This window comes from Stenotrophomonas sp. 10N36 (assembly GCF_056395005.1).
Genome location: NZ_JBFTIS010000001.1, coordinates 453,297 through 509,638, shown reverse-complemented (window position 1 = coordinate 509,638; position 56,342 = coordinate 453,297). Strand labels below are relative to the sequence as shown.

The window sequence follows — 56,342 nt, the reverse complement described above, 5'->3', positions numbered from 1 at the left end:
TTACGTCGTTGATCAACTGCCGTTGCCTCACCGAGGCCAGCGACAGTTCGGCATCGCGCCGGGTCTGCTGCGCTTCCAGCCAGGTGCGCAGGTCGGTGGCGCCGACCCGGTAGCGCACTTCGTACATCCGCTCGATCGCGACGGCTTCGTCGTAGGACGCCTGCGAGGCGGCCACCTGCGTGGCGAACTGCGTGCGTGCGGACAGGGCGTTGTCCACCTCCGACAGCGCGGTGTACAGCGTGCGACGGAAGCCGTTGGCGGCGATCTGGTAATCGGTACCGGCCAGCCGGGTGTTCAACTGCGCCTGGCGCACGTTGAGGAACGGCAGCGACAGCCCCGCCCCTAAGGTGGCGACCGGGTTCTTCAGCACGTCCGACAGTGAGGTGGCGCCGGTACCGACGCTGCCGGTCAGGCTCAGCGCCGGGTAGTACTGGGTGGCGGTCACCTTGATGGTCTTCAGGCTGTTGCGCAGGCGCAGTTCGGCCGCGCGCAGGTCCGGACGGCGGCCGAGCAGATCGGCCGGCAGGCCTTCGGCGACCACCGGGCTGCCCACACGCGCCAGCTGCTGCGGCTCGTCGGCCAGTGCCAGCGGCTGCCCATCCAGCAGCACCGTCAACGCATTGCGCGCGGCAACGCGCTGCTGCTCCAGTGCACTCTGCGCGGCGCGCTGGGCCTCCAGGCTCTGGGCAGCCTGGCGCACTTCCAGCCGCGACACCGCACCGGCATCGAAGCGGGCCTGGACCAGCTCGCGGGTGCGCTGCAGGCGTTCGAGGTTGGCTTGGCCGGCGGCGATGGACTGGTTGAGGAAGGCCAGCGTCCAATACTGCGTGGCCACGTCGCTGATCACCAGCAGGGCGGTGTTCTGCAGGTCCTCCTGGCTGGCCTTGGCCTCCCACTGGGCGATGTCGCGTTGGGTGCGCAGGCGCCCCCAGAGGTCGATCTCCCATTGCAGCGACACGCCGGCCGAACTGCCGCGGTTCCAGTCCGCGCTCTGGTCGATGGGGCGGTTGCCGCTGCTGCTGACGCTGCCCGAGGGCTGCGGCCACAGCGCGTTGTCGGCGAGCCCGGCCTGCAGGCGCGCGCGCTGCACGGCCAGCCCGGCCGAGGCCAGGTCCGTATTGGCGGCCAGGGCGCGGTCGATCACGCGGTCCAGGCCGGGGTCACCAAACTGGGTCCACCAGGCATCGCGGCGGACATCGGCCGTCGCCGCATGCGGTTGTTCGGTCACCGCCTCGGTGGGGGTGTTCAAGGCGGCATCGCCACGGCCGTAGGTGGCCGGGACCGCCGGTGCATCGATCGGGTAGCGGCCGGTGCTGACACAGGCCGACAAGGCCAGTGCGGTCACGCAGGCCAGGACCAGTGGACGCAGCGAAGCGGGGTGCAGCAGAGCAGGAGAAATCTTCATTCGCGCGCCAGCGCCTCCACGGGATCAAGTTGGGCGGCATTACGCGCCGGAAGGAAGCCGAACGCCACGCCGATCAGGCTGGAGCAGGCAAACGCAGCGACGATCGACGCGGTCGAGAACAGCATCTGGAAGTCCGGCGCGAATTTGCCGAACAGCCAGCCGACCACCAGCGACAGCCCGACGCCTAGCAGCCCACCGAGCAGGCAGACCAGCACCGCCTCGATCAGGAACTGCTGGCGGATGTCGCTCTGCCGCGCGCCGACGGCCATGCGCACGCCGATCTCGCGGGTCCGCTCGGTCACCGAGACCAGCATGATGTTCATCACGCCGATGCCACCGACCAGCAGCGCGATCGCGGCGATCGCACTGATCAGCAGCGTCATCGTGCGGGTGGTCTGCTCGATGGTCTGGCGGATCTCGGCGCTGTTGCTGAGGAAGAAGTCCTCGGTGCCATGACGCATGATCAACAGCTTGGAAATTGCCGACTGCGCGGCATCCATCGGGGTGGCGTCATCCACGCGCACCGTGATGCTGGACACATGGCTCTGGCCCAGCATGCGCGACATCACCGTGGTGTAGGGCACCCACAGGCTCAAGCTGGTACTGCCACCAAAGCCGAAGCTCTGCCGCTGGGCCACGCCGACCACGCGCACCGGCACGTTGCCGAGCAGGATCACCTGGCCCACCGGGTCTTCGCCGTTGGGGAAGAACTGGGTACGGGTGTTCTCATCGATGATCGCCACCTGGGCCAGGCTGCGCACCGCGTCGGTGTCGAAGAAGCTGCCGGCGATCAGGGTGACGCCCTTGACCCGGAAGAACTGCTCGCCCACGCCGTTGACCTGCGCGGTGGCCGATTGATTGCGATAGCGCGCAGTCACTGACGAAGACACACTGGGCGTGGCGCTGTCGATGTAGCTCTGACGGCCCAGCGCATCGGCGTCGCTGGCCTTGAGGGTCTGCACCCGCGCCGAGCGCATGTCGCCGAAACCGCGGCCGGGATACACGTCGATGGTGTTGGTGCCCAGCGCGCTGATGTTCTGCAGGATCTGCTGCTGCGAGCCATTGCCCATCGCCACCACCGAGACCACCGAGGCGATGCCGATGATGATGCCGAGCATGGTCAGAAAGGTGCGCAGGCGGTGGGCATTCATCGCCAGCAGGGCCATGCGGAACGCTTCGGTGAAGCGATCACGCGCGGCCCTCCAGCTGTGGCCCTTGCCGGCAGCCACAGTGGGCTGGCGCTGGGCGCGGTAGCGCGGCGCATTCGGATTGATCCGGTCGGCGATGATCTCGCCATCCCGGATCTCGATGATGCGCTGGGCGTGTTCGGCCACGCTCATGTCGTGGGTGACGATGATGATGGTGTGGCCCTCGGCATGCAGCTCGCCGAGGATGCCCATCACTTCTTCGCCGGATTTGGTGTCCAGTGCGCCGGTCGGCTCATCGGCGAGGATCACCTCGCCACCGTTCATCAGCGCCCGTGCGATCGACACGCGCTGCTGCTGGCCACCGGAGAGCTGGCCGGGTTTGTGGTTCATGCGGTCGCCCAGCCCGAGCCGCTGCAGCAGCTGCTCGGCACGCGCGGTACGCACCGGGCCGGGGCTGCCCGCATACACCGCCGGTACGGCCACGTTGCCGCGTGCGTCCAGATCGCCGAGCAGGTGGTAGCGCTGGAAGATGAAGCCGAAATGTTCGCGGCGCAGCTCGGCCAGTTCGTCCGGTTCCATGCGGCCGGTCTCGCGGCCGGCCACCTGGTAGCTGCCGCGCGTGGGCCGGTCCAGGCAGCCGAGGATGTTCATCAGCGTGGACTTGCCCGAGCCGGACTGGCCGACGATGGCGACGATCTCGCCGGCGGCGATGTCCAGGTTGACGTCGCGCAGCACCGCGATCGTTTCATCGCCGGCCGGAAATTCGCGGCGCAGGTCGCGCAGGCGCAGCAGCGGCGTGCCGGTGGATGCCGGGGTCATCGACGCGGTCCGCCCATGCCCGGGCCGCCGATCCGTACCTGCCCACCGCGGCCGCCACTGCCGCTGCCGCCGGCCGCCGCGCCGCCTTCACCCACCACCACCTTCTCGCCTTCCTTCAGCCCGGACAGTACTTCGGCCGTGGCGCCGTTGTTGATGCCGATCTTGACCTTGCGCGGCGTGGGCATGCCGTCGGCATCGGCCACGCGCACCATGTACTGGCCATCGCGCGTCTTCGGGCCGAGGGCCACGGCCGGAATGGTCAGCACGCCCTTGGCCTGCTTGAGCATCACCGACACCTGTGCGGTCATGTCGATGCGCAGCGTGCCGTCGGGGTTTTCCACGTCGAACAGTGCGTTGTAGTACACCGCGCTGCTGGCGCTGGAGCTGGACGAACTGGAACTGGACGAACTGTCGTTGGCGATCGACGACGGTGCCGGGTTCACCTGGCGCAGGGTGGCGTGGTACTTGCGGTCCGGCTCGCCCAGCGTGGTGAAGTACACCGGCATGCCGGCCTTGATCTTCACCACGTCCGCCTCGGACACCTCGGCGTTGACCGTGACCAGGTCCAGCCGCGCCAGCATCACGATGGTCGGTGCGGTCTGGTTGGCGTTGACGGTGCGGCCTTCCTCAGCCACCACCGCGACCACGGTGCCGTCCATCGGCGCGATGATGCGGGTATAGGCCAGGTTGGCGCGGGCGGTGCCCAGTTCGGTTTCGCGGCCCTTGATCTGCGCGTCGTAGGACTGGATCTGGGCACGCGCGGTTTTCAGCTTGGCGTCGGCGGCGTCGTACTCGGCGCGCGAGGTGGCCTCGGCGGCGAGCATCTGCTGCTGGCGGGCGAATTCCAGTTCGGCTTCCCGCAGGCTGGCCTGCTGCACCGAGCGCTGGGCCTTGACCTGGTCCAGCGTGGCCTGTGCGTTGAGCACCTGGTTCTCCTGGGTGGTGGCGTCGATCTCGGCGATCAGGTCGCCCTGCTTGACGCTATCGCCCAGCTGCACCTTCAGCGACTTGATCTGGCCCGAGGCCTGCGCGCCCACGCTGACCAGCTTGTAGGCGTCGATCACCCCGGTGGCTTCCACGGTCTGTTCGATGTCCCCACGGCTGACCGGCGTGGTGGCCAGGGCCGGTGCGGCCGGCTTGCGCAGGCTCCATGCGACAATCGCACCCAGCACGGCAATCACGATGATCAACAGCAGCACACGGCCGCGACGGGTGGTGGGCAGGCGGGGCTTCACGATGATCGTCTACTCGGCAGGCCGGCGTGCGGCGTTGTCAGCATTGTGAAGACCGCTCGGCGAAGGCTCAACACTCGCCATGTGTCGCGGCGTAACCAGACCGGGGCGGGTGTGTGTCGTTGTGTGTCTGTGGCGGCCTTTGAAACACGTGTACGTAAACCACTGGATGCGGTTCAGCTCCCGACAGGGGATCATGGACGCATGGAGACTCCCAACCCGATGCATCGACTGCTGATCGTCGACGACGACAACGACATCCGCCAGCTGCTGGCCGAACAACTGGGCCGTGCCGGCTACCAGGTGAGCACGGCCGGCGATGGCCATGGCATGCGCCAGGTACTCGAACGCGAGCACGTGGACCTGATCGTGCTCGACCTCAACCTGCCGCGCGAAGACGGACTTACCTTGTGCCGCGACCTGCGTGCGCGCTCCAACACGCCGGTGATCATGCTTACCGCGCGCAGCGAGCCGATCGACCGCGTGCTCGGCCTTGAGATGGGCGCCGACGATTACCTGGGCAAGCCCTTCGAGCCCCGCGAACTGCTGGCGCGCATCCGCAACGTGCTGCGCCGCACCGAAGCGCTGCCGGCCAACCTGGAGCCACTGGCCATTCGCCGTGCCCGGTTCTCGCACTGGATCTTCGACCTGGAGCATCGCCACCTGCTCGATCCCGATGGCCGTGTGGTGGTGCTGTCCGGGGCGGAGTTCCGGTTGCTGCGGGTGTTCGTCGGGCACGCCAACAAGGTGTTGTCGCGCGAGCAGCTGGTGGCGCTCAGCAGCGGCCGCAGCTATGAGTCGCAGGACCGCGCGATCGACCTGCAGGTGAGCCGGCTGCGCAACAAGCTGGCCGACGACGGCGGCAGCGACGGCTTGATCAAGACCGTGCGCAACGAAGGGTATGTGCTGGCCACGGCAGTGACCCTGGAATGAACCGCCTGCGCCGGTTCTTCGCCTCCATGGTGGGGCGCCTGTTCGTGATCCTGCTGCTGGGCATGAGCGTGGCCGCGATCGGCGCGACGATGCTGGCCAGTTCGAAGCGCCAGCAGGAGTTCGAGCGGCAGAACCTCAACCGCATCGCCGACCGCCTGCAGGGCTACGTCAACCTGCTTGATGGCAACCCCGAGCTGCGTGATCGCCTGCTCGACAGCGGTGGCCCCAGCGTGCGGCGGCTGCCGCGCGGTGCGCGGGTAGGGCGCCCGGACGCGGCCTTGATGGAGGTGCTGGAGGATCGCCCCGGGGCGGTGTCGAGCAGCCAGGTGGCCTTCACCTCGTTCCGTTCCTGCCTGCCCATGTTGCCCGAGCTGCCGCACCCGAAGAAGCCGCGCAACGGCCCGCCGCGTGAGCGCGACCCGGCCTTCATTCCGCCCCGATGCCGCATGGTGTCGCTGCGCCTGAGCGACGGTACGCCGCTGCAGCTGGCCCTGGATTCGCCCGCGGTGGCCCACAACGGCATCCTGGCGGTGGACCCGCTGTTCCTGACCCTGCTGGTGCTGGCCATCGCGGTGCTGGCCTATATCGTGGCGCGCATGGCCAGCGCGCCGCTGCAACGCCTGGCCGCGGCCGCCGCTGCACTGGGCGATGATCTGCAGGGCGCGCCGATGCCCGTGACCGGGCCGCTGGAAGTCCGGCGCGCCGCAGAAGCGTTCAATGCCATGCAGAAGCGCCTGCAGCGCCACCTTGGCGAACGCACCCAGATGCTGGCGGCGATCACCCATGACCTGCAGACCCCGGTTACCCGGCTGCGCCTGCGGCTGGAGAACGTCGCCGATGAAGCGCTGCGCGAGCGCCTGGTGGGCGACCTGGCCGCGATGCAGGCGCTGATCCGCGAAGGCCTGGAGCTGGCGCGCAGTGCCGAAAGCGCCGAACAACGCGCGGCGCTGGACCTGGACTCGCTGCTGGAAAGCATCGTGGAAGACGCCGGCGAAGCCGGTGCCGACGTGCGCTTCGAACACCCCAGCGGGGCGGTGCTGATGCTGCGCCCGTTGGCGATGCACCGGTTGTTCTCCAACCTGGTCGACAACGCGGTCACCTACGGGCAATCGGCGCGGGTCAGCGTGGAGCAGGATGCCGAGCGGGTGATCGTGCGGATTCGTGACAGCGGCCCCGGCCTGCCGGAAGAAGAGCTGGAAGCGGTGTTTGATCCGTTCGTGCGGCTGGAAACCTCGCGCTCGCGCGAGACCGGCGGCGCCGGGCTGGGCCTGACCATCGCCCGCGCCCTGGCCGAAAAGGACGGCGCGCGGCTGCTGTTGCGCAACCATCCGCAGGGCGGGCTGGAGGCGGTGGTGGAATGGCCGGCCACGTTGCGCGTGGGGACCTGGCGCCCGGGCTGAGCTTCTCGACACAAACACGCGCGGTTTTGCCTACTATGGGCAACTCCCCCCGCGTTTTCCCGCATGAGCGTGTCTTTCCCCGACGGTTGCCCCACCGGTGCATCGCCGCCCGCCGCGCGGCGCCCAGGCTGTTTTCCGGCCGGTCCCCACGGATGAACCCAGGGGGGCGCGGGAGCCGGTGGCGGCCGGTACATCGACAGTTGACCCGGTGTCTTGGCACGGCCGTGTTGTGGCTGTGCCTGCTGTGTGCGCTGCCGTCCACGGTAGGGGCACAGGACGGCCCACCGCCGCTGCGCGACTACGCCATCGACGTGTGGACCTCGCGCAATGGCCTGCCGCACAACTCGTTGCGCGACATTGCCCAGACCCCCGAAGGCCACCTCTGGTTCGCCACCTGGGAAGGGCTGGTGCGCTACAACGGCCTGGATTTCACCGTCTTCGACCGCAGCACCCGGCCGGGCCTGCGCGACAACGGCGTGGGCGCGTTGCTGGTGGACCGCAGCGGTGGGCTGTGGATCAGTGATTCACGCGGCAACGTGACCCGGCGCGGCAGCGACGGGCGCTGGCAGGTCTACGAACACCAGCCCGGTACGCCGCAGGTGCTGATCCAGGCCATGCAGATGGACAGCCATGGCCGCCTGTGGCTGCTGTACGAAGGGCAGGGCATCGGCAGCCTCGCCCCGGACGGTCGCATCGAGTACCAGAAGCCGCCGGCCGGTGTGCCGATGGCGATGAGCTTCACCAAGCTGGTGGTGGACGCGCAGGACCGGGTCTGGGTGGGCACCCTGGACGGGCTGGTGGTGCGCGACACCGACGGCGTGCTGCGCCGTGCGCCCGAAAGTTTCGGGCTCGGGCACGGCCTGGTGTGGCCCTACCGCGGGCCGGACGGCGTGGTCTGGATCGTGGCCGGCGAACGCATCTACCGCATGCAGGATGGCGTGCCGCAGTTGCAGCACCGCCTGCCCGGGGTGATGCACATCACCGCGATGCTGCAGGATCGCCATGGCGACCTGTGGCTGGGCACCGAGAATCAGGGCCTGCTGCGGCTGTCGCGGCATGGCCTGGAGCGCCTGCCCACCGGGCTGTCGCTGCCCGGCGGGCGCGTGGTGAGCCTGCGCGAGGACGCCGAAGGCAGCATCTGGGTGGGCGCCAACGGTGGCCTGTACCGGCTGCGCGAAACCTTGTTCAGCAGCTTCACCGAACGCGACGGGCTCAGCGGCGACTACATCCGCACGGTGCTGGAGGACCAGCAGCGGCAGCTGTGGATCGGCAGTGCCAGCGGCCTGGACCGGCGCGATGCACAGGGCCGTTTCTCGCCGGTGGCGCTGCGCAACAGCGGCGGCAAGACACCCTCGGTGCTCAGCCTGGCCCAGGACCACGAGGATGATCTGTGGGTCGGCACGTTCGGCGACGGGGTGTTCCGGCTGGATGCCCAGGGCCGCACCGTGCGCAACTACGGCACCGCCGATGGCCTGCCCGGCGGCAACATCCGCGCCATCAGCGTGGACCGCGCGGGCGTGGTCTGGGCAGGCACCCAGAAGGGCGTGGTGCGCATCGATGAGCACGGCGTGGAAGTGCCACGTGCGCCGGGCATGCCGGGCGGCCTGATCACCGCCCTGGCCCACGACGCCGACGGCGCCTTGTGGATCGGCACCATCGAGGGCATCCGCGTGCTGCGCGGCAACCGCGTGCAGAGCATCGACCTGGCGCCGCTGGGCGGCGGTCGCAGCGTGTTCGGCTTCCAGCAGGTGGGCGACGCGATGTGGGTCAGCAGCGACCGCGGCCTGTACCGCTGGCAGGACGGCCGCCTGGCACGGGTCGGGCTGGAGCAGGGCATGCCGGTGGACACCGTGTTCCAGCTGGTGCCCGACCGCATCGGCAACGTCTGGATCAGCAGCAACCGCGGCGTGCTGCGCACCGACATGGCGATGCTCAACGAGGTGGCCGATGGCCGCGCCGCGCGGGTCGAGGTGGAGCATTACAACGAGATCGACGGCATGGCCAATTCGCAGGCCAACGGCAGTTCCGGCCCGTCGGCCATCCTGCGCCAGGACGGCACGTTCTGGGTGGTTACCGCGGGCGGCCTGAGCATGGTCGACCCGCTGCGCCTGCAGCGCTTCCGCGAGCGGCTGGCGCCGCCGGCGGTGATCGAAAGCGTGCAGGTCGATGGCAAGCCGCTGCACTGGCAGGGCGAGAACCACAACAGCATTCCCGGTGGACGCCGGCTCAGCGTGAGCTATGTGGGCCTGAGCTACCTGATGTCCGAGCGGATCCGCTACCGCACCCGCTTGGCCGGCCTGGACAAGGGCTGGATCGAGCGCGGCCAGCAGCGCAGCGTGGAGTTCATCGGCCTGCCGCCGGGCGATTACACCCTGCACGTGTCCGCCGCGCATCCCGGCGGCAGCTGGGGCGACAGCGAGGCGGTGTGGGAATTCACCGTTGAACCGTTCCTGTGGCAGCGCCGCAGTGTGCAGGTGGTGGCCGCGCTGCTGCTGTTGGGCGGTCTGATCGGGTTGTACCTGTACCTGATCCACCGCTACAAGGCCAGCAACGTGCGCCTGGCGCAGATGGTGGACGAAGCCACCCGCGACCTGCAGGCGCAGACGGTGAACCTGCAGGCGTTGAACCAGGAAAAAACCGAACTGGCCGACCGGCTGGCGGTGCAGGCCGAGCAGTTCGGCCGGCAGGCACGCGAAGATGCCTTGACCGGGCTGCCCAACCGGCGGGCGTTCGATGAGGCACTGGCACGCGACTTCGCCCGGTCCCAACGCAGCGGCCACCCCCTGTGCCTGGTGGTGCTGGACATCGACCACTTCAAGGAGGTCAACGACCAGCACAGCCACAGCGTGGGTGACGTGGTGCTGGTGGAAGTGGCGCGCGTGATCGCCTCGGCCTGCCGCGATTCGGACATGCCCGCGCGTACCGGCGGCGAAGAGTTCACGCTGCTGCTCAACGACACCCGCCTGGCCGAAGCGGCGCAGGTCTGCGCGCGCCTGCGCGGGCTGTTCCATGATCATCCGGACTGGGCCGGCGTGCCGGGCCTGAAGGTGACTTTCAGCGCGGGGCTGGTGGAACTGGACGCCGCCGACCGCACCCCGATGCTGCTCTACCAGCGCGCCGACCGCGCGCTGTACCGGGCCAAGAGCGAAGGCCGCGACCGCACCGCAATCGGGTAGAGCCGACCGTTGGTCGGCTGTTCGCGGTGCGTGGCATACAGGCGGTTGTCGCGAAGAGCAGCCGACCAACGGTCGGCTRTTCGCGGTGSGTGGCATGCAGGCGGTTGGCGCGAAGAGCAGCCGACCAACGGTCGGCTCTACCMGGCGAAGYGACACATCGKGTAGAGCCGACCGTTGGTCGGCTGTTCGCGGTGCGTGGCATRCAGGCGGTTGGCGCGAAGRGCAGCCGACCAACGGTCGGCTCTACCMRGCGAAGCGACACATCGGGTAGAGCCGATGGGCGTACCGGGTTACCGCGGCCAGGCGTTGGCGATGGTGCAGAACAGCTTGGCGGTCTGCTCGGTGTCGTACACCGCGCTGTGCGCTTCGTCGGCGTCCCAGCCCAGACCGGCGGCAGCGGCGGCGCGGGCGAGGACGGTCTGGCCGTAGGCGATGCCGGCCATGGTCACCGTGTCGAACACGCTGAAGGGGTGGAACGGGTTGCGCTTGTGGCCCACCCGGTTCACCGCGGCGTTGACGAAGCCCAGGTCGAAGTGCGCGTTGTGCCCGACCAGGATCGCGCGCTGGCAGCCGTACTTCTTCACCGCCGCACGTACCGGCGCGAAGATGTGGTCCAGCGCATCCTTCTCGGACTTGGCCAGTCGGAACGGGTGGTCGAGGATGATGCCGGTGATTTCCAGCGATTTCGGGTCGATCTCCAAACCTTCGGCCGGGATCACGTGGGCGCTGGCGGTCTGGCCGGGGTACAGCAACCCGTTCTCGTCCATCTCGATCGGCACGGCGGCAATTTCGAGCAGCGCATTGCGGTTGCAGTCGAAGCCGCCGGTCTCCACGTCGATCACGACCGGCAGGAAGCCGCGGAAGCGCTGGGACATGGCCAGGTTCACTGCCGGGGCAGCAGGCGCCGGAGCGGCGGTGGGGGGCAAGGCGGCATCTGTCATGCGGGGATTCTAGCAGAGGGGGGCTGTACGCCCCCCGCGCTCAGGCCAGCGCAGGCGGGCGTGCCAGGCAACGCTGCAGCAGCCGGTCCAGGCTCAGCGGGCCGGCCCCCTGCAGGGCCAGCGGCAGCAGCATGGCCATGAACAGCACCGGCAGCTTGAAGTTGCCAAAGCCCTGGTCGGTGATGGCATAGCCCATCGCCAGCTCGCCCAGTCCGTCCCAGTGCATGGGCCAATGCACGGCGGCGGTGGCCACCATGGTCAGCACCAGCAGGCTGCTGGCGGCCATGCGCGTGCCCAGGCCGACCAGCAGGCAGGCCGCGCCCACCAGCTCGAACCACGTGGCCAGCTGCCAGTTGACGCTGGCCGGTACCTGGTCGAAGGGAAACGGAAACGCCTGCTGCAGGTCGCCGAACCAGTTGCTGCCGTGCAGCTTCTCGCGGCCGGATTCGAAATACTCCCAGGCCATCAGCAGGCGCAGGCCAAGCGGGGCAATCCACGGGCCGAGCGGGTCCAGCCGGCCGCGCAGGGCGGCCAGGTACGGTGTCTTCATCAACGGAATCCTTGGTGGGGGATCAGGAAGCGGGAGGGGCCGGGCCGATCACGCCGCTGTCGTGGAACTGGCGCAGTAACGCTGCCCCGGGGGCGAGCAGCGCATCGGCGGCCAGGCCGTGGGCCCGTGCAAGCTGCTGCAGGTGCCACGTGCCGGCATGGCCGGGCTGTTGGCCGATCTGTTCCAGCAACTGCGCGGCCATCGGGCTGATGGACGCAAAACGCACCTGCCCATCCGGGTCACGCCGCACCAGCAGCCCGGTGGGGACGTCGCCGGGCGCGTCGGGGGCGTCGTCACTGCCCAGCCGGTGCACCGGCCAGTGGTACAGCAGCGGCCACGCCAACGGCGAACGCTGCAAGGGGGCGTGCATCGGGTCCAGCCCCGATGTGGCTGGCAGTGGTCGGGCATCGAGCTGGTACAACGCGGTTTCCACCCACTCGTAGTGGGCCAGTTCGGCCAGCGCCGGGTGCGGCAGCGTCGGCTGGGCTTGCAGCCACTGCACGAACTCGGCGGCCAGTTCAGTGAACAGCGGGGTCTGTGCGCGGTGTTCGGCCACGAAGCGCCTTACCAACACCGTCCACTCGGGATCGCCCAGCAGCTGCACGCAGACCGGAAAGCCGGTGCCCAGCAGGCCGAGCAGGTTGTTGAACACCAGTCGCCGGTAGACCGCCAAGCGCCGTGCGTCCAATCCCGCGGGCGAGGCTACCTGTGCCGGGTCGCGCAGGTGGGTGGTGAGTGCCCGCTGCTGGGCGTGCAGGCGGGCCGGCGCGTCAGTCACGGGGGGCTCCGGCGTGTGCGGCCATCAGCTGGCGGATGGTGCGCAGTTCGTCGCGCAGTTCGGGATAGGGCGGGAAGTTGAAGTCGCGTTCGAGCAGGGTGGGGCGTGCACCGATGCGCGCGTAGGTGCGGGCCAGCAGATCCCAGACCGGATCGATCACGGCGCTGCCGTGAGTGTCGATCTTGAGGTCCTCGGCCTCGTCCAGGTGGCCGGCCACGTGCAGGCAGACGATGCGCTCGGCGGGCAGCCCGGCGATGAACGCGTCGGCGTCGTAGCCGTGGTTGCAGGCGTTGACGTAGACGTTGTTGACGTCCAGCAGCAGGTCGCAATCGGCTTCGGCCAGCACGGCGTTGGTGAAAGCCAGTTCGTCCATGGCCGGTTCGGGGGCGAGGTAGTAGGAGACGTTTTCCACGGCGATGCGCCGGCCCAGGACATCCTGCACGCGGGCGATGCGCGCGGCGGTGTGGTGCACGGCTTCGTCGGTGAAGGGGAGGGGCAGCAGGTCGTAGAGGTGGCCATCGTCGCTGCAGTAGCTCAGGTGTTCGCTGTACAGCGGTACGCGGTGCTGGTCGAGGAAGCGGCCCACCTGTGCAAGCAGTTGGGTATCCAGCGGCGCGGTGCTGCCGAGCGACAGGGACAGGCCGTGGCAGCTCAGCGGGTAGCGCTGGGCGAGGTCGGCGAGGGCCTCCCCGGCAGGGCCGCCCACGCCGATCCAGTTTTCCGGGGCGCATTCGAGGAAGTCGAGGTCGCCGGTTGGGGCGTCACGCAGGGTCTGCAGCAGTGCGCGGCGCAGGCCGAGTCCGGTCGCCGCCGCAGGCAGCGGCGACCGGTGCATGCCCGGGGCGATGGGGTCAGTGCTTGGCACCGCACTTGCCTTCGCCGCACTTGCCTTCCGCGGCCTTCTTGTCGCCGGCGGCCTTGGTTTTTGCGTCGGTGCCCTTGCCTTTGTCGGCGCCGCACTTGCCTTCGCCACACTTGCCTTCGGCGGTCTTGGCACCGGTTGTGGTGGCAGCTTTGTCAGCGGCCTGGGTGCCGGCCTTGTCGCCATGGGCGCCACACTTGCCTTCACCACATTTGCCTTCGGCGGCCTTGGTCGCGGCCTGTCCGGCAACGAGGTAGCCCTGGGCCAGGTCGGTCATGCTCAAGGCAGACGCCGACGCGGTGACGCCGAGGCCGGCGGCGAGCGCGGTGGCAGCCAGCAGGGACAGCGATCGGGTGGGGTTGCTCATCGGGTGGTGCTCCTTGGTATGGGCCGGGGCCCGGGATGGCTGCGTGGGGGCAGCAGGTGTGGCCATGGTGGGCCGGCCCGGCTCAACGAATCCTCACACAGGATTCAACGTTTCGTGAAGTGTGGGGGTGGTTGTTTTTCTTTTTAGAAGCGAAAAGCTAGAGCTAGAGCTGGAGCAACTGCAACTGCAACAGCCGGTGGTGCGGGCGTGTCTGGCTTGGCGGGTACGGGTGGGTTGGCGGGACACGCCGTGAATCCATCCTTGGAGGCTCGTGGGCGCCATCCATGGCGCCCAACGGTCCCGCCAACCCACCCGTACCCACCTGTGACAGTGAGTCGGATCGCAACGAAGAAGCAGAGCATTTAGATCCGTGCCGTTGCAGCTTTGCAGTGCTCTGCTTTGCTATGGCTGCCAGCTAACTGTCGAGGGTGGGGGTGTGTGGGTTCGCGGGACCCTGAGCCGCATGGATGCGGCGACGGAGCCTACATGGACGTACTTGCGGCGTGTCCTGCGAACCCACACACCCCCGCCCAGCTCAGGTCAGCCAGGAAACGGCAGCTTTCAAGCTCTACTCTTGTAGAAAAGCCCCAAACAAAAAAGCCGCTACCCGAAGGCAGCGGCTTTTGCTTTTCTACCATCAGGCAGTTCAGACGTGATCGGTGCTGCTGGTTTCGTCGCGCTTTTCGCGCGGCGGCAGGACCTGCTCGCCATGTACCAGGAACCAGACGTTTTCGGCGATGTTGGTGGCGTGGTCGCCCACGCGTTCCAGGTTCTTGGCCATGAACAATAGGTGCGTGCACGGGGTGATGTTGCGCGGGTCTTCCATCATGTAGGTGAGCAGCTCGCGGAACAGTGCGGTGTACTGCGCGTCCAGCCGTGCGTCGTCGTCGCGCAGTGCCAGCGCGGCGGCCGCGTCGTTATCGCGGTAGGCCTCGATCGCGCGGCGTACCTGCTGGGCTGCCAGCCGACCCAGTGAACGCAGGCCCTGGATCTGCGGCAGCGGCGGTACCTTGCTCAGGGCGATCGAACGCTTCGCCACGTTCGCGGCGTAATCGCCGATGCGCTCGATATCCGCCGGAATGCGCAGGCCCGCCAGGATCTCGCGCAGATCGCGCGCCATCGGCCCGCGCAGTGCAAGACGCATCACGTCGTGGCTGATCTGCTGCTCCAGGCCGTCGATCGCCTCGTCGTTGGCGATGATGCGCTGGGCGGCGTTCTCGTCGCGCTTCTCGATCACGTCCATCGACGCCTCGAGCTGTGCGACCGCCATCTCGCCCATGCGCACGATCTCGGCCACCAGCCGCTGCTGCTCTTCGTCGTAACTCTTGACGATATGGTCGTTGGGAATGCTCATGCGGGTTTAATCCAAAGGTTCGTGGCCGGGATCAGCCGAAACGGCCGGTGATGTAGTCTTCGGTCTGCTGCTTGTTGGGCTGCGAGAAGATCACTTCGGTGCGGTCGTGTTCGATCAGGTCGCCCAGGTACATGAAGGCGGTGTAGTCCGACACGCGCGCGGCCTGCTGCATGTTGTGGGTCACGATCACGATCGTGTAATCGTGCTTGAGCTCTTCCACCAGCTGCTCGATGCGGCTGGTGGAGATCGGGTCCAGCGCCGAGGTCGGCTCGTCCAGCAGCAGCACGTCCGGGCGCAGGGCCACGGCGCGGGCAATGCACAGACGCTGCTGCTGGCCACCGGACAGGCCCAGCGCGCTTTGGTTGAGCTTGTCCTTCACCTCGTCCCACAGCGCGCCCTGGCGCAGTGCCTGCTCGACGCGCACGGCCATGTCGGCCTTGGACAGCTTCTCGTGGTGGCGGATGCCGTAGGCCACGTTCTCGAAGATCGTCATCGGGAACGGTACCGGCTTCTGGAACACCATGCCCACCTTGCTGCGCAGGCGGTTCATCGGGTACTTCGGCGCCAGGATGTTCTCGCCGTCCAGCAGCACCTCACCGCGCGCCTCCATTTTGGGGTACAGCGCGTAGATGCGGTTGAAGATGCGCAGCAGCGTGGACTTGCCGCAGCCGGACGGACCGATCAGGGCGGTGACGCGCTTTTCGGGGATCTCCAGCTCGATGTTCTTCAGCGCATGGAACTTGTCGTAGTAGAAGTCCAGCCCACGCGCGGCCAGCTTGATCGGCGCCGGGGTCTGCAGGTTTTCATGCGAGGCCGGGACCACGATGCGCTGCATCGGCACGGCGTTGGAAAGATCGTTCATGGCGATATCCGCGGAAAGGTCAGTCATGGGAGATACGGTTGCGCAGCAGGATGCCGCGCGCAGAGAGGCTGACCAGCAGCACGAACACGGTCAGCACCAGCGCGCCGGCCCAGGCCAGCACCTGCCAGGATTCATACGGGCTGCCGGCGAACTGGTTCATCACCACCGGGACCGAGGCCATCGGCTGGAACACGTTGCTGTTCCAGTACTGGTTGCCGAAGGCGGTGAACAGCAGCGGCGCGGTTTCACCGGAGATGCGGGCCAGCGCCAGCAGGATGCCGGTGACGATGCCGGCGGCGGCGCTGCGGTACAGCACCTGCACGGTCACCTTCCACTGCGGGATGCCCAGCGACAGCGCCGCTTCGCGCATCTGCGAGGGCACCAGGCGCAGCATCTCATCGGTGGTGCGCACCACCACCGGCAGCACGATGAAGGCCAGCGACAGCGCACCGGCGAAGGCCGAGAACTGCCCGCCGGTCTGCATCACGTACAACGTGTAGACAAACAGGCCCAGCACGATCGACGGTGCCGACAGCAGGATGTCGTTGACGAAGCGGACCACGGTGCCGGCCTTGCGGAAGTTGCCGTATTCGGCCAGCCAGGTGCCGGCCAGCACGCCCAGCGGCGTGCCGATGGCAATGGCCAGGCCGCACATCACCGCGCTGCCGAAGAACGCGTTGGCCAGGCCGCCTTCCTGCATCGGCGGTGGGGTCATCTTGGTGAACAGGTCAAGATTGATGCCGGCCAGGCCCTTGGAGGCCAGCGTCCACAGGATCCAGCCGAGGAAGAACAGGCCGAACAGCGCGGTCAGGCAGGACATCAGCAGCGCGACCACGTTGACGATGCGGCGTCGCAGGTACAGCGGCTGGGAAGAGCTCTTGGCGACGGTGGACATCAGTTGCCCTCCTTGCGGGACAGACGCATCAGCATCAGGCGGGCGATTGCCAGCACCACGAAGGTGACGATGAACAGGACGAAGCCGAGCAGCAGCAGCGCCGAGCGGTAGGTTTCGGTGGCCTCACCGAAGTCGTTGGCGATCAGCGCGGCAATGGTGGTGCCCGGCTCCAGCAGCGACGGCGACAGGCGCACGCTGTTGCCGATCACGAAGGCCACCGCCATGGTTTCGCCGAGCGCACGGCCCAGGCCCAGGAAGATGCCGCCGATCACCGCCGAGCGGGTGTAGGGCAGCACGATGTCCCAGCTGACTTCCCACTTGGTGGAGCCCAGCGCGTACGCCGATTCCTTGAGGCGGGTCGGCACGGTGAGGAACACTTCGCGCATCACCGAGGAGATGAAGGGGATGACCATGATGGCCAGCACGAAGCCGGCGGTGAGCACGCCGATACCCAGCGGCGGGCCCTGGAACAGCGGGCCGATGATCGGCAGCGTGCCCAGGTGATCATTGAGGAACGGGGTGACGTACTCGGTCATCACCGGCACCAGCACGAACAGGCCCCACATGCCGTAGATGATCGACGGGATGCCGGCCAGCAGTTCGATGGCGGTACCGACCGGGCCACGCAGCCAGCGCGGCGCCACTTCGGTGAGGAAGAAGGCGATGCCGAAGCTCACCGGCACGGCGATGACCATCGCGATCAGCGCGGTGACCAGGGTGCCGTAGATAGGCGCGAGGGCGCCGAATTTGTTTTCGACCGGATTCCATTCGGACGAATAGAAGAAGCTCAGGCCCTGCTCCTGCAGGGCATGGCGGCCGCCCCACAGCATCGAGAGTGCGGCGCAGGCCAGGGCGACCAGCACCAGGATGACGGTGGCGATCAGGACCCACCGGAACAGTTTGTCATTGCGGGCGTCACGCAGGTCGCGGGTGGACGGTGCGGGAACAGGCTGGGCGATGGCATTCATGGGAAAGGCGGGGGCCCAAAATTAGGTGGGGTAGTGCCAGGCCATGCCTGGCAGAACGGTGTCATGGCGCCAAACTCCGGACCCGCGCAACGCGCGGGTCCGGTCTGGATCACTTGAATTCAGCCGCCCAGTACCCTTCGATCTGCGTGACCAGCTCGGCCGGCAGCGGCACGTAATGCAGCTCGTTGGCCTGCTTCTGGCCGTTTTCGAAGGCCCACTTGAAGAACGCCAGGGTTTCCTTGCTGCGCTTGGCATCCTTGGGCTGCTTGTGCATCAGCATGAAATTGGTGGCGGTGATCGGCCACGCCTGGTCGCCCGGGGCGTTGGTGATGACCAGGTTGAAGTCCTTGGCGCTGGCCCAGTCGGCGCTGGCGGCGGCAGCGGCGAAGGTTTCGGCGCTCGGCTGCACCCAGTTGCCGGCGGCATTCTGCATCGAGGCATACGGCATGCTGTTCTGCAGGGCGTAGGCCAGTTCGACGTAGCCGATGGAGCCCTTGATCTGCTTCACGTACGAGGCCACGCCTTCGTTGCCCTTGCCACCCACGCCATCGGGCCACTGTACCGAGGTGCCTTCGCCGACCTTGCTCTTCCAGTCCGGGCTGACCTTGGACAGGTAGTTGGAGAAGTTGAACGTGGTGCCCGAGCCGTCCGAACGGTGGACCAGGGTGATCTTGCCGTCGGGCAGTTTGACGCCCGGGTTGGCGGCGACGATGGCCGGGTCGTTCCAGGTCTTGACCTTGCCCAGGAAGATATCGGCCAGCAGCGCGCCACTGAGACGCAGCTTGCCGGCTTCCAGACCGTCGATGTTGACCACCGGCACCACGCCGCCGATCGCCGACGGGAACTGGCCGAGACCGGCCTGCGCCAGTTCTTCGCTGCTCAGCGGCTTGTCGGAGGAACCGAAGTCGACGGTGCCGGCCTTGATCTGCGCGATGCCGCCACCGGAGCCGATGGACTGGTAGTTGATCTTGGCGCCGGTGGCGGTGTTGTAGTCAGCCGACCACTTGGACACCAGCGGGAAGATGAAGGACGCGCCGGCGCCGGAGATTTCAGCGGTCAGGCGATCACCGGCAGCGGGCGCAGCTGCGGGAGCGTCGGCAGCCGGCGCAGCGGCCTGGCCTTCGGCGCCCGGCTTGCAGGCGGAAAGACCCAGCGCGATGGCCAGGGAAAGGGCGGTCAAGCCAGCCGTGTGCAGTTTCATCGGTCACTCCGTAGCGGGATAGGGGCCGGTCTCTCCGGCGACGCTGCTATGAAATGATGTTTTTGTTACAGCCGTATGACGGTGTGACCGGGTGCACGGGAAACGCCCGTGGGGCGGGGGTTTCGGGCCAGAACAGAACCCCTGGAACGCACAGCTGCACTGCCGCTTGCGCCCGCGCCGGGCGGGGGTGTGGGGGTTGGCGGGGCACGCCGCAAGTACGTCCTTGTAGGCTCGTGCGCCGCTTGCTCGCGTACGCAATCCTGCGTACACGGCAAGACCTGGGTTGGGCGTCCTGCCCAACCCGCCCGACGCATGCGTCGGGCCCATGCGGCGCAACGGCCCCACCAACCCCCACACCCCCGCCCCAGAAAGTTGGCCGGAGGCCATGGATAAGCCAAGACACAACCCTCAACCTCCACCTCAGCATCCAAATCCCAAATCCCAAATCCCAAATCCCAAATCCCAAATCCAGACGCCAGGCCAGGACAACTCAGATCCAACCGCATTGCCGCTTCATTGCGCAGACGCTTTCGCTGACGGGCCAGGAAACTGTCGGGGGCTGGTGGGGGTGGGTAGCCGGGGCCCTCCATCGCATGGATGCGATGGCGGAGCTTACAAGGACGTACTTGCAGCGTGCCCCGGCTACCCACCCCCACCAGCCCAGCCAGCAGAACCGACCCCGCACGTCGCCAGGCTCCGGCTCTGGCTCCAGCTCTGGGCTTTTCAGCTTCTAAAAAACAAACCCCACAAAAAAGAAAAGGCGCGGATCTTTCGATCCGCGCCCGGCGGCGGCAGGGGGAGAGAGGACCTGCCGCCGCCATTGCCTCGTTGTTGCCCGATCAGTACTTCAGGTTCTGCGACCAGTAGGTCTCGATCTGCTTCACCAGCGTGTCCGGCAGCGGCACATAGTCCAGCTGCTTGGCCTGCGCATCGCCACTCTTGTAGATCCAGCGGAAGAACTCCTGGGTCGCCTTCGCGTTGGCCACGTTCTTCGGCTGCTTGCGCACCAGAATGAAGTTCGTCGCCGTGATCGGCCAGGCGTCCGCGCCCGGCGCGTTCGTCATCACCAGATAGAAGTCCTTCGAACTCGCCCAGTCAGCGCTGGCGGCGGCCGCGGCGAACGACGTATCGCTCGGCAGCACCACCTTGCCCGACGCGTTCTTCATCGCCGCGTACGACATCTTGTTCTGCAGCGCGTAGGACAGCTCCACATAGCCGATGCCGCCCTTGATCTGCTTCACGTACGCAGCAACGCCTTCATTGCCCTTGCCGCCAATGCCCACCGGCCACTGCACCGACGTGCCTTCGCCGACCTTGCTCTTCCACTCCGGGTTCACCTTGGACAGGTAGTTGACGAAGTTGAACGTCGTGCCCGAACCATCCGAACGGTGCACAACCGTGATCTTGCCGTCGGACAGCTTCACGCCCGGGTTCAGTGCCGCAATCGCCGGGTCGTTCCAGGTCTTGATCTTGCCCAGGAAAATGTTGGCCAGCGTCGGGCCGTCCAGCTTCAGCGCGCCCGGCGCGATACCGGCCACGTTGATCACCGGCACCACGCCGCCGATCACCGACGGGAACTGGGCCAGACCGGCCGCAGCCAGCTCTTCCGGCTTCAGCGGCGCATCCGACGAACCGAAGTCGACGGTTGCCGCCTTGATCTGGGCGATACCGCCACCGGAACCGATCGACTGGTAATTGACCTTCTTGCCGGTCGCGGTGTTGTAGTCGGCCGACCACTTGGACATGACCGGATAGATGAACGAGGCGCCCGCGCCGGTCACATCGGCGGCATTGGCGGCGAACACGGACGACGCGGCGAGGACGGCAACGGCGGCGCGCGACTTGAAGGCGTGGATCACGGGGTGGCTCCTGGGATGGATGACGGTGCGGGGTGTCCCGCCCGGTGCTCATTCCATAACGGTTCGATGACAGCGCAGCGTCTGTCATATGACCGCACCGTGACATGCGTCATGAGGTGCCCGTCACAACGGGCGCAACGCCTCCGGAACCGCGTAATGGCGCCCGTCATGGCGCAGCACGTGGCGTTCGCTATCCACCGGCGTGTCCTGGTCGCGGCACGTCTCGCCGTCCATCCAACTGCGGCTGGTCACCCGGCGCTCGCTGACGATCAGCTCGGCCAGGCCATGCGGCGGTTGCCGGCCCACCGAGAGCGTGCGTGTCACATCGGTGGACTCGCCTGCGCAGCGCGTGTCCCATTCGGCCTGGTAGCGGCGCGTCACCAGCGGCGGGTTGAGTTCGCGCAGGCCGGTGCCCTGCATCGCCAGCAGACGCAGCTGTTCTTCGCTGAACGGGTTGGGGCCGGAGCCATTGCGTCGCTGCAGGCGCAGCCCGAATGCCAGCGTGTCGGCGGCCAGCTGGTACCGCGCGGTATCCAAGCGCATGCCGTCGAAGAACACCGCGTCGCTGTCCAGCGCGCCCGCCAGCACCGTCCAGGCGCGCGGTGCCAGGGTGTCGGTGTCGATCACCATCACCTCCACGTCGCCATCGCGGGAATCGTGGTCGCCGCCATCGCGCCAGACCGGCGTGGCCAGCAGGGTCAGCCCGGGGCGGGCCGGCCAGCGCCGGCAGACGCTGCCCGTGGTGTCCCGGGTGTAGCCGGCGCGGTCCGGCAGCACATTACCTGCCCGCTCCAGGTACGCCTGTTGCGCGGCGGCCTGCGCATCGTGGCAGTCCTGCGCACGGGCGGGCAGGGCGGTGCCGCACAGGGCAGCCAGCAACAACGGCAGGGCGATACGCATCGGAACATCCACGGGCCAGGGGGCGCCCAGCATACGCGCGCGGGCGGCCCCGGCATTGCGTGACAACGCGACGCAACCGGGTAGAGCCACCCCATGGGTGGCTACGCAACCAACGACATGCGTGGCCACGCAAACAAAAAAAGGGCGCAGCCCAAGCTGCGCCCTTTCTGTCACACATGTACAGCCACGCTTACCAGAAGAACTGCAGGCGCGCTTCGAGGATGTTCGGGTCGTCGTTGACGAACGCACGCGCGGTCGAGTTGTACTTCTTGCTGTCCACCATCACGTAGTTCAGCGCGAACTTGGTGTTGGAGCGCCAGTAGTAGTTCACGCCCACGGTCCAGATATCCATCTTGCCGCCGAGCACGCCATCGACGATCGGCGGACGGCCGGCCACCGGGTTGGCGTTGACGTTGCCGTCGTTCAGATCCATGTGGTCGTAGCGTGCACCCAGCTGCCACATGCCACGGCCCGGCTCATCCGGCAGGCCGGTGGTCGGCGTGCCGCCCTTGTAGCCCCAGGTCTCGCCGGTGATGTTCCACAGGCCGCTGACGTAGAAGCCGTCGCTGGTGTAGTTGTCGCGGGTGTAACGCTTGGCCTTGCTGGTGTAGTACTCGGCCTGGGCCTTGAACGGGCCGCCGATGTACATCGCTTCGGCGCCGATCGTGCTCACGCGGTCGGTGTCCACCAGGTTGCCGCTGTCGACCAGGCGCGCGGTGGCCAGGTCGGCGTTGGGACGGGCACGCACGCGCAGGGTGTCGGCGTCGGTGTCGTAGTCCACATAGCTCAGGCCGAAGTGGAGCACCTGGCCCTTGTCGTTGATCGGCGCCCAGGTACCGCGCGCGCCGTAGCCGCTGCCGTGGGCCAGGTTGCGGGTCAGCTCGCGGCCGAAGGCGCTGGCGGTCACCGACCAGTTGTTGTCGCCGATGCTGTAGGCGCCACCGAGGCGACGGGCCACCGCGTAGGTATTGGTGACGGCCGCCTTGGAAATGAAGTCGTTGTTCTTGGTGCTGGACAGTTCTTCCAGGCTGTTGGGCTGCTTGAACTGGCCGAACTGCACGAAGTGGTTGGCGTTGCCGGCCAGCTTGTACTTCAGGTTGGTGTCCAGGAACTTGTCGGCCTTGGCGTCGTAGCCGACCACCCATTCGATGTTGCCCGGGCCCTTGCCCTTGAGCACCAGTTCGGCGCGGCGCAGTTCGAACTCGCTGTCCTTGCCGTTGCCGGCATCACCGCCGTTGAGGTCGGTCAGGTCGTTGTCGAACCAGTTGCCGTCGGCCTGGACCAGGCCTTCGAAGGTGATCTCCGAACCGCCGATCACATCGATGGCCACTTCGGCGTGGGCAGCCGGGACGAACAGCGCAGCCGCAACAGCCGCGGTCAGGAGTTGGCGATGCAGTTTCATGGAGAGGAGCCTTGCAGGCAGGTGGGAAGATGCTGCGCAGGCTAATTAGTGAAGATTGCGTAAATATGACAGTTTCAGACAAACCGACGGCCAGCCCGGCTCAGGCGCCGTCAGGGGTTGCCATTGATGCCCGACGCAGATGACCGCCGGGTTGCGTGCAGATGGCAGTCGCGACACCGCCTCAGGCAGCGGTTTTCTGCTTGAACCGGCACAGGTCGCGGATGACGCATTGCGGGCAGTCGGGCTTGCGCGCCTTGCACACATAGCGGCCGTGCAGGATCAGCCAGTGGTGCGCATCGAGCAGGAACTCGGCCGGGATCACCTTCACCAGCAGGTCTTCCACCGCGCGCACGTCCTTGCCCGGGGCCAGCCCGGTGCGGTTGGACACGCGGAAGATGTGGGTATCCACCGCCATCACCGGCTCGCCGAACGCCGTGTTGAGCACCACGTTGGCGGTCTTGCGGCCCACCCCCGGCAGCGCCTCCAGCGCGGCACGGTCGCGCGGGACCCCACCGCCGTGCTGGTCGATGAGCATCGCGCAGGCGGCAATCACGTTCTTGGCCTTGGCGTTGAACAGGCCGATGGTGGCGATGTATTTCTTCAGCCCGTCTTCGCCCAGCGCGAGCATCGCCTGCGGCGTGTTGGCCACCGGAAACAGCTTGCGGGTGGCCTTGTTGACGCCCACGTCGGTGGCCTGCGCAGACAGCGCCACGGCCACCAGCAGTTCGAATGGCGAGCTGTACTCCAGTTCGGTCTTCGGGTGCGGGTTGAGTTCCCGCAGGCGCGTGAACATTTCGATCACGTCGGCCTTGGGCATGCGCGCGCTGCGCGGCGCAGGTTTGGCCGCCGGGGTGCTCTTCATCGTACTCATCAGGAAGTCTTGCCGGCAGCCTTGGCCTTCGCGCGCGCCAGGATCGCGGCGGCGGCGGGCGGCAGGGCCGGTTTCAGTTCGGGTGTGGGGGCCGGCGGTGCGCGGCGCGCTTCGCGTTCGGCGGCGCGGCGGGCCAGCCGCTGCGTGCGCTGCTGGTAGCGCGCACGCGCGGCCCAGGCACGGTGCAGCTGCTGCTGGGTCTGCAGCAGGCGCGCGGCAAGATCCGGGTGGCCCGGCAGCAGTGCGTTGTCGCCCGGTGAGGGCACGTAGTCCATCAGGCCCGCCGCCAGCGCGGCGTCCAGGTCGTCATCGAGCACCAGCAACAGCAGGCGGGCGGGCAGGGCAGGTGCGGCGTGCATGGCTCAGCGGTTCTGGAACACCGGCGGGCGCCGGGCAAGGAAGGCGGCGGTGCCTTCGCGCATGTCCTCGGTGGCGAACATCAGCCCGAACTGCGCGCTTTCGTACTCCAGGCCTTCGCCCAGTGCGCATTCGCCGCCCACGTGGATCGCGTCGAGAATGCCGCGCAACGCCAGCGGCGCGGCCTTGGCCAGCTGCAACGCAAGCTCGGCCACGCGCGCGTCGAGCGCATCGGTAGCCACCACTTCATTGACGATGCCCAGTTGTAGCGCGCGCGCCGCGGCGATCGGGGTGCCCAGCAGGCACAGCTCCAACGCGGCGGCGCGGCCGCACAGGCGCAGCAGGCGCTGGCTGCCACCGAAGCCGGGAATCAGCCCCAGGTTGATCTCGGGCTGGCCCACCTTGGCGGTGTCCGCGGCGATGCGCAGGTGGCAGGCCATGGCCAGTTCCAGGCCGCCGCCCAGCGCAAATCCGTTGATCCGGGCCAGAACCGGCTTGGGCATGCGCTCGATGCGGCGCATCAATTGCTGGCCCAGCAGCGAGAAGTCACGTCCCTGAACCGGGCTCAATCCGTTCATTTCCGCGATATCCGCGCCGGCCACGAATGCCTTGGGGCCCGCGCCGGTCAGCACCACCACCCGGACCGCCGGATCCGCGGCGGCCGCGGCAAAGGCCGCATCCAGGGCCTCCAGCGTGGCGCGGTTGAGGGCATTGAGCTTGTCCGGCCGGTTCACGGTCACGGTGCGGATGGCACCGTCATCGGCAACGTCGATAGGGGCGGGGGCTATGGGGGCGTCGGCCACGGCAGGACTCCTGAAAACGTTAAAAAAAAGTGATGTTGAACTCTTGAAACGAAGTCAGGTCAGAGCCTGCGTCGTTAGTGGCGGTTCAACGTTGCGGCGGCTATCCTAACCCGTCGCCTCAGGGCGGCCCAATGCGTCCTGAGTTACCACCCCTGGAGAAACGTTTGATGAAGTTGCGTTCTATCGCGGTCGCCGTCGCGGCCCTGGCCCTGACGGGCAATGCCTTCGCCCAGGACACCTCGTCCGAAAAGGGCAAGCTGAGCTATTACTTCGGTTACGACTACGGTAACAACCTCGCCGAACTCACCGCGCGCGGCGAGCAGCTGGACATCAACTCGGTGGTCAAGGGCCTGCAGGATGCCTACGCCAAGAAGCAGCCGTCGATCACGGCGGAGCAGTTGAAGCCGGCCGTCGAAGCCTTCCAGAAGCGCGAGCAGGGTCGTGCCCAGGCCGCCAAGGCCGAGTACGACAAGGCCGCGGCCGACAACAAGACCAAGAGCACCCAGTTCCTGGCCGCCAACAAGGCCAAGGCCGGCGTGCAGGCGCTGCCGAGCGGCGTGCAGTACCGCGTGGTTGAAGCCGGCAAGGGCGCCAAGCCGACCCAGGCCAGCACCGTGCAGCTCGAAGTCGCCGGTCCGTACCCGTACGGCACCCGTCCGGCTGAAGCGCGTCCGGCGCAGCAGATCCCGTCGATCAAGGTCAGCGAAGTCGAAATGAAGGCCATGCGCGAAGTGCTCGTGCAGATGCCGGCTGGCTCGAAGTGGGAAGTCACCCTGCCGCCGGAACAGGCCTACGGTGCCGACCCGCGCACGCCGTTCCCGCCGAACGTGGCTGTGCAGTTCGAGATCAAGCTGGTCAGCGTCAAGTAATACGCAGTTGCACCCCGAACGCGCCGGTGAATCACCGGCGCGTTTTTTTATGTCCGGCCGTGCGGTGTCACGCGCCCCTGGATGTACTGCAGACACGGCCCGAAGGCGCCTGGAAACCGCGCAAATCCCCTGTATTCGCGCTAATGTTGGCCGGTGCATTCCCTGGTAGACCCCACGCATGCAATACCCACGCCCTGTATCGGCATCTGTGCGCTGGATCGCGCGGGGCTGTGCACGGGCTGCCTGCGCAGCGTGGATGAAATCACCCGCTGGTCCACGATGACTCGACACCAACAGAACCACGTCATGCAGCACACGCTGCCGCTGCGCGAGCAGTTGCGGCAATCGCTGCGCGGCTCGCTGGCCGAACACGAGCGCCTGTTGCGCGCCCTCCACCCGCTGGACCAGCCACCTACCGGCGATGGCTGGAACCGCAGCGAACTGATCGATCTGCTGCCGCCCGGCCCGCCGGTGGAAGCGGCGGTGCTGGCCGGCATCGTGCCGCGCGCCGAAGGGGCCCAGGTGATTCTGACCCGGCGCACCGAAACGCTGCGCCAGCACGGCGGGCAGGTGGGCTTTCCCGGTGGGCGTACCGAGCCGGACGATCGCGATGCGGTGGCCGCCGCGCTGCGCGAAAGCCAGGAAGAAATCGCACTGCCGCCCGAGCAGGTCCAGGTGCTTGGCTATCTCGACCCGTTCGTGACCATCACCGGCTACCGGGTGATGCCGGTGGTGGCGGTGATCGACCCGGCGTTCGTGGCGGTGCCGCAGCCGGACGAAGTGGCCGAAGTGTTTGAAGTGCCGCTGGCCTACCTGATGGATCCGGACAACCTGCGCCACGTGGATATCGAGCACCGTGGCCGTGTCCGCCACGTGCTGGAATATGGCTGGCCCGGCCAGCGCATCTGGGGCGCCACCGCCGCCATTCTCTACAACCTGCGTCGCCGCCTGGAGCAGACCGAATGAACACCGCCACTTCCACCTGGACCACCCTGGTGGATGCCGCCGATCTGGCCGCAACCCTGGGCCAGGCCGGCACCCGCGTGCTGGATGCGCGCGCCACGGCCAGCACCGCGGTGCGCGTGATGGACGCGCGGTTCGCGCTGGCCGACCCGCAATCCGGCGCCCAGGCATACGCGCAGGGGCATATTCCCGGGGCGCTGCACGCCGACCTCAACCGTGACCTGGCCGACCTGGGCAAGACCGGCCAGGGCCGCCATCCGCTGCCCGACAGTGACGCGTTCGCCGCCACGCTCGGCAGGTGGGGCATCGCGCCCGATACCCAGGTGGTGGTCTACGATGCCGCGGACGGCAGCATGGCCGCCGCGCGCCTGTGGTGGCTGCTGCGCCTGATCGGCCATGCCCGGGTGGCGGTGCTCGACGGCGGCGTGGCCGCCTGGCAGGCCGCTGGCCTGGCGTTGACCACCGAGCAACCGGTGGTGGAACCGTTGCCCCCCTATCCGGGCCGTTTCGATCGCGCCCGGATCGCAACGGTCGACGAAGTCGCCGCGCGCCTCAAGCACGCACCGGGGTGGCTGCTGGATGCGCGCGCGGGCGAGCGCTTCCGCGGCGAAGTGGAACCGCTCGACCCGGTGGCCGGCCACGTACCCGGCGCGGTCAACCGCCCGTTCGCGCTGAACGTGGCAGACGGCCGCCTGCGCCCGGCGCCCGATCTGCGCGCCGCATTGCAGCCGTTGATCGGCACCCATGCTCCCGAACAGGTCGTGCTGATGTGCGGCTCGGGCGTCACCGCCTGCCACCTGCTGCTGGCCATGGAAGTGGCCGGCCTGCACGGCGCAAAGGTCTATGCCGATTCGTGGAGCGGTTGGGTCAGCGACCCCGCGCGCCCTGTCGCCACCGGCTGATGCCCAGACCCGTAGTGCCGGGCTCTGCCCGGCAACCAAGTCCGTAATGCCGGGCGCTGCCCGGCATCCAAGCCCATAATGCCGGGCTCTGCCCGGCAACCAAGTCAGTAATGCCGGGCTCTGCCCGGCAACCCGATTCATCCCCGCATTTCCTGCAGCGCCACCGCCGCCAACACCCGTGGCCACGGGAACAATGGACCCGGGTCGCGCTTGCGCGGCACCCGCCGCTCCGGATCGTCGCTGGCCACTTCCTCGCGCGTGTCCAGCCACTCGTGCCCGGCGATGTACTGCAGTGCTGGCAGGGTCTGGCACAGGTGCTGCAGCAGGTCGATCAGCGCGGCGATCTGGGCATCGGCGTAGGGCTCGTCCATGGCCTGGTGGCGCGAATCCAGCCAGTGCGGGTAGCGCCCGCGGTTGACCAGCTCGATACCGATCGAGCGCGGGTTGTAGCCGCTGACATGGTGCGCCACCCGGTCCACCGCCACGTACTGCACGATGCGGCCGTCACGGTCGATGTAGAAGTGCCCGCTGTTGCCGCTGCCGCTGTCGTACAGCACGCGCTCGCCGTATGCGCGCGCCATCGCCAGGTCGGGCAGTTCGGTGCAGTGGATCACCACCAGGTCGACCTGCGCCGGCACACGCGCCTGCAGGCTGTCCTGGTAGGGCAGGGGCTGCGGATCGATCGGTGGCGGGGCGCGGCCGGGCATGGCGCGATGCTAGCATTCCGCCATGAACGCTCAAATCGATTCCTGCCCGGTGCGTGCATGAGCCGCGGCCACTGCATCCTTTCCCACGGCTTTGAAAGCGGCCCGGACGCCACCAAGGTGACCGCGCTGGCCGAGGTTGCCCAGCGCCTGGGCTGGACCCATGAACGCCCCGACTACACCGACCTGGACGCGATGCGCACGGTAAGCAGCGTGGGCGACGTGCGCGCGCGCCTGCAACGGCTTATCGCGCTGGCCACCGGCGCCGCCCAGCGCGGGCCGGTGGTGCTGGCCGGCTCCAGCCTGGGCGCCTACATCTCGGCGATCGCCTCGCTGCAGGTCCCCACCCGGGGCCTGTTCCTGATGGTGCCGCCCACCACCATGGGCCCGATGCCGGCGCTGGACGCGGCCCGCGTGCCCACCAGCGTGGTGCATGCCTGGCATGACGAGCTGATTCCCGCCGCGCAGGTGATCGCCTGGGCCCAGGCCCGCTCGGCGCGGCTGCTGCTGGTCGATGACGGGCACCGGCTGAACAACCACGTCGAGGTGTCGGCCCGGGCGTTCGAGGAATTGCTGCTGTCGTTGTGACGGCGGACCGACCCGGACAGCGCACCGACCAACGGTCGGTGCCTACCGTGCGTAGGGGGCCGACCGTGCGTTGAAGGCCGACCGTGCGTCGAGGCCCACCGTGCGTTGAAGGCCGGCCGTGCGTCGAGGCCGGCCGTCCGTTAAGGCCGACCGTGCGTCGCGAGGCCGGCCGTGCGTTGAGGTCGACCATGCGTTGAGGTCGACCGTGTATCGCGAGGCCGACCGTGTGTCGGGTCCGCCCCTGCGTTGAACGCGTATCTGGCGTCGAAGCCGCAGCGACCCGCCGTGGGGCCGTGCCCCGGATCCGGTGGTCCGGCCGCGCCGTCGGGGCGATTCTGCCCCGGTCACGTACAATGGCCCTCCTGGCGCCCGCGCCGGGCTGCTTGCCGTGCCCTAGGGCACCCCTTCTCCGCTGACCTGCGATACCGATCCTGTGAAATTCTTTGTTTCCTGCGCCAAGGGCCTGGAGTACCTGCTTGCCGACGAACTGTTGGCGCTCGGCCTGGACAAGGCCACCGCCACCATTTCCGGCGTCAACGCCGAGGGCGAGCTGGCGCAGGCGCAGCGCGTGGTGCTGTGGTCGCGCCTGGCCAGCCGGGTGCTGTGGCCGCTGACCGAGTTCGACTGCCCCGACGAAGGCTCGCTCTACCAGGGCGTGTCGGCGATGGCGTGGGAGCAGCACATCAGCCCCGAGCTGACCCTGTCGGTGGACGCGCACGTCTCCGGGACCGAAATCACCCATGCGCGCTTCGCCGCGCAGCGGGTCAAGGACGGCGTGGTCGACAGCCTGCGGTCGCAGGGCCTGGAGCGGCCGTCGGTCAACACCGACTTCCCCGACGTGCGCATCAACCTGTCGCTGCGCAAGGGCCGGGCCACGATCTCGATCGACCTGGGCGGTGGCCCGATGCACCGCCGCGGCTGGCGCATGGCGCAGAACGATGCGCCACTGAAGGAGAACCTGGCCGCCGCCGTGCTGCTGCGCGCCAACTGGCCGAAGATCCACAGCGAAGGCGGTGGCCTGCTCGACCCGATGTGCGGCAGCGGCACGCTGCTGATCGAAGGCGCCTTGATGGCCGCTGACGTGGCCCCGGGCCTGCAGCGCCACGGCAGCATTCCGCCGAGCCGCTGGCTGGGCTTCGACCGCGACGCCTGGAACAGCCTGATGGAAGAAGCGCGCGCCCGCGAAACCGCTGGCCGCAGCGCACTCAAGCAGGTGATCCACGGCAGCGACGTGGATCCGCACGCCATCCATGCGGCCAAGCAGAACGCCGAAACCGCCGGTGTGGGCCATGCCATCTGGTTCGGCGTGCGCGACATCACCGATGTGCAGGTGCCGCCGCAGGAGACTGGCTGCGTGGTCTGCAACCCGCCCTATGACGAGCGCCTGGCCGCCGATGCGGTGCTGTACCGCCAGCTCGGCGACGCGCTCAAGCGCGCGGTGCCGCAGTGGCGCGCCAGCCTGTTGTGCGGCAGCGCCGACCTGGCCTTCGCCACCGGCCTGCGCGCCAACAAGAAGTACCAGCTGTTCAACGGCGCCATCGAGTGCGCGCTGATCGTCTGCGACCCCATCGCGGTGCCGCAGCGCGAGAACGCCGGGCAGCCGCGTGAGCTCAGCGAAGGCGCGCAGATGGTGGCCAACCGGCTGCGCAAGAACATCAAGAAGTTCAAGAACTGGCGCGCACGCGAAGCGATCACCTGCTACCGCGTCTACGATGCCGACCTGCCCGAATACGCCGCGGCCATCGACGTCTACGAAGAGGACGCCGGCGCCCGTCGTACCTTCCTGCACGTGCAGGAATACGCTGCACCGGCCACCATTCCCGACGTGGACGTGCGCCGCCGCCGCAACGAGCTGCTGTCGGCCGCGCGCGAGGTGTTCCAGGTGCCGGCCGAGCAGGTCGCACTGAAGTCGCGCGAACGCGGCAAGGGCGGCAGCAAGTACGGTCGTTTCGAGCAGCGCGGCGAGTTCGTGCTGGTGCGCGAGAACGATGCGCTGCTGCGCGTTAACCTGTTCGACTACCTCGACACCGGCCTGTTCCTGGACCACCGCCCGCTGCGCTGGCACATGGCCCAGGAGGCCATCGGCAAGCGTTTCCTCAACCTGTTCTGCTACACCGGCGTGGCCAGTGTGCAGGCGGCGGTGGCCGGTGCGGCATCGACCACCAGCGTGGACCTGTCCGGCACCTACCTGCAGTGGTGCGCCGACAACCTCGCCTTGAACGGCAAGGGCGGCAGCCAGCACCAGCTGATCCAGGCCGATGCGCTGGCGTGGCTGGAGGCCGAGCGGCACCGCTTCGACGTGATCTTCTGCGATCCGCCGACCTTCTCCAACTCCGCGCGCGCCGAAGACTTCGACGTGCAGCGCGAGCACGTGCGCCTGCTGCGGGCGGCCGTGGCGCGGTTGAGCCCGGAGGGCGTGCTGTACTTCTCCAACAACTTCCGCCGCTTCAAGCTGGACGAAGAAGCGATCAAGGAGTTCGCCGAGTGCAAGGAGATCTCCGCCGACACCATCGGCGACGACTTCGAGCGCAACCCGCGCATCCACCGCGCATGGGAGTTGCGTCGCTACGGCGCATGACGGGAAACGGCTGCATGGACGATCGCCACCTCCACGCCCACGGACTGCTGCTGCGTCCCTTCGAGGGCACCGATGCCGCCGCGTTCGCCGCGGCGGTGCGGGAATCGGCCGAGGGCATGCGGCGCTGGATGCCGTGGTCCTCGGTGGACTACGGCGACGACCAGGCGCGGCAGTGGTTCCAGGCGTGCCGCGAAGGCTGGGAAGCGGGCACGGCGTACGAGTACGGCGTGTTCGATCCGGCCACCGGTGCGTTTCTGGGCGGCGCAGGATTGAACGCCATCCGGCGCGACCACCGCTTCTGCAACCTGGGGTACTGGGTGCGGCAGGCGGGGCAGGGCCAGGGCGTCGCCACCCGCGTCGTGCAGGCGCTTGCGGCCCACGCATTCGGGCCGCTGCAGCTGCAGCGGGTGGAGATCGTCGTCGCGGTGGGCAACCTGGCCAGCGAACGGGTCGCGGTGAAGTCCGGCGCGCTGCACGAGTGCGTGGCCCGCAACCGGCTGGTCATCGACGACCTGGCCGCACCGGCGCACGTGTTCTCACTGGTCCCCTGACCGGGTAACCCCGCCGCGCCTGCCGCTGCCCGGCTTCCGTCCGCGGAAATGTTGATTGCCCCTGATCCGTAGAGCCGGGCTCTGCCCGGCCGCAGTTCGCGGGATGGTGATTGCCGGGCAGCGCCCGGCACTACCCGCTCGCCGTTCGCGGAATGACCCTTGCCGGGCAGAGCCCGGCACTACCCGCTCGCCGGATGACCCGGTAGAGCCGACCGTTGGTCGGCTGCCTTTCGTTCGGGTATCGCGATAGCCGACCAACGGTCGGCTCTACCTGTTCGGGCATCGCGATAGCCGACCAACGGTCGGCTCTACCCGCTCGGGCATCGCGATAGCCGACCAACGGTCGGCTCTACCCTGTTCGGCCGCCGGTCAGTGGGCGAGCAGCGCCACCGCCAGCCCGATCACCGGCAACGCCCACGCCAATGGCGCGATCCAGCGCGGCCTGAACGGGTACAGGCCGAAGGCGATCAGCATGCCGCTGACCGTCATCGCACCCAGCCACAGCACCGGACCGGCGGCCCAGCCGTGGTCCCATACGCACAGCGCAAACGACAGCGTCAGCAGCGCCCAGCCCAGCCAACGCCACAGGCGCATGCGCGCCGGGCTGGCCGGCGCCTTGCCGTGCAGGTCCAGCTGGTGCTTGTCCATGGCCAGCGACAGCGCGGTAAACGCCGAGAAGCTCACGGTGAGGGCCAGCAGCATCATGCGTTGGCCTCCACGTTCGCGCTTTCCTGCGCCCTGGCTGCTGCCGCCGCGGCGGCCTGCCGCTTCTTCTTCTCCGCCGCGCTCAGCGCCGGCTGCCAACGCTGCATGCGCAGCGCGCAGTAGGCCAGCACCGCACCGAAGGCCAGCATCATCAGGTCGAACCCGGCCAGCACCCAGTCGCCGGTGCGCAGGGTCACGCCCAGGTGAGCGTGGGTGGTGAGTGCATTGATCACCGGGATCAACAGGAACATCGCCGCGCCCAGGTACAGCTGCCACGCCCACATCAGCCGCTTGGGCCAGATGAAGGCCGCCAGCAGCGCCGCAGCCCAGGCGTAGAAGAACACGTTCACTTCGGCATCGGCGCGCTCGGCCATCTGCACCGGCAGCAGCCGGTTGCCCCAGAAGTAGGCGGCGAAGGCGATCGGCAGGCCGGCGACCGCGCCGATGTTGAGTGCATCCACCAGACGCAGGCCGAACCCGATCTTTCCGCTCTTGGCATGCTTGGGCCGTTCCTTCACCGCCCACAGCACCACGCCGCTGGCCACCATCAGGCAGCCGATCAGGCCGGACACGAAGAACAGCGCACGCAGCCCCCAGTCGGCAAAGCGGGCCAGGTGCAGGCCGTACATCACCCCGCGGGTCTGGGTGGCGCCACCCGAGCGCGGGCTGGCCTCTATCAGCGCACCGGTCACCGCGTTGAAGCGTAGCGACGGCGTATCCACCGACAGGCGCTTGCCATCGCGCTGCTGGATATCGATCACTGCGTTGGCCGCACCCGGGTGGTAGAGGGTGAAGCCGCCCACCTGCGCACCCTTCCACTCGGCGCGCGCAGCGTCGAGCAGCTGCTGGATCGGCAGGGCGGCGGCGCGTCCTTCCGACGGTGTGTCGATGTCGGCCAGGCGCGCGAAGGCCTCGCTGAAGAATGCATCCTCGTCCTTGGGGTAGGCCACGTTCACGCCCCACGGCAGGTACATGAACATCAGGGTGACGATGCCGGTGTAGGTGATCATCGCGTGGTACGGCAGGGCCATCACCGCGCTGACGTTGTGGAAGTCCAGCCACGAACGCAGGCCCTTGTCCTTGCGGAAGGTGAAGAAGTCCTTGAAGATTTTCTTGTGGGTGATCACCCCGGTGATGATCGCCACCAGCATGAACATCGCGCAGAAGCCCACCAGGTAGCGCGCCCAGTACACGGGGATGTAGTGCAGGTCGAAGTGCAGGCGGTAGAAGAAATCACCGCCGCGGGTTTCGCGTGCGGCCACTTCCTCGCCGGTGCCGGGGTCCACGGTGGCATCGCCAAAACGTCCACCGCCACGGCGGCGCTTCTCGCCTTCCACCGGCGGCTTGACCATCGATTCGGGGTTGCGCCAGAACATCCGCATGGCCGGGTTGCGCGGGTCGGGCAGGGTGACGTTCCAGCTTTCGGCCTGCGGTGCCTTGTGCTGCAGGAAGGTCAGGGCGCGTTCGGCGGCCACCTCGCTGCTCACCGAACTGCGCGGCAGTTCCGGCCGCATCCAGCGGCTGATCTCTTCGCGGTAGTAGCTGGCCGTGCCGGCCATGAAAATCAGCAGCAGCAGCCAGCCCACCAGCAGGCCGGTCCAGGTGTGCAGCCACGCCATCGATTGGCGGAATCCGTTCTTCATGCGCCGGCCCTCAGCAGTTCGGTACCCACCCAGAACAGCGCGGTGGGAATCAGGATGCCGACCCATGCGCGCAGCGCGGTACGGGTGGCGAACGCCCACAACGCCGCGCAGGCGCACAGCACGATGGCCACCAGCATGCCGGTCAACACCGCCTGCCCGCGCGCGATGGGCAGGGCCACGGCGAAGAACATCGAGCAGGTGGCGGCCAACGCGTAGCCGCCGAAGATTGCGGCGAGCGAGCGTGACGCCACCCCCAACCAGGGGCGGGCGAAGAAACTACCGAAGCGGCTGAACCAGCTGGCATCAGGCGTGCTGTCCACGGGGAACCTGCAATGTCATGTCGAACAACGGACATCACCGGCCGCGGCCGGTGATGCATGGAAGAGTGGCCGTCCGTGGCCGTGTCGCTGCACCAGGCAACGTTCCCTTGGAGAACGGTTACAGCTTCCAGCGCAGGTTCAACATCACGTTGCGCGGCTCGCCCCAGTACACGCCGTTGTAGAAACCGACGTTGCTGTAGTACTTCTTGTCGAGCAGGTTGTTGATGTTGAGCTGGGCCGAGAAATTGTCGTTGAAGCGGTAGCCGGCAAACACATTGACCAGGTAGAACGCGTCCTGGGTGATGCGTGCCGATTCGGTGCGGCCGCTGGTCAGGTAGTCGGCGCGCGGCTTGGTGCTGTTGCGGTAGATGCTGCTCTGCCAGCTCACGCCACCGCCCAGCGACAGCCGGTCCCAGGCACCGCTGGGACGCCAGCTGGTGTTGAGGCGGAAGGTGTCGATCGGGTTGGTGGTGTTCTGCAGCACGCCCGCCTGGTTGCGGATGGTGGTATGGGCAAAGCCGGCCGAGATGTTCCAGTTCTCGGTGATGCTGCCCTGGGTCTCCACTTCCCAGCCCCGGACCTTGTTGCCCTTGCCGGTGGAGCGGTAGGCATCGGTGCCGTCGGGCAGGCTGCCTGGCGGTACCGCGTCGTCCAGTTCGGCCACGTTGTCCTTGACGCCCTTGAACACCGCCGCGGAGGCATTGAGGCCGCCGTTGAAGAATTCGCCCTTCAGGCCCGCTTCCCACATGTCGCCGACCACCGGCTCCAGGTAGTTGTTGTTGCGGTCGCGGTAGGACTGCGGCTGGAAAATGTCGGTGTAGCTGGCGTAGGCGCTGAGCTGCCGGGTGAAATCGTAGATCAGGCCAAAGTACGGGGTGAGCGAGTCGTCCGGCTTGTAGCCGCCGCGGGTGGTGCCGTTGCGGTTGCCGGCCGCGTCATAGCGGTAGGCCCAGGTACGGGTTTCCCAGCTGCCGTAGCGCGCGCCCAGCACCGCCAGCAACGGATCGGCCAACTGCAGCTTGGCGGCCACGTAGGCGGCGCGCTGGCGCAGTTCGTTTTCCGAGGCGATGCGGCCCAGGCGCTGGATCGGCAGCTGCGCGACCTGGCCGGTCCAGTTGCGCCAGTCGGGCACCTGGGCGTAGCTGGCCGGGTAGTCGGGGATGTCGATGCCGGGCACCTCGCTGGCGCGCACGGACTGGCCGATGCCGGCGACCAGCTCATGCTCCTGGCCGAACAGACGGAACGGGCCGCTGACGTTGAGGTCGAACACCTTCATTTCGCTGCGTTCGGCGAAGTGGCTGGTGTAGGCAGTGACGCCGGTGCCGTCCGCACGCGGGTAGCCGGCCGCGCCGTACCAGACGCTGCCGTCGGTATCGCGCTTGGCCTGGGTGGCGGCGGCCTTGATCGCCCAGCCATTGCCCAGCTGCTGCTCCAGGCGGGCGAAGGTGGTCTTCTCCACGATCGGCCAGCTGCTCCAGTCGGCCGACATGTTGGTGGAACGCGGCAGGTTGGCCGGCGTACCGTCGGCCCCCCAATACGGCACCACGCCCCAGGTCACGCCGGTGGTCTTCGGCGACTGGTACTCATAGCCCACCTCGAACAGGGTGCTGTCGCTCAGGTCGGCCTGCACGATGCCGTAGAACACGTCCTTGTCGAGCGCGTAGACATCGCGGAACGAATCGCTCTGCTGCTTGGCGGCCACGAACCGCGCGCGCACGCGACCGTCCAGGGCGACCGGGCCGCCGATGTCCGCTTCCAGGCGCTGGTTGCCCCAGCGGCCCACGGTGATCCCGGCGCTCATCGCCACCGCATCGGTGGGGCGCTTGCGCACCATGTTGATGGTGCCCGACGGATCGCCGGCGCCGGTGGTCAGGCCGGTGGCGCCGCGGACCACTTCGATGCGCTCGTAGATCGCACTGTCGGTGTTGGTCTTGAGCGACCCACCGAAGGTGTTGAGCATGCCGTCGATCTGGAAGTTGTTGATGGCATAGCCGCGCGAGATATAGCTGATGCGCTCGCTGTCGGTCACCGACACGTGCACGCCGGTGACCTGGCCCATCACGTCGGACAGCGCGAACAGGCCCATGTCGTCCAGGCGCTGGCGGGTGAGCACGGTGACCGACTGCGGGGTGTGGCGCAGCGACAGGTCCAGCTTGGTCGCGGTGCGCGCCTGCTTGACCGTGTACGAGGTCGGGATGTCGCCATCGGCGGTGACCTTGACCGTGTCCAGCGTGGTTGCATCGCCCGGATCGGTTTCGGCCAGCGCCACCGGTGCGTGGCCGGCAAGCGCGGCAAGCAGGGCCAGGCTCAGCAGCGAAGGGCGGATCAGCGGCGATGCGGTTGAAACGGTCATGTCAGGTGTCCAGGGTGGTAAAGCGGCGGTGCAATCCATTGCGGGCCGCGCGGTGCGGGGCGCCACATGACAACCGTGGTAGGGCAGGGGAAGCCTGCGTCTCCGGCGGGATTGGTCTGGCGCACCGCTTCGCCGCCATCGGCAGGCGCGGGCTCCAGATCGGGTGGGTTGGGGGTGTACACGGGGCAGGACCTGGGCGCGCACTGCGCTGCCGGGGCCGGAAGGGCTAGGCGTACAGCCAATGCGTGAATGATAGTCATTATCATTTCGTTCGGCAAGTGTTATCAAACTGTTCAACGCGTGCCCGTGGCGTGGTCAGGCACGCCGGTCCACTGGCAGACTGAGGCCTGCCAATACCGATACGGACACGTGCTGATGGAAGGGCTGGAACTGCCGACGATCACCAACCACACGCCCGACCTGCTGGCCACCGACGAAGCCTGGTGGGCGAACGTGCGGGCGCTGTACGACCTCGACGACGCGGTGGTGATGCTCGACAACGGGTACTGGGGCGCGATGGCACGCCCGGTGCTTCAGGCCTACCAGCAGGCCACCGCCACGGTGAACGCCGGCAACGCGTGGTTCGGGCGGCGCGCGTTTCCACCCCTGTTGGAACAGGCGCGCACGCATCTGGCCGACGTGCTGGGCGTGCACGCCGATGAGATCGCGCTCACCCGCGGCGCCACCGAGGCGATGCAGGTGCTGATCGGCGGCTACAACCGGCTCGCCCCCGGCGACACCGTGCTGTATGCCGATACCGACTACGACAGCATGATCAGTGCGATGCGCTGGTTGCACGCCCGCCGCGGCGTGGTGGCGGAGCGCATCGTGCTGCCCGAGCCGTTCGACCACGACAGCATCATCGAAGCCTACCGGCAGGCACTACAGCGCTACCCGCGCACCCGCCTGCTATTGCTCACCCAGGTCAACCACCGCAACGGCATGCTGCTGCCGGTAGCCGAGATCGCGGCGCTGGCCCGTGCCGCCGGCGTGGAGGTGGTGCTCGATGCCGCGCATGGCATCGGCCAAGTGGATACTCCGCTGCGCGCGCTGGGGGTGGATTTCGTCGGCATCAACCTGCACAAGTGGATCGGCGCGCCGGTGGGCATGGGCGCCATCTACGTGCGGCGCGACCGCGTGCGCGACCTGGACCCATACATGGGCGAGGCCGACGATGACCGCATCGACACCCGCATCCACACCGGCACGGTCAACTTCGCCGCGTGCATGGCGCTGCCGGTTGCGCTGGACCTGCACCAGCGCATCGGGGTGGCCAACAAGCGCGCCCGCCTGTTGTACCTGCGCAACCTGTGGCTGGACGCGCTGCGCGACGAAGAGGGCGTGCAACTGCTGGCCTCGGCCGATCCACGGCTGTCCAGCGCGATCGCCGCCTTCCGCCTGCGCGGGCAGACCACGCTGGCCGACACCACCGCCACCGCCGAGCAGATGGTCCGGCACTCGGGCGTGTTCGTGGTGCCACGCGACGGCCTGGCCTCCGGCGCCTGCCTGCGGGTGACGCCGGGCATCTTCAGCACGCCGGCGCAGATGGCGGCGTTGGTGGGCGCGGTACGTGCGGTGCTGGGGTAGGGACGCTCAGGCCTGCCCGGAGTGGTCCAGCGGTGTGACCGTCAGCCGCACGCCGAGCGCGCCAAGCACGCGCTGCACCGTGTCAAAGCGAGGGTGCGCGCCGGGTTTGAGGGCTTTGTACAGGCTCTCGCGGCCCAGGCCGGTCGACTCGGCGATGTGGGCCATTCCGCGTGCGCGCGCCACGGCCTGCAGTGCATCCTGGAAATGCACCGCGTCGTCGGCGGCCAGCGCCTCGGTGAGGTACACCGCAATGGCGGCGTCGTCGACCAGATGGTCGGCAGGGTCGAAGGCGAGAAGGTGAGGCTTGCGCATGGAGAGATTCCTGGAGAGAGAGCCGCGTGGCAGCGCACGCTAGAGCTGGTCGGCGATCCGTTGCGCCTTCTTGATGTCCGATGCCTGGCTGTCCTTGCTGCCGGCACAGAGCAGGATGATCAATTGCCTGCCACGCCGCGTGAAGTACACGCGGTACCCCGGGCCATGATGGATGCGCAGCTCACTGACGTGGCCGCCAACCGGCTTGACGTCACCTTCGAGCCCATGGGCCAGGCGCTGGATGCGTTCTGCGATGAACGCGCGCGCTCGCGTGTCGCGCAATCGGCGCAGCCACCTGTCGAAGTCCTCGGTTGCCCGCACCGACGTCATGACGATGAGTGTATCTGATTGGATACTGGTTGCAAGCGGGCAGATGCCCGCTGCACTCACCGCTTCGCGCAGGCCTTCTTGATCTCGTCTTCGATGCGCGGCGGCGCGGTGCGCCCGAAGGCTTCGCTGATGTCGCGGCGCACGCGCAGGTCGTCGCACTTTTCCGGGTCCACCGAACCGTCGATGACCGTACCGCGCACCGCCGGCTGACCGCGGCCGGCATCGGCCTGCATGCGCCGGCGGGCGTCGTACAGCTCGCGCTGGGCGCGGGTGCGTTCTTCCCAGCTCAGCTTGGGGTCGCGGGTGATCGGTCGGGTCACGCCGGTGTCCTGCTCGGGCGGGCAGGGCACGGTCTGGTAGATGGTCTGCCCGCCGGCGGCGCATTTGTACACGCGCCCGGCATGGGCGCTGCTGGCCAGCGCGCACAGCGCCAGCGCAAGGATGGTCCGTTGCATCATTCCCCCTGTGGGCCACACCAGCCCGGAATGCGCGGCAGAATACGCGAACCAATTCACAAAAACACCCGGTCAATCCGTCAACCGGGCGGGGGTGCCTACCAGTGCATCCACACCGTCAGGGCGTGCAGCAGCAGGCCGATCAGGCCGCCCACCAAGGTGCCGTTGAAGCGGATGAACTGCAGGTCGCGGCCGACGCTCAGTTCCAGTTGTTCAACCAGGTGGCGCTCGTCCCAGCCCTTGACGGTCTGCGCGATGTGCTGGGTGACGCCTTCGCGCAGGCGGCTGGTCAGGCGCTCGGCGCCGTCCATCAGGTGCTGGTTGAGCGCATCGCGCAGCGACGGATCGTCCTGCAGCGCCTGCCCGACCGAGGCCAGGCTGCGGCGCAGGTGGCCGGCCAGTGCCGACTCCTCACTGGACAGGTCCGCGCGCAGGCTGGCGTGGATGCGCTCCCACAAGCCTTGCACATAGTCCTGCACGGCCGGATGGTCGATGATCTGTTGCTTGATCTGGTCGATCTTCCCGGCCAGCGCCGGGTCGGTGCGCAGGCGCTGGATATAGTCGGCCAGCCAGGTTTCGTAATCCCGCCGCAGCGGGTGCTCGGGCTGGGCCAGAATCTGCTGCAGTTCGGCCAGCACCGCGTGCGCCATGCGCTCGGCCAGGCTGTCGCCGATCTCGTCGATCGGCTTGACCCAGTTCACGGTGCTGGCCAGCTTGGGCCACTCGCGCTGGATGTAGCGCACGATCAGCTCGGACGCGCGCTGCTTCACCGATTCGTTGTCCAGCCACTCGCTGACCCGGGTCAGGCCCTCGTCGAGCACGCGCTGGTGGCGGTTGTCGGCGGTGAGCAGGCCCAGCAGCTCGCCGGCGGTGGCTGCGGCATTCCACTGGCGCAGCTGCTGGATCACAAAGCCCTGGATGCTGCGCCGTACCGCCGCCTCGTCCAGGAAGTCCAGCGCCTGCAGTGCCCAGCCGCGGGCCATGTCGGCCAACAGCCGCGACCGTGCCGGGTCGGCCAGCCAGCTGCCCAGCCGGCTGGCCGGATCGAACACCTGCAACCGCGCCAGCAGCGCCTGCGGTTCCAGGAACTGGTCGCGCACGAACACCGCCAGGCTGTCGGCGATGCGGTCCTTGCTGTGCGGGATGATCGCGGTGTGCGGAATGGGCAGGCCCAGCGGCCGCCGGAACAGCGCCACCACGGCGAACCAGTCGGCCAGCGCGCCCACGGCGGCGGCCTCGCAGAACGCCGACACCCAGGCCCAGATGCCGCGCTCGCCCTGCAGATGGCTGATGACGAAGCCGGCCAGCATGGCCAGCAGCATCGCCAGCGCGATGAGTTTGAGACGGCGCAGCTGCGCGCGGCGGGGATCGGGCGGAGAAATAGGCGTCATCCCCACAGTCTACCCACCCCCGTATGAGCACCCGGTAGTGCCGGCCGCTGGCCGGCAACCAGGCGAACCCCGACAGAACGGCAGTGCCGGGCTCTACCCGGCAATCCCTCACCCCGTACCGGAGCCAACCGGTAGTGCCGGCCGCTGGCCGGCAACCACGCATACCGTCCGAAAGGCCATGGCGATGCCCGCACGAAGAGCAGCCGGGCAGAGCCCGGCTCTACGGAGATCGCGCTGCAGCCGGGCAGAGCCCGGCGTTACGCGGCCAGCTGCCTGCGCAGTGCCGCCAGCTGCTGGCGCAGGGCGTCGTTTTCCAGCGTCAGCGCAATCACACGCTGGCGCAGTTCGGCGGGGCCTTCGCCCAATGCGTTGAGCGCGTCGGCAATCTCGGCTTCGCGGCTGGGGTCCACCTCGGTGTCACCATCAGCGCTGCGCAGCACTTCCTGCACCGGCTTGCGCGGCTTGCGCTTGGCCTCGCGCACGCGCTTGGCGGCCTGCTTCAGCTCGTCCTTGCCGCCCACGGCCGCAGCGCGTTGCTCATCCTCGGGCAGGTCGGCCACCGCCGCGGCGGCGCTGATCGAGATCACCCCGGTCTTCACCGCCTCCACCAGCTCCGGCGCGGCCTGCTTGTGGATGCGCTCGATCATCGTCACCTGGCTGCTGCTCAGGCGCGCTTCGCGGGCCATGTCGGCGCGGCTGACCTTCGGCGCCGGTGCCCACGGCGGGCTGTCCTCGTCACTCTCCGGGCTGGCATCGGCGATCTCGCCGTCGCTTTCCTTCTGCAGCTGGGCCTGCTCGGCACGATGGCGCTCGGCCAGGATGTCGCGCTTGCGCAGGGCCAGCACGCCGCGTTGGAAGTCGGACACGCTGCGCCGCCCCAGGTGCTGCTCGATCATCCACAGGTGCACGTCGTCCATCGACTGGAAACGGGTGTTCTGCACGGTCTGGAACGGCAGGCCGTGCTTCTGGCAGATGCCGAAACGGTTATGCCCGTCCACCAGCACATCGCCCCACAGCACCAGCGCATCGCGGCAGCCTTCGGCCAGGATGCTGCGCTCCAGCGCGTCGTGCTCGTCGGTGGTCAGGGGATCGATGTAGGCCTTGAGTTCTTCTTTGACAACAATGTCCATGCAATCCGGTACGCGAGCCAACGTGACCGACCATTGTAATGGGGCGGGGTAGTCGCGTCCCGGTCGCCGGGTTCAGACAGCGCGGCCGGCCCGTGGGGCCTCAGGCGGTGGCGTTGATCATGTCGCCCAGGATCTCCACGATGCGGTCGATCTGCGCCTTGTCGATGATCAGCGGCGGCGACAGCGCGATCACGTCACCGGTGCAGCGCACCAGCAGGCTGCCATCGCGGAAGCAGCGCTCGAACACCTCATAGCCACGCGCGCCGGGCGCATCCTTGCGCGGCATCAGCTCCACCGCGCCGATCAGCCCGAAATTGCGGATGTCCACCACGTGCGGCAGGCCGCGCAGGCTGTGCAGCGCCGATTGCCAGTACTCGCCCAGCTCGATGGCACGCTCGAACAGGTGCTCCTCGGCATAGGTGTCCAGCGTGGCCAGCGCGGCCGCGCAGGCCAGCGGGTGGGCCGAATAGGTATAGCCGTGGAACAGCTCGATCGCCGCCGGCGGGCCCTGCATGAAGGCCGCATGCACCGCATCGGACACCAGCGTGGCGCCCATCGGCACCGCACCATTCGTCAGCCCCTTGGCCAGTGTCATCAGGTCCGGGGTCACCCCGAAGCGCTGCGCGGCGAATGCGTTGCCCACCCGGCCGAAGCCGGTGATCACCTCGTCGAATACCAGCAGGATGCCGTGCTGGTCGCAGATCTCGCGCAGCCGCTGCAGGTAGCCCGGCGCCGGCAGGATCACCCCGGCCGAGCCGGCGACCGGTTCGACGAACACCGCGGCGATGGTGGAGGCATCGTGCAGCGCGATCAGCCGCTCCAGGTCCTCGGCCAGCTCGGCGCCATGCCGTGGCAGGCCCGGGCTGAACGCATTGCGCTGCAGGTCCAGGGTGTGGCGCAGGAAATCGCTGCCGGCCAGCAATGACCCGAACTGCTTGCGGTTGTTGGGCAGCCCGCCAATGGACATGCCGCCGAACCCGACCCCGTGGTAAGCCTTTTCACGGCCGATGAAGCGGGTGCGCTGCCCCTCACCGCGCAGGCGGTGGTAGCCCAGCACGATCTTCATCGCGGTATCCACCGCTTCGGAACCCGAGTTGCTGAAGAACACATGGTTCAACGGTGCCGGTGCCAGCGCGGCCAGGCGCTGGGCCAGCACGAACGGCAACGGCGTGCCCATCTGGAAGGGCGGGGCGAAATCCAGCGTGGCGGCCTGCTGCTGGATCGCCTGCACGATGCGCGGCCGCGCATGGCCGGCGTTGCAGCACCACAACCCGGCCGCGGCATCCAGCACCGGGCGGTCGTCGACATCGTGGTAATACATGCCTTCGGCCCGCACCAGCAGGCGCGGTGACGCCTTGAACTGACGGTTGGCGCTGAACGGCATCCAGAACGCGTCCATCGTGTCGGGGCGCTGCTGGGACAGGGACGACAACGGGTGTTCGGCACGGCGCATCGGCAACTCCGCAGGGAACCGGATGGTCACGACTCTATCGCAGATGCATCACGGCGCGGGGTGAGGACGGTGGGTATAAAGGGGGCCGATATCCACTGCTGGAGACCCCGATGACCGCTGCCCGTACCCGTGAGGAATGGCAACGCCAGGCCGATGCGCTGGTAGTGAACGGCCAGGCCTTCATCGATGGCCGTTACGTGGACGCCGCCGATGGCGCGCGCTTTGCCTGCATCAGCCCGATCGACGGCCGCGTACTGGCCCAGGTGGCCGACTGCGGCAGCGCCGACGTGGAGCGCGCGGTGGCCGCCGCACGCCGCGCCTTCGATGCCGGGCACTGGTCGCGCGCTGCGCCGACGCACCGCAAGGCGCTCATGCTGCGCCTGGCCGACCTGGTCGAACAGCACGCAGACGAGCTGGCGCTGCTGGAAAGCCTGGACATGGGCAAGCCGGTCCGCGACGCGCGCCAGGGCGACCTGCCGGGTGCGGTGCGCTGCCTGCGCTGGACCGCCGAGGCCATCGACAAGGTGTACGGCGAGATCGCCCCGACCGCACCGGACACGCTGGGCCTGGTCAGTCGCGAGCCGGTGGGCGTGGTGGCCGCCATCGTGCCGTGGAACTTCCCGCTGCTGATGGCCTGCTGGAAGATCGCCCCGGCGCTGGCGGCCGGCAATTCGCTGGTGCTCAAGCCGTCCGAGCGGTCGCCGCTGAGTGCGATCCGGCTGGCGGCGCTGGTCGCCGAGGCCGGTATCCCCGAAGGCGTGTTCAACGTGCTGCCCGGCGATGGAAAGCGCGCCGGCGAGCCGCTGGCGCTGCACATGGACGTGGATGCGCTGGCCTTCACCGGCTCCACCGCGGTGGGCCGGCGCCTGCTGCAGTGCGCCGGCTTGTCCAACCTCAAGCGCACCTGGCTGGAGTGCGGCGGCAAGAGCCCGAACCTGGTGTTCGCCGACGCGCCCGATCTGGACAAGGCGGCCGAAGCGGCGGCCACCGGCATCTTCTACAACCAGGGCGAGGTCTGTACCGCGGCGTCGCGGCTGCTGGTGCAGCGCTCCATCCAGGACGAATTCGTGACCCGCGTGCTGGCCCATGCACGGCGCATGCAGCCCGGCCACCCATTCGATCCGGACGCGCCGATGGGAGCGCTGGTCGACGACGCCCATGCCGACCACGTGCTTGAGCACATCAACCGCGGCCAGGCCGAAGGCGCGCGGCTGCTGCTGGGCGGCAAGCGGGTGGAGGTGGTGGCCGGTGGCAGCTACGTGCAGCCCACCGTGTTCGACGAGGTGGACGCCGGCCACAGCATTGCGCGCGAGGAAATCTTCGGTCCGGTGCTGTCGGTGCTGGGCTTCGACCACGAGGCCGATGCGGTGCGGCTGGCCAACGATTCGCGCTACGGCCTGGCCGCCGGTCTGTGGACCCGCGACCTGGGCCGCGCGCATCGGGTGGCGCGCCAGCTGCGCGCGGGCAGCGTGTGGGTGAACCAGTGGGATGGCGGCGACATGACCGCCCCGTTCGGCGGCTACAAGCAGTCCGGCATCGGCCGCGACAAATCGCTGCACGCCTTCGACAAGTACACCGAGCTCAAGGCGACCTGGATCCACCTGGGCGAGTGACCGCGCCGGGCCGGCGTGCCCGCGGCGACGGTCACGTCTGCAACCATCGGCCGCAGCGTCGTGCGGCCATGGCAGAATCGGGCAGCTGCCCTTTTGCGTGTGCCCGATGTCGACTCCCGCTGCACCTGCTGCCAACCCCCCGCGCCGGATCCTGCTGGCCAGCCTGATCGGCACCACCATCGAGTTCTTCGACTTCTACATTTACGCCACGGCGGCGGTGCTGGTGTTCCCGCACCTGTTCTTCCCCGACAGCAGCGACGGCGCGGCCCTGCTGCAGTCGTTGGCCACCTTCGCGGTGGCCTTCATCGCGCGGCCGGTGGGCTCGGCGGTGTTTGGCCACTACGGCGACCGGATCGGGCGCAAGGTCACGCTGGTGGCCGCCCTGTTGACCATGGGCGTGTCCACCGTGGCGATCGGCCTGTTGCCGACGCACGCCAGCATCGGCATCCTCGCCCCGGCGCTGCTGGCGTTGTGCCGGTTCGGCCAGGGCCTTGGGCTGGGCGGTGAGTGGGGCGGGGCGGTACTGCTGGCCACCGAGAACGCGCCGCCGGGCAAGCGCGCCTGGTACGGCATGTTCCCGCAGCTGGGCGCGCCGCTGGGCTTCCTGCTGTCGGCCGGCATCTTCCTGCTGCTGGGGCGGGCGATGAGCGATGCCGACTTCCTGCAGTGGGGCTGGCGCGTTCCGTTCCTGGCCAGCTCGCTGCTGGTGGCGGTGGGCCTGTGGGTCCGCCTGAACATCCATGAGACCCCGCAGTTCCAGGCCGCGCTGGACCGCAACGAGCGGGTCAAGCTGCCCATGTGGACGGTCATGCGCGAACACGGCCTGACCCTGGTGCTGGGCACGCTGGGCGCGTTCGCCACGTTCGTGCTGTTCTATCTGATGACGGTGTTTACCCTGGGCTACGGCACCACCGTGCTGCAGTACAGCCGCGAGCAGTTCCTGCTGCTGCAGATGGTGGGCATCCTGTTCTTCGCGGCCGGCATTCCATTGTCGGCGCTGTACGGCGACCGTTGGGGCACGCGCCGCACCATGATCGTGGCCAGCGGCCTGATCCTCGCGTTCGGCATCGTGTTCGCCCCGCTGTTCCAGGCCGGCAGCCCGTGGCTGGTGCTGGGCTTCCTGTCGCTGGGGCTGTTCCTGATGGGCCTCACCTACGGCCCGTGCGGCACGTTCCTGGCCGAAATCTACCCGGTGCAGGTGCGCTACACCGGGGCGTCGCTGTCGTTCAACCTGGCCGGCATCCTGGGCGCGGCCCCGGCGCCTTACGTGGCCACCTGGCTGGCCGAGCGCTTCGGCCTGCTCGCGGTGGGCTTCTACCTGTGCGGCACCGCGCTGGTCACCATCCTGGCGCTGCTGGCCATGGGCCGGCGCGCGGCCGTCAGCGGAAGAAGCGCTTGAGCGTGCGCCCCAGCCAGTTACCCTGCTGGTGCTCGCGGGCGAACTGGTTCAGGTGCAGCTTGACCTGCGGCGCGTAGGCCTTGTCGTCGCCACGGATGTGGTTGAACAGCCAGCGCGACAGCATGGTGCGCAGTTCGTCGCTGATGTCTTCGCCGGCCTGGAAGCGCAGGCGGTACTCGGCCACGCGCTTGATGAAAATCTCATGCACGCGCTTGTGCGCCGCACAGAACGGGTAGCCGGCTTCCTCCATCAGCTCTTCCTCGAAGGCGAAGTGCGACATGGTGTAGTCCACCAGTTCGTCGATCACCTCGGCCACCGCCAGCCGTTGCAGACTGGTCTGCGCCACGTGCAGGTGGTTGAGCATCTCCACGATCCGCATGTGCTGGTGGTCGATGACGTCGATGCCGATGTTCAGGTCGTCCTGCCAGACCAGAAGTGCCATGGTGCGTTCCCTGTGGTGTTCAACTGGGAACGACTCTAGGTTGATCGCGACACGCTCGCGTTGATCTCGATCAAGGCGCCAGGGCGGTTTCCCGGGCGGCACTGGCCACGCTGGTGCAGCTCACCCGGTTGCGCCCGCCGGCCTTGGCCAGGTACAGCTGGCGGTCGGCCTCGGAGATCAGGCGGTGCAGGGAATCGCGCTGCGGGCGCAGGCAGCACAGCCCGATGCTGACGGTCATGCGCAGGGTGGTGTCGCCCAGCTTCACCTCCAGCGCGGCAATGCGCTCGCGCAGCATTTCGAAGTAGCCGCGCGCCTCGTCTTCTTCCAGCCCCGGCACCAGCAGGCAGAATTCCTCACCGCCGAAGCGTGCGATCAGGTCCTGGTCGCGGGCGTGGCCCGCCACGGCAGCGGCCACCGCGCGCAGCGCGTCGTCGCCGGCCTCATGGCCGTGGGTGTCGTTGATGTGCTTGAAGTGGTCGATGTCGATCATCGCCACCGCCACCAGATCATCGTTGAGGTGCAGCTGCGGCAGCTGGCGCTGGCTCTGCTCCAGGAAGCTGCGCCGGTTCGGCAGCCCGGTCAGGAAGTCGCGCGTGGCCAGGTCCTGCAGGGTGCCGATCAGCTCCAGCTGGTCCACGTTCTGCGAGACGCGGCAGAAGAACTCTTCGCGTGAGAACGGCTTGCGCAGGAAGTCGTTGGCTCCGTTCTTGAGGAAGCGCGGGATCAGCGAGGGGTCGGTGTTGCCGGAAATACCGATCACCGCCACCTTGTCGCGCGAGCGCAGGGTGCGCAGCCGGCGGGTGAACTCCACCCCCTCCATGCCGGGCATTTCCTGGTCCACCACGGCCAGCCGGATCGCCGGGTGCGCCTCGATCGCCTTCAGTCCCTCGGCGCCGTCGGCGGCCTCGTAGACGGTGTGGCCGTACATGCGCAGCAGCGAGGCGGCGTACATCCGCGCCGACATCGAATCATCCACCACCAGGGCCGCGATGCGCCGGTTGCGCTCCAGCCGCTGCACCAGCCACACCAGGTAATCGATGCTGCCGGGGGTGTTCTTCAGGACGTAATCGATGATCTGCTGCTGCAGCACGCGCTTGCGCAGGTCTTCGTCGTAGACGCCGCTGACCACCACCGTGGGCAGCCCGCGCGACAGGAAGAACTCCACCACGTTGTCGCGGTCGCCATCGGCCAGCACCAGCCCGGTCAGGACCAGGAACCAGCCCTGTTCCTCGTCCAGCAGCCGTCCGGCCTCGGCCAGGCTTGTGGCGACGAACACCGGCAGCTCCAGCCGCTGCTCGATCGCCTCGCGCAGCATGCTGGTGAAGGTGCGCGAGTTTTCCACCAGCAGGATCCGCTGGGGTAAGGCATCACCGGGGTCGCTGTCGAAAGCGCCCTGCAACAGAGCCGGCATGTGGCGTACGCTCGATTTCGAGTGGGTCGGCAGATATAGCGGCGATTTCACATGCAACTTTAGGGTGGATTGGTTGGCCGTGCCGCGGTGCCGGTCGGGACGGGCGATGCTGGAGGGCCCATGCTGTTGCGCCGGTGGGACCCTTGGCGCCAGGCAGTGCCTCTGAAACCCTCTGCCGCGCGCTGCATGGACCTGACGGCACTGTACGGGACTGATGCCCACTCTGGCGCGGAGAAACAACCGGGGTCATTACTCTTTAGGAATATTGTCAAGGAATATGTGCCCGCGGCAACGATAGAATCGTCTGGCCGTTTCCATTTCTTATCCTATGGAGGTGCTTGTGCGAATTTACCGCGTTCGTGATGTGGTTCTGGTCGTTAGCCTGCTCTCGATGCCGTTTGTCGCGGCAGCCGCCTGCTGTCCGAGCGATGGCAACGGCATTGCGTTGGCCAAAAGCGGTATGGGTGAATCGCTTCCATTGGCGGTCAACCTGAGCCAGGATCCCAACTGGCTCGTGTACGGTTTCGAGCGCGATGGAATCTCGTATTACCAGGTAAATGATCTTGCAGGCCAGGTGCGCGTGATCGTGGGCAAGATCGACGATCAATTCTTCACCTTGCCGGCCGGGAAGAGCCCCGCACGGACGTCGTTGCCGTCCCAGCGTCTGGTCGTGCCGGGCAACGCCGTGCGCCGCGAGGTGTACAGGCGTGCCGAGTTTGCGCTGGTGGTGTACGGCGAGGGCAATGACGCCATCTGGTCCGTCGAGGTTCCCGCAAGCGGCGGTTGAGGGTCCCTTTGGTCCAGCCGTGAGCCGGAAACGGCTGAATCTGGTCCAGACCACCGCAGATATCTACGACCCATGGCGATCTGGTCAGCGCCTCATGTCTGCCACTGCCAGAGGCGCCGACAGGCGCGAACCCACGGTGTCCCGGGATTTCAGACGCGGCTCTTGCCGGGTCTGCCATCAGAACCGTCCGGAATCGATTCTGGTGGCACCGCCGCCATAGGCGAGTATCCGCTCCGCCAGTCGCCCCCGTGGTACGTGCTTCTGTCGCTTCGGAAAGTGCACGTTCTTGAGCAGCGAGAGGTCAAACGGAATGGGCAAATGTTCCCAGGACTGGAGATAGTATCGCTGGCGCATTGACGGGATTCTGGAGGCCAGAATGCATCTTTCTCGCTGATGCTGTAATGCGTTGTCCGCCAACGTGGGCTGGCCCATCGGGAGTTTGCGACGAGGGCGCCCGCAGCCCACGGGCTTCAACGCCGAATGCTGTTCAACCGGTCGGTGGCTTGGCAGTACCATCGCCGGACATCCCTAAACCAGAAACGACTCGGAGGTTAATGTGCGGCTTTCCACTCTTCGCAACGCAGCAGGTATTCTGATCCTGGCGGCTATTCCCATGATCGCATCGGCCCAGTCCGACGATCACGGGGTACAACTGGCCAAGCGCGGTCTCGGCCAGTCCCAGCCGATGGCTCTGGACCTGAGCCTTGATCCGAACTGGCGTCTGTACGGATTCCAGCGGGACGGAATTTCCTACTATCAGATCAATGATCTGGCGGGTAGGGTGCAGGTGATCATCGGTAGCGCAGATGATGTGTTCTGGGTGCTCCCGGCTGGCGAGAGCACGGCGAAGGTATCGTTGCCCACGCAGCACCTTCAGTTGCCTACGGGCGTCACGCGTTCGCTGGTGTACAGGGGGGCTGAGTTCTCCCTGGTGCTGTATGGCAGTGGCGCCAATGCAGTGTGGTCGGTAGAAGCCGGCCAGTGACATAGGCAACCGCCTGCAGGTGGCAATGACCACCTGCAGGTCCTGGCCCGTTTCGGATGCTCAGGTCAGTGCTTGCTGACTGCCCAAGCCTGCCACACCAGCTTGATCCAGCGTGCTGGACTGCATGGCCGCGGCACTTGAACTTGTTGATGTCTCAAACAGCGCCATTCTGATTCGATTGCGTCTGCACTGAACGACACCACTGTAGGCCAGGGTTCGGCCTGCCAGGCGCTCTGTCGCCAACGCGACTGTCGCGTCAGACAGACTGCGCCGGGAATCGAGCAGGCCCACCGTGAGTACGATTCCGCTCTGGTGTCCAACGCGTCCGCAACGCGCGCGGACACGCACCTGCCCGGATTCGCTCTTCAGCAGGAGCGACACGGCCTCGGTCAGTGTTCGATACGTTGCCAACTGCAGCTCAACGCTCAATCGACAGGGATCGCCGCCAAGCTGTGGCCGAAGCACCCGTGCCGTGAGCTCCCATGCCTCTCTCACGCCGCCGGCCTGTAGGGCGACATATAGGCCCAGATGCTCCAGCGACGTGGGATACACCATGCTGGTCTGCTCGCGGAACTGGCGCGAATGCACGGCCGACGTGTGCAGCAGGCTGGTCGCAATCGTGTGATGCCCCTGTTGCTTCAACCAGCTCACAATCTCGCCGAGGGACATGTCGATGCCATCCCCGAGTCTGCGCAGATGAAGCGCACGCTCGCGCAGGTCCATTTCACTGGCGATATGCGAGGTCCGCGCGAGTTTGATGGCGTTTTTTCCATCGAAGTCGCGAATTCTGTATTGGTGGTAGTAGTGCGTGATCCGAGAGCCAAGCACGAGCAGCGCGGCACCGGTGATCGCCATGATCTGCTGCGTGGCGAATGTTGCCGCGTCGAATGATGTTGGCGAGGGGCTGGCCATCGTCAGCCCGAGGACGAGGTTCAGTGCCGGGACGCTGATCGCGGCGCCGCGCCAGCCGTGAAGACAGGTGAGCGCAATGGCGGGCAGCGCCATCAGTAGTTGCAGGCTGGTCTTGGCGGCGGACGACTCCGTTGGCACAAGTGTCGCAAGAAGTCCCAGTGCGATCATCGTGCCAAGGCCGGCTATCGTCGCGGTAGAGAAACCAGGCTTGTTCTCGCGGTCGCTGCTCTGACGCATCCAAAGCAGAACAAGCGGGGCAATCGTCAGAATGCCGATGAAGTCGCCCACCATGTAGCGGGCCACACTGGTGAAGTACGGCGTTGCGGGGGGGATCGGCCACAGCAGCTCGGAAAGACTGCGGTTGATTAGGGAGACGACAATCGCGCTTGATGCCGCCAGCGATATGAGCCAGATGTTGGTTGTGGCGTGCACCAGCTTCTGATGAAGGCGGGTCAGCAACATCACCGCCGGCATCAAACTGGCCGACGCCAGGATCACCCAGGTGAGCCCGTACTTTTCGACCATCGGGTAACGCATCTGCGCGAAGTAGGCGTATTCGCCCAACAACAGATAGGGCCACAACCGCGGCGGGCACAACAGAACCGCTGCTACACGAACGCCAGCGGGCAGGTAGAACTGATCCAGTGACAGTTGGCGCGCGGCCCAGCAGGCGATGGCGTACACAGCAGCCAACACGAATCCAGCCGGACGAATGTGAAGGTTCACCTGAAGCCCGTCTTTCCACCAATCCAGTCGCACGCGTTCCCTCCCGTTCGTGCCCAGCCAGCGTCCATGCACTGGACTATTCCGTTCAGACAGGACGGTATCGGCAGAAACCGGTTTATGCAATTGCAGACAGCAATTATCAGAATCGGATCAAGTGCGGATGCGTTGTTGGTCGTCCCAACATGGCATTTACAAATGAGATGGTCATCTCAAATTCCGGTCGGCTTCACCACAACGCATCCCGCAGTTTGTACCAGGACATCGCGGCCACCAGCAGCGGCGTGCGCAGCAGTCGGCCGCCGGGGAAGGGGCGGTGGGGGATGCGTTCGAACACATCCAGGCGCGCGTTCTGCCCGGCGATGGCCTCGGCAAGGACGGCCCCGGCCAGCCCGGTTGCGGCCACGCCATGGCCGGAGAAGCCCTGTGCGAAGTACACGTTGGGGGTCAGCCGGCCCCAATGCGGCGCGCGGTTGCGGGTGATGTCGACGTAGCCGCCCCAGACCTGTTCCATGCCCACGTCGGCCAACTGCGGGAACACCTGGTGCATGCGCCGGGTCATTACCCCGCGCAGCCCGGGCGGCGGCAGGGCCGAGTAACTGGCGCGCCCGCCGAACAAGAGGCGGTGATCGGCGCTGAGCCGGAAGTAGTCCAGCGCCCAGCTGACGTCGGCCACGGCCATGCCGTTGCGGATCAGCGACCGGGCGCGTTCGGCGCCCAGCACCTGCGAGGCGCCGATATAGGTGCCGACCGGCATGATCCGCGTTTCCAGCTCCGGGGCGATGCCCTGCAGCCAGGCGTTGCCGGCGATCACCACGTGGTCGGCGCTGATGCTGCCGTGAGCGGTGCGCAGCTGCGGACGCGGGCCCCGCACCAACTGCACGACCGGCGATTGCTCGTGGATGACCACGCCCAGGCCTTCTGCCGCGCGGGCCAGGCCCTGTGCATAGGCCAGCGGCTGCAGGTGGCCGCTGGCCGCATCGAACATGGCCCCGGTATAGCGCGGGCTGTCCAGCTGCGCCTGCAGTTGGGTGCGGTCCCACCACTGCAGCGGATAGTCGTAGCGCTCGGCCAGATCAAGCAGCCCGGCACGCAGTGCGCGTTCCTGGCGGGCGGTGATCGGCACGCTGGCGTGGCCATCGTGCCAGTCGCAGTCGATCTGGTAGTGCTGCAGGCGGTGGCGCAGCAAGGCCATGCCGTCGCGCGAATAGTCAAACAGCAGCCGCGCGTCCTGAGCGCCCACCAGCTGTTCCAGCGTATCCACTTCACACCCGTAGCCGACGATGGCCTGGCCGCCATTGCGCCCGGAGGCGCCCCAGCCCACCCGGTGCGCTTCCAGCACGCTGACCCGGTAGCCGCGCTCGGCCAGCGACAGCGCGGCCGACAGGCCGGTATAGCCCGCGCCCAATACGCACACATCGGTAGCGTGGTCGCCGGCCAGGGCCGGGCGCAGCGGTTGCGCCGGCAGGCTGTCGGCATACCAGCTGGATACATGGTCCTGGCCGGCGCGGCTCACGGCGTGCACCTGCAGGGGGCGGTGGGGACGTCAATCATGGTGACAGCATGCCAGCAACGATGCGCGGTGACAGCGCGCAGTCTGTCGCAGGCATCGCAGCCGGCATGTGAGGGCGCACGCCTCCGACATGGCGTGTTGCACCGCGCCCGGCCACGGCGCTACCGTGGCAACAGGTCATCGGAGCATGCCGTATGGTCGCGCGCCCTTGGGTTGGCTTGCCCACCGACAGCACGCCGCTGGGCCACCACCGTTTCGCGGTGGCCGGTGAGAAGTACGTGCATGCGCTGGCCGTGGCGGCCGGTGCCACGCCGGTGCTGCTGCCCAGCCTGCAGCCCCCGTTGCCGGCCGCGCACTGGCTGGACCGGCTCGACGGTCTGTTGCTGACCGGCGCAGTGAGCAACATCGAACCGCATCACTACGGCGGTCCACCCACATGGCCGGGCAATCGGCACGACCCGGCGCGCGACGCCAATGCGCTGTCGCTGCTGCAGGCCGCATTGGAGCGCGACATGCCGGTGCTGGCGATCTGCCGGGGGTTCCAGGAAGTGAACGTGGTGCTGGGCGGCACCTTGCATGCGCGCGTGCACGCGGTGCCCGGGCTGGCCGATCACCGCGAGGACCCGGCCGCGCCGGTGGAGCAGCAGTACGCACCGGCGCACGCCGTGCAGTTGACCGGCGGCGGCTGGCTCGCGGCATGGGCCGGCGCAGACCGTGTGAAGGTCAATTCGGTGCACGGGCAGGGCATCGATCGCCTCGCCACCGGGCTGCGGGTGGAGGCCCGCGCCGACGATGGCCTGGTCGAAGCCGCGCGCAGCGACGCCCACACCTTCGTGCTCGGGGTACAGTGGCACCCGGAATGGCGTGTTACCGAACATCCCTTCCATCACCGCATTTTCCAAGCCTTCGGCGATGCTTGTCGCCGTTACTCCTGCAAAGCAGACCGGTCATGACCACCCGAACGCGTTCGCGTAAAGCCACAGCCCCGCGCAAAGCGGCCTCTTCTTCGCGCAAGGCCGCTCCGCCGCCCGTGCCCGAAGAAAGCACGCTGCTGCGCTGGCTCAAGGACCGGCGCATCACCGAGGTGGAGTGCCTGGTGCCGGACATCACCGGCAACGCGCGCGGCAAGATCATTCCGGCCGACAAGTTTTCGCACGATTACGGCACGCGCCTGCCGGAGGGCATCTTCGCCACCACGGTCACCGGCGAGTTCCCGGACGACTACTACGAGCTGACCTCACCGTCGGATTCGGACATGATCCTGCGCCCGGATGCCGACACCGTGCGCATGGTGCCGTGGGCGACCGATCCCACTGCCCAGGTCATCCACGACTGTTTCACCAAGACCGGCGAGCCGCATGAGCTGGCCCCGCGCAATGTGCTGCGGCGCGTCCTCAATGCCTATGCCGAACTCGGCCTGCGCCCGGTGGTGGCGCCGGAGCTGGAGTTCTTCCTGGTCCAGAAGAACACCGACCCGGACTTCCCGCTGCTGCCGCCGGCCGGCCGCTCCGGGCGTCCTGAAACCGCGCGCCAGTCCTACTCCATCGATGCGGTCAACGAGTTCGATCCGATCCTCGATCTGATGTACGACTACTGCGATGCGATGAAGCTGGACGTGGACACGCTCATCCACGAATCCGGCGCGGCGCAGCTGGAGGTCAACTTCACCCACGCCAATGCGATGGATCTGGCCGACCAGGTGTTCCTGTTCAAGCGCACCATGCGGGAGTCGGCGATGCGCCACGGCATCTACGCCACCTTCCTGGCCAAGCCGATGGAGAACGAGCCGGGCAGTGCGATGCATATCCACCAGAGCCTGCTGCGGATCAGCGACGGCAGCAACGTGTTCACCGGCGAGCACGGCGGTGAGGATTTCAGCCCGTTGTTCGGGCACTACCTGGCCGGCCTGCAGAAGTACGTGCCGGCGGCGATGGCGTTCTTCGCGCCGAACGTGAACTCCTACCGCCGGCTGATGTTCGGCGAGGTCTCCCCGAGCAACGTGCACTGGGGCTTCGACAACCGCACCTGCGGGCTGCGCGTGCCGCTGGATACGCCGGAGAACATGCGGGTGGAAAGCCGGTTCGCCGGCTCGGATGCCAACCCCTACCTGGCCATCGCCGCCACCCTGGCCGCCGGCCTGCTTGGCATCCGCGAGCAGGGCTCCCCCACCGCGCCGATCAGCGGCAGCGCGAAGGAACTGGGCTACGACCTGCCGCGCTCGCTGGGCGAGGCCCTGGACGGGCTGGAAGGCTGCCCGGAACTGCGCGAGATGCTGGGCGAGCGCTTCTGCCGGGCCTATGTGTCGGTCAAGCGCAAGGAATACGAGACCTTCTTCCGCGTGATCAGCTCGTGGGAGCGTGAATTCCTGCTGCTCAACGTCTGAATGGCGCCGCGTCGCCAGATCCGGCATGGCCGTGAGGGCCATGTGCTGGGAAAATGTGGGCATGCCCGTTAGGCTGGCACCCGTTGTGCCGGTCTGGCCGGTTCCCCCACCTCGCACCTGACCTGTGGAGAGTCCGATGAAGCTGCGAATCCTCACCCTCGGCATTGCCGTATCCGTACTCAGCGCCTGTGGCGGCGGCAAGTCCGACGACGACAGCAAGGTGCTGAACGTCTACAACTACAGCGATTACATCGCCG

At 67.6% G+C, this 56,342-nt stretch carries 51 protein-coding genes (2 of these 51 cut by a window edge); 17 read left to right on the top strand and 34 right to left on the bottom strand.

All coding sequences use genetic code 11. The features are described from left to right. The 3 genes in view from AC1DCJ_RS02405 to AC1DCJ_RS02395 are tightly spaced (each overlapping or abutting the next) and all read right to left on the bottom strand, a layout consistent with a single transcriptional unit that may run on beyond the window. Positions 1-1,405 carry the 5' portion of a TolC family protein gene (locus AC1DCJ_RS02405; RefSeq protein ID WP_478069991.1) on the bottom strand. 35 nt of this gene lie to the left of the window's left edge, so only the first 1,405 of its 1,440 coding nucleotides appear in the window; the start codon lies at positions 1,403-1,405; the stop codon falls past the left edge of the window. Further along, complete coding sequence (locus AC1DCJ_RS02400) at positions 1,402-3,372, bottom strand: MacB family efflux pump subunit (RefSeq protein WP_478069990.1); 1,971 nt, start codon at positions 3,370-3,372, stop codon at positions 1,402-1,404. The genes AC1DCJ_RS02405 and AC1DCJ_RS02400 overlap by 4 nt, the downstream gene beginning before the upstream one ends. Continuing rightward, positions 3,369-4,607: an efflux RND transporter periplasmic adaptor subunit gene (locus AC1DCJ_RS02395; RefSeq protein WP_137189021.1), complete on the bottom strand. Its 1,239-nt coding sequence runs from the start codon at positions 4,605-4,607 to the stop codon at positions 3,369-3,371. Before AC1DCJ_RS02395 ends, AC1DCJ_RS02400 begins: the two co-directional genes overlap by 4 nt. A gap of 201 nt (positions 4,608-4,808) precedes the next feature. Here AC1DCJ_RS02395 and AC1DCJ_RS02390 point away from each other — a divergent pair, with 201 nt between their 5' ends. The 3 genes from AC1DCJ_RS02390 to AC1DCJ_RS02380 all read left to right on the top strand — a co-directional run bounded on the left by AC1DCJ_RS02390 (position 4,809) and on the right by AC1DCJ_RS02380 (position 10,113). Continuing rightward, positions 4,809-5,537 carry a response regulator gene (locus AC1DCJ_RS02390; RefSeq protein ID WP_137189022.1) on the top strand — a complete coding sequence of 243 codons (729 nt, stop codon included), beginning with the start codon at positions 4,809-4,811 and terminating at the stop codon, positions 5,535-5,537. Next, positions 5,534-6,937, top strand: a complete 1,404-nt coding sequence (locus AC1DCJ_RS02385) for an ATP-binding protein (RefSeq protein ID WP_320488370.1) — start codon at positions 5,534-5,536, stop codon at positions 6,935-6,937. The genes AC1DCJ_RS02390 and AC1DCJ_RS02385 overlap by 4 nt, the downstream gene beginning before the upstream one ends. 152 nt (positions 6,938-7,089) lie before the next feature. Further along, positions 7,090-10,113, top strand: coding sequence for a two-component regulator propeller domain-containing protein (locus tag AC1DCJ_RS02380; protein ID WP_478069989.1), 3,024 nt, complete (start codon positions 7,090-7,092; stop codon positions 10,111-10,113). A 290-nt stretch (positions 10,114-10,403) separates the two neighbouring features. Here AC1DCJ_RS02380 and rnt read toward each other — a convergent pair whose 3' ends face one another. From rnt to AC1DCJ_RS02300, 16 genes are all read right to left on the bottom strand, one after another. Next, positions 10,404-11,054 carry a ribonuclease T gene (gene rnt / locus AC1DCJ_RS02375; protein ID WP_392732672.1) on the bottom strand — a complete coding sequence of 217 codons (651 nt, stop codon included), beginning with the start codon at positions 11,052-11,054 and terminating at the stop codon, positions 10,404-10,406. 40 nt (positions 11,055-11,094) lie between these two features. Beyond that, complete coding sequence (locus AC1DCJ_RS02370) at positions 11,095-11,604, bottom strand: HvfX family Cu-binding RiPP maturation protein (RefSeq protein WP_478069988.1); 510 nt, start codon at positions 11,602-11,604, stop codon at positions 11,095-11,097. Positions 11,605-11,626: 22 nt separating this feature from the next. Beyond that, complete coding sequence (locus AC1DCJ_RS02365; protein ID WP_478069987.1) at positions 11,627-12,382, bottom strand: HvfC family RiPP maturation protein; 756 nt, start codon at positions 12,380-12,382, stop codon at positions 11,627-11,629. Further along, positions 12,375-13,247, bottom strand: a complete 873-nt coding sequence (locus tag AC1DCJ_RS02360; RefSeq protein ID WP_478069986.1) for an HvfB family MNIO-type RiPP peptide maturase — start codon at positions 13,245-13,247, stop codon at positions 12,375-12,377. Before AC1DCJ_RS02360 ends, AC1DCJ_RS02365 begins: the two co-directional genes overlap by 8 nt. Continuing rightward, entirely contained in the window at positions 13,234-13,611 is a 378-nt protein-coding gene (locus AC1DCJ_RS02355; RefSeq protein ID WP_478069985.1) for an HvfA family oxazolone/thioamide-modified RiPP metallophore, read from the bottom strand. The genes AC1DCJ_RS02360 and AC1DCJ_RS02355 overlap by 14 nt, the downstream gene beginning before the upstream one ends. A 646-nt stretch (positions 13,612-14,257) precedes the next feature. Next, positions 14,258-14,965, bottom strand: a complete 708-nt coding sequence (gene phoU, locus AC1DCJ_RS02350) for a phosphate signaling complex protein PhoU (RefSeq protein WP_038689389.1) — start codon at positions 14,963-14,965, stop codon at positions 14,258-14,260. Between the two features lie 31 nt (positions 14,966-14,996). After that, positions 14,997-15,827, bottom strand: a complete 831-nt coding sequence (gene pstB / locus AC1DCJ_RS02345; RefSeq protein WP_038689387.1) for a phosphate ABC transporter ATP-binding protein PstB — start codon at positions 15,825-15,827, stop codon at positions 14,997-14,999. A 19-nt stretch (positions 15,828-15,846) separates the two neighbouring features. Then, positions 15,847-16,722 carry a phosphate ABC transporter permease PstA gene (pstA, locus tag AC1DCJ_RS02340; RefSeq protein ID WP_038689386.1) on the bottom strand — a complete coding sequence of 292 codons (876 nt, stop codon included), beginning with the start codon at positions 16,720-16,722 and terminating at the stop codon, positions 15,847-15,849. Then, positions 16,722-17,690: a phosphate ABC transporter permease subunit PstC gene (gene pstC / locus AC1DCJ_RS02335; protein WP_038689384.1), complete on the bottom strand. Its 969-nt coding sequence runs from the start codon at positions 17,688-17,690 to the stop codon at positions 16,722-16,724. The genes pstA and pstC overlap by 1 nt, the downstream gene beginning before the upstream one ends. A gap of 109 nt (positions 17,691-17,799) precedes the next feature. Continuing rightward, positions 17,800-18,891: a phosphate ABC transporter substrate-binding protein PstS gene (gene pstS / locus AC1DCJ_RS02330; protein ID WP_478069984.1), complete on the bottom strand. Its 1,092-nt coding sequence runs from the start codon at positions 18,889-18,891 to the stop codon at positions 17,800-17,802. An 839-nt stretch (positions 18,892-19,730) separates the two neighbouring features. Beyond that, positions 19,731-20,750 (bottom strand): phosphate ABC transporter substrate-binding protein PstS, encoded by a 1,020-nt coding sequence (gene pstS, locus AC1DCJ_RS02325; RefSeq protein ID WP_038689379.1) that lies wholly within the window; start codon positions 20,748-20,750, stop codon positions 19,731-19,733. A gap of 123 nt (positions 20,751-20,873) precedes the next feature. Continuing rightward, positions 20,874-21,650 (bottom strand): PA3715 family protein, encoded by a 777-nt coding sequence (locus AC1DCJ_RS02320; RefSeq protein WP_478069983.1) that lies wholly within the window; start codon positions 21,648-21,650, stop codon positions 20,874-20,876. A 190-nt stretch (positions 21,651-21,840) separates the two neighbouring features. Beyond that, positions 21,841-23,052: an OprO/OprP family phosphate-selective porin gene (locus AC1DCJ_RS02315; protein WP_038689373.1), complete on the bottom strand. Its 1,212-nt coding sequence runs from the start codon at positions 23,050-23,052 to the stop codon at positions 21,841-21,843. Positions 23,053-23,233: 181 nt separating this feature from the next. After that, positions 23,234-23,923, bottom strand: coding sequence for an endonuclease III (nth, locus tag AC1DCJ_RS02310; protein ID WP_448135552.1), 690 nt, complete (start codon positions 23,921-23,923; stop codon positions 23,234-23,236). Then, positions 23,923-24,282 carry a hypothetical protein gene (locus tag AC1DCJ_RS02305; protein ID WP_313246887.1) on the bottom strand — a complete coding sequence of 120 codons (360 nt, stop codon included), beginning with the start codon at positions 24,280-24,282 and terminating at the stop codon, positions 23,923-23,925. Before AC1DCJ_RS02305 ends, nth begins: the two co-directional genes overlap by 1 nt. A 3-nt stretch (positions 24,283-24,285) precedes the next feature. Beyond that, a complete protein-coding gene (locus tag AC1DCJ_RS02300; protein WP_478070127.1) occupies positions 24,286-25,068 on the bottom strand; it encodes an enoyl-CoA hydratase-related protein in 783 nt (260 codons plus the stop codon). 182 nt (positions 25,069-25,250) lie between these two features. On the opposite strand from AC1DCJ_RS02300, the gene AC1DCJ_RS02295 reads away from it, so the two are divergent. The 3 genes from AC1DCJ_RS02295 (at position 25,251) to AC1DCJ_RS02285 (ending at position 27,817) form a co-directional block, all read left to right on the top strand. Beyond that, positions 25,251-25,952, top strand: coding sequence for an FKBP-type peptidyl-prolyl cis-trans isomerase N-terminal domain-containing protein (locus AC1DCJ_RS02295; protein WP_137189033.1), 702 nt, complete (start codon positions 25,251-25,253; stop codon positions 25,950-25,952). A 162-nt stretch (positions 25,953-26,114) separates the two neighbouring features. Then, positions 26,115-26,918 carry a CoA pyrophosphatase gene (locus AC1DCJ_RS02290; RefSeq protein ID WP_478070126.1) on the top strand — a complete coding sequence of 268 codons (804 nt, stop codon included), beginning with the start codon at positions 26,115-26,117 and terminating at the stop codon, positions 26,916-26,918. Then, positions 26,915-27,817, top strand: a complete 903-nt coding sequence (locus tag AC1DCJ_RS02285) for a sulfurtransferase (RefSeq protein ID WP_478069982.1) — start codon at positions 26,915-26,917, stop codon at positions 27,815-27,817. Before AC1DCJ_RS02290 ends, AC1DCJ_RS02285 begins: the two co-directional genes overlap by 4 nt. Before the next feature lie 137 nt (positions 27,818-27,954). Here AC1DCJ_RS02285 and AC1DCJ_RS02280 read toward each other — a convergent pair whose 3' ends face one another. Beyond that, the gene (locus AC1DCJ_RS02280) at positions 27,955-28,524 is read right to left on the bottom strand and encodes an N-acetylmuramoyl-L-alanine amidase (protein WP_038689364.1); all 570 of its coding nucleotides are present in this window, start codon (positions 28,522-28,524) and stop codon (positions 27,955-27,957) included. A 57-nt stretch (positions 28,525-28,581) separates the two neighbouring features. Between AC1DCJ_RS02280 and AC1DCJ_RS02275 the strand changes: the two genes are divergently transcribed. From AC1DCJ_RS02275 to AC1DCJ_RS02265, 3 genes are all read left to right on the top strand, one after another. Next, entirely contained in the window at positions 28,582-29,109 is a 528-nt protein-coding gene (locus AC1DCJ_RS02275; RefSeq protein ID WP_478069981.1) for a hypothetical protein, read from the top strand. Positions 29,110-29,542: 433 nt separating this feature from the next. Continuing rightward, positions 29,543-31,687, top strand: coding sequence for a bifunctional 23S rRNA (guanine(2069)-N(7))-methyltransferase RlmK/23S rRNA (guanine(2445)-N(2))-methyltransferase RlmL (gene rlmKL / locus AC1DCJ_RS02270; protein ID WP_313246891.1), 2,145 nt, complete (start codon positions 29,543-29,545; stop codon positions 31,685-31,687). A 14-nt stretch (positions 31,688-31,701) separates the two neighbouring features. Next, positions 31,702-32,238: a GNAT family N-acetyltransferase gene (locus AC1DCJ_RS02265; RefSeq protein ID WP_478069980.1), complete on the top strand. Its 537-nt coding sequence runs from the start codon at positions 31,702-31,704 to the stop codon at positions 32,236-32,238. A 369-nt stretch (positions 32,239-32,607) separates the two neighbouring features. On the opposite strand, the gene AC1DCJ_RS02260 is transcribed toward AC1DCJ_RS02265, so the two are convergent. The 4 genes from AC1DCJ_RS02260 to AC1DCJ_RS02245 all read right to left on the bottom strand — a co-directional run bounded on the left by AC1DCJ_RS02260 (position 32,608) and on the right by AC1DCJ_RS02245 (position 37,259). Continuing rightward, positions 32,608-32,943: a DUF3325 domain-containing protein gene (locus AC1DCJ_RS02260; protein ID WP_313246893.1), complete on the bottom strand. Its 336-nt coding sequence runs from the start codon at positions 32,941-32,943 to the stop codon at positions 32,608-32,610. Then, positions 32,940-34,586: a PepSY-associated TM helix domain-containing protein gene (locus AC1DCJ_RS02255; protein WP_478069979.1), complete on the bottom strand. Its 1,647-nt coding sequence runs from the start codon at positions 34,584-34,586 to the stop codon at positions 32,940-32,942. Before AC1DCJ_RS02255 ends, AC1DCJ_RS02260 begins: the two co-directional genes overlap by 4 nt. Then, positions 34,583-34,906: a DUF3649 domain-containing protein gene (locus AC1DCJ_RS02250; RefSeq protein WP_478069978.1), complete on the bottom strand. Its 324-nt coding sequence runs from the start codon at positions 34,904-34,906 to the stop codon at positions 34,583-34,585. Before AC1DCJ_RS02250 ends, AC1DCJ_RS02255 begins: the two co-directional genes overlap by 4 nt. A gap of 118 nt (positions 34,907-35,024) precedes the next feature. After that, the gene (locus AC1DCJ_RS02245; protein WP_478069977.1) at positions 35,025-37,259 is read right to left on the bottom strand and encodes a TonB-dependent siderophore receptor; all 2,235 of its coding nucleotides are present in this window, start codon (positions 37,257-37,259) and stop codon (positions 35,025-35,027) included. A 375-nt stretch (positions 37,260-37,634) separates the two neighbouring features. Here AC1DCJ_RS02245 and AC1DCJ_RS02240 point away from each other — a divergent pair, with 375 nt between their 5' ends. Continuing rightward, positions 37,635-38,846, top strand: coding sequence for an aminotransferase class V-fold PLP-dependent enzyme (locus AC1DCJ_RS02240; RefSeq protein ID WP_478069976.1), 1,212 nt, complete (start codon positions 37,635-37,637; stop codon positions 38,844-38,846). Between the two features lie 6 nt (positions 38,847-38,852). Here the strand turns inward: AC1DCJ_RS02240 and AC1DCJ_RS02235 are convergent, their stop codons facing one another. The 6 genes from AC1DCJ_RS02235 to aptA all read right to left on the bottom strand — a co-directional run bounded on the left by AC1DCJ_RS02235 (position 38,853) and on the right by aptA (position 43,917). After that, a complete protein-coding gene (locus tag AC1DCJ_RS02235) occupies positions 38,853-39,158 on the bottom strand; it encodes an addiction module antidote protein (RefSeq protein WP_038689351.1) in 306 nt (101 codons plus the stop codon). Positions 39,159-39,197: 39 nt separating this feature from the next. Next, positions 39,198-39,488 (bottom strand): type II toxin-antitoxin system RelE/ParE family toxin, encoded by a 291-nt coding sequence (locus tag AC1DCJ_RS02230; RefSeq protein ID WP_137189044.1) that lies wholly within the window; start codon positions 39,486-39,488, stop codon positions 39,198-39,200. A 56-nt stretch (positions 39,489-39,544) separates the two neighbouring features. Next, entirely contained in the window at positions 39,545-39,943 is a 399-nt protein-coding gene (locus AC1DCJ_RS02225; protein WP_181406228.1) for a DUF4124 domain-containing protein, read from the bottom strand. A 98-nt stretch (positions 39,944-40,041) separates the two neighbouring features. Continuing rightward, positions 40,042-41,334 (bottom strand): DUF445 domain-containing protein, encoded by a 1,293-nt coding sequence (locus tag AC1DCJ_RS02220; RefSeq protein ID WP_314403718.1) that lies wholly within the window; start codon positions 41,332-41,334, stop codon positions 40,042-40,044. 257 nt (positions 41,335-41,591) lie between these two features. Continuing rightward, positions 41,592-42,464 (bottom strand): ParB N-terminal domain-containing protein, encoded by an 873-nt coding sequence (locus AC1DCJ_RS02215; protein WP_478069975.1) that lies wholly within the window; start codon positions 42,462-42,464, stop codon positions 41,592-41,594. A gap of 100 nt (positions 42,465-42,564) precedes the next feature. Continuing rightward, entirely contained in the window at positions 42,565-43,917 is a 1,353-nt protein-coding gene (gene aptA, locus AC1DCJ_RS02210; protein WP_137189048.1) for an omega-aminotransferase AptA, read from the bottom strand. A 110-nt stretch (positions 43,918-44,027) separates the two neighbouring features. On the opposite strand from aptA, the gene AC1DCJ_RS02205 reads away from it, so the two are divergent. After that, positions 44,028-45,530, top strand: coding sequence for an aldehyde dehydrogenase (locus AC1DCJ_RS02205; RefSeq protein WP_478069974.1), 1,503 nt, complete (start codon positions 44,028-44,030; stop codon positions 45,528-45,530). 106 nt (positions 45,531-45,636) lie between these two features. Beyond that, complete coding sequence (locus tag AC1DCJ_RS02200; RefSeq protein ID WP_478069973.1) at positions 45,637-46,929, top strand: MFS transporter; 1,293 nt, start codon at positions 45,637-45,639, stop codon at positions 46,927-46,929. Here the strand turns inward: AC1DCJ_RS02200 and AC1DCJ_RS02195 are convergent. Both AC1DCJ_RS02195 and AC1DCJ_RS02190 read right to left on the bottom strand, forming a co-directional pair. Further along, a complete protein-coding gene (locus tag AC1DCJ_RS02195) occupies positions 46,910-47,371 on the bottom strand; it encodes a bacteriohemerythrin (protein ID WP_128096289.1) in 462 nt (153 codons plus the stop codon). The two genes, AC1DCJ_RS02200 and AC1DCJ_RS02195, sit on opposite strands and share 20 nt — an antisense overlap. Before the next feature lie 70 nt (positions 47,372-47,441). After that, positions 47,442-48,782, bottom strand: coding sequence for a GGDEF domain-containing response regulator (locus tag AC1DCJ_RS02190; RefSeq protein WP_313246902.1), 1,341 nt, complete (start codon positions 48,780-48,782; stop codon positions 47,442-47,444). A 340-nt stretch (positions 48,783-49,122) separates the two neighbouring features. Between AC1DCJ_RS02190 and AC1DCJ_RS02185 the strand changes: the two genes are divergently transcribed. After that, positions 49,123-49,569, top strand: coding sequence for a hypothetical protein (locus AC1DCJ_RS02185; protein ID WP_314403714.1), 447 nt, complete (start codon positions 49,123-49,125; stop codon positions 49,567-49,569). Between the two features lie 556 nt (positions 49,570-50,125). Then, positions 50,126-50,554: a hypothetical protein gene (locus tag AC1DCJ_RS02180; protein WP_313246904.1), complete on the top strand. Its 429-nt coding sequence runs from the start codon at positions 50,126-50,128 to the stop codon at positions 50,552-50,554. A gap of 60 nt (positions 50,555-50,614) precedes the next feature. On the opposite strand, the gene AC1DCJ_RS02175 is transcribed toward AC1DCJ_RS02180, so the two are convergent. Further along, entirely contained in the window at positions 50,615-52,225 is a 1,611-nt protein-coding gene (locus AC1DCJ_RS02175) for an MASE1 domain-containing protein (RefSeq protein WP_448135567.1), read from the bottom strand. 193 nt (positions 52,226-52,418) lie between these two features. Next, entirely contained in the window at positions 52,419-53,714 is a 1,296-nt protein-coding gene (locus tag AC1DCJ_RS02170; RefSeq protein ID WP_414715915.1) for an NAD(P)/FAD-dependent oxidoreductase, read from the bottom strand. A 182-nt stretch (positions 53,715-53,896) separates the two neighbouring features. Here AC1DCJ_RS02170 and AC1DCJ_RS02165 point away from each other — a divergent pair, with 182 nt between their 5' ends. The 3 genes from AC1DCJ_RS02165 to AC1DCJ_RS02155 form a co-directional block, all read left to right on the top strand. Further along, entirely contained in the window at positions 53,897-54,655 is a 759-nt protein-coding gene (locus AC1DCJ_RS02165; RefSeq protein ID WP_141058755.1) for a gamma-glutamyl-gamma-aminobutyrate hydrolase family protein, read from the top strand. Beyond that, on the top strand, positions 54,652-56,085 hold the full coding sequence (locus AC1DCJ_RS02160; protein ID WP_038689327.1) for a glutamine synthetase family protein: 1,434 nt from the start codon (positions 54,652-54,654) through the stop codon (positions 56,083-56,085). Before AC1DCJ_RS02165 ends, AC1DCJ_RS02160 begins: the two co-directional genes overlap by 4 nt. Before the next feature lie 136 nt (positions 56,086-56,221). Then, positions 56,222-56,342, top strand: the 5' portion of a protein-coding gene (locus AC1DCJ_RS02155; protein ID WP_478069972.1) for a polyamine ABC transporter substrate-binding protein. 986 nt of this gene lie beyond the right edge of the window; the window shows 121 of its 1,107 coding nt (coding positions 1-121); it begins with the start codon at positions 56,222-56,224; its stop codon lies off the right edge, out of view.

Bases quoted from the DNA above. Each gene is read 5' to 3' on its own strand.
- AC1DCJ_RS02190 (WP_313246902.1), bottom strand. From the start codon at position 48,782: ATGCCGGCTCTGTTGCAGGGCGCTTTCGACAGCGACCCCGGTGATGCC.
- AC1DCJ_RS02385 (WP_320488370.1), top strand. From the start codon at position 5,534: ATGAACCGCCTGCGCCGGTTCTTCGCCTCCATGGTGGGGCGCCTGTTC.
- AC1DCJ_RS02235 (WP_038689351.1), bottom strand. From the start codon at position 39,158: ATGCGCAAGCCTCACCTTCTCGCCTTCGACCCTGCCGACCATCTGGTC.
- nth (WP_448135552.1), bottom strand. From the start codon at position 23,923: ATGAGTACGATGAAGAGCACCCCGGCGGCCAAACCTGCGCCGCGCAGC.
- pstC (WP_038689384.1), bottom strand. From the start codon at position 17,690: ATGAATGCCATCGCCCAGCCTGTTCCCGCACCGTCCACCCGCGACCTG.
- pstA (WP_038689386.1), bottom strand. From the start codon at position 16,722: ATGTCCACCGTCGCCAAGAGCTCTTCCCAGCCGCTGTACCTGCGACGC.
- pstB (WP_038689387.1), bottom strand. From the start codon at position 15,827: ATGAACGATCTTTCCAACGCCGTGCCGATGCAGCGCATCGTGGTCCCG.
- AC1DCJ_RS02265 (WP_478069980.1), top strand. From the start codon at position 31,702: ATGGACGATCGCCACCTCCACGCCCACGGACTGCTGCTGCGTCCCTTC.
- AC1DCJ_RS02195 (WP_128096289.1), bottom strand. From the start codon at position 47,371: ATGGCACTTCTGGTCTGGCAGGACGACCTGAACATCGGCATCGACGTC.
- AC1DCJ_RS02275 (WP_478069981.1), top strand. From the start codon at position 28,582: ATGAGCCGCGGCCACTGCATCCTTTCCCACGGCTTTGAAAGCGGCCCG.
- AC1DCJ_RS02355 (WP_478069985.1), bottom strand. From the start codon at position 13,611: ATGAGCAACCCCACCCGATCGCTGTCCCTGCTGGCTGCCACCGCGCTC.
- AC1DCJ_RS02165 (WP_141058755.1), top strand. From the start codon at position 53,897: ATGGTCGCGCGCCCTTGGGTTGGCTTGCCCACCGACAGCACGCCGCTG.
- AC1DCJ_RS02320 (WP_478069983.1), bottom strand. From the start codon at position 21,650: ATGCGTATCGCCCTGCCGTTGTTGCTGGCTGCCCTGTGCGGCACCGCC.
- AC1DCJ_RS02205 (WP_478069974.1), top strand. From the start codon at position 44,028: ATGACCGCTGCCCGTACCCGTGAGGAATGGCAACGCCAGGCCGATGCG.
- AC1DCJ_RS02220 (WP_314403718.1), bottom strand. From the start codon at position 41,334: ATGACGCCTATTTCTCCGCCCGATCCCCGCCGCGCGCAGCTGCGCCGT.
- AC1DCJ_RS02260 (WP_313246893.1), bottom strand. From the start codon at position 32,943: ATGATGCTGCTGGCCCTCACCGTGAGCTTCTCGGCGTTTACCGCGCTG.
- AC1DCJ_RS02305 (WP_313246887.1), bottom strand. From the start codon at position 24,282: ATGCACGCCGCACCTGCCCTGCCCGCCCGCCTGCTGTTGCTGGTGCTC.
- AC1DCJ_RS02400 (WP_478069990.1), bottom strand. From the start codon at position 3,372: ATGACCCCGGCATCCACCGGCACGCCGCTGCTGCGCCTGCGCGACCTG.
- AC1DCJ_RS02285 (WP_478069982.1), top strand. From the start codon at position 26,915: ATGAACACCGCCACTTCCACCTGGACCACCCTGGTGGATGCCGCCGAT.
- AC1DCJ_RS02230 (WP_137189044.1), bottom strand. From the start codon at position 39,488: ATGACGTCGGTGCGGGCAACCGAGGACTTCGACAGGTGGCTGCGCCGA.
- AC1DCJ_RS02295 (WP_137189033.1), top strand. From the start codon at position 25,251: ATGAAGTTGCGTTCTATCGCGGTCGCCGTCGCGGCCCTGGCCCTGACG.
- AC1DCJ_RS02160 (WP_038689327.1), top strand. From the start codon at position 54,652: ATGACCACCCGAACGCGTTCGCGTAAAGCCACAGCCCCGCGCAAAGCG.
- pstS (WP_478069984.1), bottom strand. From the start codon at position 18,891: ATGAAACTGCACACGGCTGGCTTGACCGCCCTTTCCCTGGCCATCGCG.
- AC1DCJ_RS02245 (WP_478069977.1), bottom strand. From the start codon at position 37,259: ATGACCGTTTCAACCGCATCGCCGCTGATCCGCCCTTCGCTGCTGAGC.
- AC1DCJ_RS02315 (WP_038689373.1), bottom strand. From the start codon at position 23,052: ATGAAACTGCATCGCCAACTCCTGACCGCGGCTGTTGCGGCTGCGCTG.
- AC1DCJ_RS02280 (WP_038689364.1), bottom strand. From the start codon at position 28,524: ATGCCCGGCCGCGCCCCGCCACCGATCGATCCGCAGCCCCTGCCCTAC.
- AC1DCJ_RS02240 (WP_478069976.1), top strand. From the start codon at position 37,635: ATGGAAGGGCTGGAACTGCCGACGATCACCAACCACACGCCCGACCTG.
- AC1DCJ_RS02225 (WP_181406228.1), bottom strand. From the start codon at position 39,943: ATGCAACGGACCATCCTTGCGCTGGCGCTGTGCGCGCTGGCCAGCAGC.
- aptA (WP_137189048.1), bottom strand. From the start codon at position 43,917: ATGCGCCGTGCCGAACACCCGTTGTCGTCCCTGTCCCAGCAGCGCCCC.
- AC1DCJ_RS02200 (WP_478069973.1), top strand. From the start codon at position 45,637: ATGTCGACTCCCGCTGCACCTGCTGCCAACCCCCCGCGCCGGATCCTG.
- AC1DCJ_RS02370 (WP_478069988.1), bottom strand. From the start codon at position 11,604: ATGAAGACACCGTACCTGGCCGCCCTGCGCGGCCGGCTGGACCCGCTC.
- AC1DCJ_RS02390 (WP_137189022.1), top strand. From the start codon at position 4,809: ATGGAGACTCCCAACCCGATGCATCGACTGCTGATCGTCGACGACGAC.
- phoU (WP_038689389.1), bottom strand. From the start codon at position 14,965: ATGAGCATTCCCAACGACCATATCGTCAAGAGTTACGACGAAGAGCAG.
- AC1DCJ_RS02215 (WP_478069975.1), bottom strand. From the start codon at position 42,464: ATGGACATTGTTGTCAAAGAAGAACTCAAGGCCTACATCGATCCCCTG.
- AC1DCJ_RS02380 (WP_478069989.1), top strand. From the start codon at position 7,090: ATGAACCCAGGGGGGCGCGGGAGCCGGTGGCGGCCGGTACATCGACAG.
- rnt (WP_392732672.1), bottom strand. From the start codon at position 11,054: ATGACAGATGCCGCCTTGCCCCCCACCGCCGCTCCGGCGCCTGCTGCC.
- AC1DCJ_RS02255 (WP_478069979.1), bottom strand. From the start codon at position 34,586: ATGAAGAACGGATTCCGCCAATCGATGGCGTGGCTGCACACCTGGACC.